Source organism: Pseudomonas sp. GW821-FHT01A09, from assembly GCF_058986725.1.
The window spans coordinates 226603-281685 of sequence record NZ_JBYSWB010000003.1 but is presented as its reverse complement, the minus strand read 5'-3'; the positions used below and the strand labels follow the sequence as shown (position 1 = coordinate 281685).

Below are 55083 nucleotides of genomic sequence, written 5' to 3'. Positions count from 1 at the left end.
TTTTTATCCCCCTCCCCCCTCATCCGATGCTCGGTGCGTTAGCGCTTCATGGCGTCGGTAATCTGGCCTCGTCTGCCGGGCCAGGCTCGACACGTCCGCCCTCCTGCTCAGACTGATCCTCCCTCCGAAGGCGCTCGTCATCCGTCAGCGCCTCGCCGATGTCATCTTCCGGTAGTACTTCGTTAACGACAGCCAGTCCATCACTTGTATCGAGCTTGCCCATGGAGTTCTCCAATATAAGATTCATTACCCACACTACGAAGCTCGGTGGGCTGGTACGTTCGATTTTTTCTCGCCACACCTAACTGCATGCTGAAACTATGGCCCGCTTTTGTATGGCTGACGGAGCCCAGTTCCAGCATATGGAATAGTTGACCCGCCCCTTCTTCCAGCATTGCTGAGATGCTTATCAATTATTTTTGCGTGGAACGAGCAATGTACGTGTCTAACTTGATGACGTGAAACCACTACAAAAACAAACCAGGAGTCAACCATGAAAAATCGCGGCCCTACCTTTTGGAGCTGGAGCGATGCTCAGCTGCAAACCAAGACATACGAAGAAGAACTGGACGAAGGTACTAAAATCGAGGTCCAGTCCCGCATCTCTCGAACAGGGGGAACGCAGATGTTCTTGGGCGTCTACATGGATGACGGGCGGATCATTACCGAAGAGATATACGACAACTTGCCCGGTCAGACCACGGCGCGAGCCATCGTATCCGGTACACAGCGGGCCAGAGCAGTCGCGACGGGGGCTTCAGAGCCGCTGAAGACTGCAAGGCTGGCGTGAAAGCCGGGAACGGTGTCCGGGATACGGCGCCAGACACCTTCCTGCAGGCAAGCCCAACCTCATCATTAGCGAAGCTCTTGAACAGTTTCCCGCGCGGACGCCAGGTTGTTCGGCAGTAATGTGCCAACGCCAAAGACGTTTACCGCCATCGAAACCTGCAGGGCTCGGCAAGCCAGGGTCGAGTCGGCTTCGAACGCAGATAGCGCGTGCCGCATCCAACGCGGAAGGTCGCGCGAGTTTTCGGAATCTAGCGATCTGACATCGTTCATGTTCACCTCTGGATGCCCACGCCCCTGTCCCCAGAGGCGGGAGAGTTATTACTCAAGCATCTTTGCCCTGTACGAAACCAGAACCCAGATCAGCGCCGGTGACCGGATTGCTCATTGGATCGGACATGGTGCGCGTCTTCAGGGCTTCAAGCACGTCGATGTCAGCCGCTGGCAGAGATACGGACGCAAGGCCATCACCGCCATCGACCGCCGGCTCCGGGCTCTCGACATATTCCCACTCATCGCCCTGGTTCCACGGGCCACGCACGTTAGGCTCGCCCGACATGTTGAAGTACTTGTTGGTGAACTCAGGCATGCCAGGGAGCTTGCCTTGCGGGAAGTTAGGCTGAATGGCGTGCAGTGCCTTCTCGAAGGACAGCTGATGCGCTATCTCACGGGTCATCAGAAAGCCCAGCGCCTCTTTCACGCCAGGATCATCCGTTACGTTCATCAAACGCTCATAGACGATTTTCGCCCGTGCTTCAGCGGCAATGTTGGAGCGGAAGTCAGCTGTAGGTTCGCCAATGGTATCGATGTAGGCAGCGGTCCAAGGCACACCTGCCGAGTTCACCAACGGAGCTCCGGCGCCGTAGAGCAAGCTGGTGATGTGGGAGTCATTACCGGCGCCGTTGATCGCGCGATAGAGTTCACCCTCTTCTTCGACGCCCTCCGCCAGCTGCCCTTTGGCACCTTTGTTGAGCATGACGATGATCGATCCGACGATCTCCAGGTGGCTGAGCTCTTCGGTGGCAATGTCCATCAACAGGTCTTTGCGGCCCGGATCATCTTCTGCCAGTGCCTGGGTAAAGTACCGCCCTGCCGCCGCGAGCTCTCCCTGTGCACCACCAAATTGTTCCAGAAGCAAATTGGCGAGACCCGGATTCGGTTCGGCCACACGTACGGTGTATTGCAGACGCTTATTGTGCAAGAACATGGTTTATTCCTCAGGCTATCTCTAATAGTGGACGCTGTACTCAACGAGAGAACTTCGGCAGCGTCGTCAGTAGATGTGAGCTAGCGCTGAAGCGCGATGATCCATTTAATTGTTAGCCAGAGGACGAAAGGTATCGGCGAGTTTGTTCAACAATTTTTTCTATCGAGCAACCAATAACTATCTATGGACTATTTATTATCTGGTGCGCCATTAAATCGGACCTTGCAAGTAATGGCGCAATAATTTGTTTTTATGTCCAGTTTCACCTGAAGACCTGCGGGCATGCTGGTCTATTGCGTGCTCCATTCTATTTCGTCCGGGCCCAAGTTCATGTGTGCCGTCGGTACCAATGAACGCAGATAATCCCCGAAACCTTCTCGGCATCGGCAATCCAGGCGAGCGCTGGTGGTGACCGAATTGCGCGCCGTCCAGGTGATCGTGGCGCCGGCGCCGGTCAAATCCGCCACCAGATTTACGTCCTCATGCGCAGTCAAGGGTCTGAATCCGCCAACGCTGCGGTAGGCCGAGGCGCTCACGCCGAGGTTGGCGCCATGGATATGCCTATGGCCTTCAATAGGCTGATACAGCGCGTCGTACCGAGTCCTGACTTCATCGGCATGCAGCGTCCAGTCCTCGACAGTCACCGTGCCGCAGACGACATCACTCCCGCAGTTCAGCTGCTCTACCAACCAGTTGTACGGCACCAGGCTGTCTGCGTCGGTGAAGGCCAGCCATCGAGCACCTTGGCTGAGCAGATGCTCGGCACCCACGGCTCTGGCCTTGCCGACGTTTGCGTAGTGCCCGACTACACCTTGGACATCGTAGCGACCGACCACATGAGCCGTGTCGTCAGAGCACGCGTCCATGACAACGACGATCTGGACATCCTCGCCGCCGAGACCAGGATGGGCGCCGGCACGGATCAGCGCGTCTATGCAACGCCCGATCACTGCTTCTTCGTTATGCGCAGGGACAATGACTCCGATCATGAAGACCTACCATTATGAGGTTGGGTTGGGGAGCTCTACAGCGATAGAAAAATTGACCTATCTATCGTTTATTCGTTGCAAATAGATACGGCCATTACCGCATTCGCCAGATGGGTGGTAGACATGACCCCTGCCGATTCGGAGCCAGTGCGCGATGCGATACTGAAGTCAATTCGCCGGACAATTTAAATACCACGACACCAAATAAATAAGATCACGCCCATTCTGTCATTTGTAATCTCGCCTGAACTTACCGAGCGGGTGCTCTCTCCATCACTTACTACTCATAAAAAGGCTGACCGAGCATGAGAGCACTTACCTACCAGGGCGCAGTCGGCGGCGCCCCTCCCATCTAACCGCAAGGGACTCGAACAATGGACTTTTCCATCTTCTGGATCATATCGGCGGTCATCGTTTTCGTTCTGGATATCTGGGCGCTTGCGAGCGTCTGGCGAAGCACCAAAAGCTCCGGGACGAAACTGGGGTGGACTGCATTGATATTCATCCTGCCCCTCGTAGGTCTGGGTATCTGGGGCATAGCGGGCCCACGAGGGGTGGCCATCCCACCGACCTCCAAATCCCACAGCAAGGGTTAGTGCTTGAGCATTGACCGGTGATAACTCAGCATGGGTGCGCTTGGCGCCCAGGAGCAATGATCATGATGAATGCAGCAACAGGCATGAAGCCAGGCGAGCGCTACCAGGTGGAAAATGCGCAACGCGAGCATCAGTTCCAGGGGTTTTTCCTCGATGGCAAATACTATCTTGGCCCCGAGCTGCTGACGGCGGTCGGTTGGCTGGAGGGACAGAACTTTGTCTATGACCATTTGGACGGGTCAGGTGAGCCCGTCTTTCCAAACCGGGTCGCTGGAACCATCGACAACCTGGTTCTGACTATGGTGGATGGGTCCGCCCTGACGTTGGCCGGTATCGAGGTTGCCATCCCTGCGAGTGCCGCCAACGAAGCCGTTGGCGAAGCAGATCAATCCGCCAACCTGCAACCTGCTGCTCGAGACGTACGTGCGCTGGCCGGGAAAGTGGTGGTCATCACTGGCGCTTCGAGCGGCATCGGCAGAGCCGCCGCAAAAGCCTTTGGCTGCGAAGGCGCCCGCCTGGTGTTGGCAGCGCGTGATGAGGAGGCCTTGTTCGACGTGCTGGACGAATGCACGGAATGCGGCACAGATGCCGTCGCCGTGCTCACCGACGTCACCAGCAGCGAACAGATGCAGGCCCTGGCCGACAGTGCTGCGGCATTCGGTCATGGACGGATCGATATCTGGATCAACAATGCCGGTGTGGGTGCCGTCGGTAGCTTTGAAGAAACGCCCCTCGACGCTCACGAGCAGGTTATTCAAACCGACCTCGTAGGCTATTTGCGCGGTGCCTATGTTGCCTGGCCCTATTTCAAGGCACAGCAGTCGGGGATTCTCATCAACACGTTGTCTGTGGGTAGTTGGGTACCGCAGCCTTACGCCGCCGCCTACTCGGCGAGCAAATTTGGGTTGAGGGGCTTTACCGAGGCGTTGCGAGGCGAACTCACCGACTCTGCGGACATCCACATCTGTGATATCTACCCCGCCGTCATGGACACTCCCGGCTTTCGAGATGGCGGTAACTATACCGGCCATGCCCTCACGCCACCGCCGCTGGTGTATGACCCTCACCTGGTAGCAAAAGCAATGGTAGCGTGCGCGATCAAACCACGCGCCAGCACTACCGTAGGAGCCGCCGCCCGGGCCGCTCGATTGGCGCACTTTCTGCTGCCGGGATTCAGCTATTTGTCCGGATGGCTCACTCGACGTGGAATACAGCGCAGCGCCAGGGCGTCCCGGTCATCGGGCAATCTGTTTGCACCTACGGATTTCATCCGAAGCGTGGAAGGCGGATGGCGCAAGACCAAGCCCGGCCATCGGCTGTTGCTCGGGCTGGCGGCAGCAGCGCTCATGGGCGGCTGCGCGGGAGCTCTGCTGCGCAAAAAGCGTCGGCCGTAGCACGCCGTATTTGCTCAGGGCCGAATGCCCTGAGCGCTCATACGGATCAGGACTGCTGCCAATCGTCACCAGAAGCCTAAACCGAACGGAATTTTTTTCACCGGCAAAAATCTGTTAACTCAGTCACGCTTTTGAGGGATCTACAGATGAGCAGCCACCTATACATCATCGACTACGTCATCCATGGCGAAGCCAAAAGCTTCGTGATCCGTGCTGACAAAATGGACAACGCAGAGGCTTGGCATTGGGCAAGCTGCGATGCAGGATTTGGCCACATACCTCGCAGCAATCGAGACAAGACGAAAAAGACCACGAGGCCCGCAGCCGAACGACTGGGCATTTCGGAAGTGAAGTGGCGCAGCTCGGAGTTCTCTGCGGCCTGAGCCGTGGGCATTGCAGCAGGTCCGGATACCGACTTTTCAAGATGAAATGGAAGGCATGGCTATTATCGAGTTTCTCCAATGGCCAGCGATGGCAATCACGGTGCTGGCGGCGTGGTACATGGGGTCCGTTCGAGCGAAAAGACGAGTGATCGCGTTCTGGTGCTTCACGGCAGGCAATGCACTGTGGGTCGTATGGGGCGCCAGCCACGATGCCTATGGCTTGATCACGCTGGAGATCGTATTGGCGCTGATGAATATGCGCGGCTTGAAAAAGAATCTGGCCGATAGCCGCGCTCAGAAGACTGTTCAGCATCCTTGCGAACTCACGGATTCCAGATAGCGACCTCAGCTTTCCGGTCTCATCGTCCAGCCAACGCGTGGCTGGACAGAGCCCTACCTCATGATCGAGCACGCCGATCAGCATTGCCATCTACTGCGAGTACGTGAGCCGATCATGGGTGTAGCACGACACGCCCTTCTGAGGGCATGGGCATCAAGCTTTGCTGCTTGCAGTCGATAAGGATACTAGGCCTGACAAGACGCAGCACTGAGTCGGCCAATCCGATTCCTCGCCCATGAGTGCTCCTGAATGTCTCTATTTAATGATATGAAGCTGAAATCCAAGCTCCTTTCAGCGTTTGGGTTATGTGCAGTCATCACCATTGCAGTCGCAGTGCTGGGCCAATTAGGCAGTCAGCGAATTTACGTGCTGCTGGACGGCACGGTCAGCAACAACTTGGTCTCGATCCAGAAAACGGACTCGGTGAAAGCCAACGTCATTGCCACCAACCGCGATATGTTCAAGGCTATTGGTCTGGTTTTGCGCAACGCTACATCCGATGAACTGGATGCGACCATCACCTCATTTCGGGGTAATCAGTCCGATGCTGAAAAAGACTTCAAAATCTATAGGGCCACGCCCCTCGAGGATGACGAGCGCGCAGCAGGCAATGACTTCGAGCGGGATTGGCCAGCCTATATCGCCGCTGCCGAGGGCGTCTTCACCCTGCTGAAAGCCGGTGACGCCGAGCAGGCCGGGAAGCTGGCGGACACCAGCGCAATCCCGCTGTATCGCAAGACGATCGGCGAACTGAAAATCATGATCGACTCCAATGCTCGCCAGGCAGGTGAAGTCGCTCGCAACGGCGCGGATACCAACGGGCAAGTGACCTGGGCGCTGAGCATAGGCGCCATCATCGCCGCCGCCTGTGCACTGGGTCTGGGATTGCTGGTTACGAGGATGATCACCCGGCCACTTTATCGATCCGTCACGAGCGCCAGCTTCATCGCCCAAGGTGACCTGACCCACCCTATCCACTCGACGAGCAAGGATGAAACAGGGCAATTGCTGACGGCGCTGTCCGGTATGCAAGGCAACCTCAAGACCACGGTGCAGCAGATTGCCGATGCGTCCAACCAGCTGGCCTCAGCCGCTGAAGAGCTGACAGCAGTGACGGAAGACAGCACACGTGGGCTGGTCCGCCAAAATGACGAGATCCAGCAGGCCGCCACCGCCGTCAATCAAATGACCGCCGCGGTCGAAGAGGTAGCGCGAAACGCCGTCAGCACGTCCCAGGTGTCGAGCGAGACCGCTGCAGAAGCCAGCAAAGGGCAACAGCAGGTGCAACAGGCCGTCAGCGCCATGAATACCATGGCTTCTGACATCACCCAGTCGACGCAGCGGGTCGAGACCCTGGCCGGTCAGATCCGTGACATCACCAAGGTCCTGGAAGTCATTCGCGCAATCGCAGAGCAGACTAATCTGCTGGCGCTCAACGCCGCTATCGAAGCGGCGCGCGCCGGGGAGCAGGGTCGGGGGTTCGCCGTGGTTGCCGATGAAGTGCGAGCGTTGGCTCACCGCACCCAAGCGTCCACTGGCGAGATCGAGACGATGATCCAGCTGGTGCGCACAGGCGCCGACGAAGCTGTGGAGTCGATGGCGAAGAGCCAGGCGATGGCCCACAGTACCCAGACATTGGCCACCGAAGCGGGGCTGGCGTTGGAACGTATCAGCGATGGGGTAAGCCAGATCAATGAGCGCAATCTGGTCATCGCCAGCGCTGCGGAAGAACAGGCTCAAGTGGCCCGGGAGGTGGATCGCAACCTGGTCAACATCCAGGACCTGTCAACTCAAACTGCCGCAGGAGCGAATCAGACCAGTGCTTCCAGCCAGGAGTTGTCACGTTTGGCGATCTCGTTCAACACCATGGTAGGGAAGTTCAAGCTGTAACCGCATTGAACTGCAGGTGGCTGAAGCCAGCGGTGCTGCCGATGGCTTCAGCCCGTTCGTGCAGCGTCCGCAGGACTGCCTGCGCGTTCGTGAGCCAGTGCCCCCACTGAGGCTGCGCGGGGCTAGGAAGGCTTCACCCATGATTCGACTTCGTCATGCCCGAACTGCGCCTTCCAGGCCCCCAGCAGCTTGTTGTTGCCGCCTTTGCTCTCGACTATCTCGCCAGTCAGCGGGTTGCGGTAAACCTTGACCTGCCGCGCACGTCGGGTGCGCTTTTCAGGGGTGCCGCGCGGCGTCTGCTTGACCGTGCCAGGCTCGATGATCGCGATCACGTCCTGCAGGCTTTTACCGTAATGGGTCAGGAGGTCGTGCAGTTTGGTTTCAAACTCAATTTCCGCACTCAGTCCTGGATCATTCTTGAGAAGTTCGAGTTGATCCTGATGGCGGGCAATTTGCTGTTCGAGTTTGCGGAATTCGGCGAGACGGGACATGTTTTCTCCTAAGCTCATACGCTGTCCGGTTATGACAGCAGCCTGGAGCCAAAATCCGCTGCCTGCCGAGTAATTTTCAAGCGGTCATCTATCGCTGATTAACGCTGCGGCAAAAACCCGTTGTTCAGGAAGTCGCTTCATCTGGAGTGCCCGGGCGTTTCTGTCGCCCGGGCGAATACGGCGTCAGTGTTTTTTCACTGCGTCTTTGACTTTGCCGATAGCCTGCTGAGCTTCACCCTTTTTTTCCTGGATGGTGCCTTTGACTTCAAGCTCGGTGTTGCCTGTGGCCTGGCCGACACCTTTCTTGACGTTGCCAATTGCTTCGTTCGCTACGCCTTTGATCTTGTCAGAAGTGCTGCTCATGATGTTTCTCCATTCGGCAGTGATGTCAAAGTTGACGTATGGATTGACCATCACTGCGCGAGAAGAGTTTCGCTTTCTATCGAAACCTTCATGGTAGTCGTACTGATCGCTCAGCCCTTCTGCGCCCGTGCCCTGTGCAGTTTTTTATAGCTGTCGATCAGGCGCAGATGACGATCGAGCCCTTCCAGCTTCATGCTGGTCGGAGTCAAGCCGTAGAAGCGCACGCTGCCGTCCAGCGAACCCAGCACTGCATCCATCCGCGGGTTGCCGAACATGCGGCGGAAATTGACCTCGTAGTCGGCCAGTTCCAGCTCATCGTCCAGGCGCACTTCCAGCACTGCATTCAGGGCCTGATAGAACAGGCCGCGTTCGGCGGTGTTGTCGTTGAACTGCAGGAAGGCCTCGACCAGCTCCTTGGCGTCGTCGAACTTCTTCACCGCCAGATAGATCATCAGTTTCAACTCCAGGATGGTCAACTGGCCCCATGGGGTGTTGTCGTCGAACTCGATGCCGATCAGGGTCTTGATGTCGGTGTAGTCGTCCAGCTCGCTCTCTTCCAGACGCTTGGCCAGCGCCCTCAGCGCCCGGTTGTCGAGGCTGTGCAGGTTGAGGATGTCGGCGCGGAAAAACAGCGCTTTGTTGGTGTTGTCCCAGACCAGATCTTCTATCGGATAGATTTCCGAATAGTCTGGCACCAGGATGCGGCAGGCCTTGGCGCCGATATGCTCGTACACCGCCATGTACACTTGCTTGCCCATGTCCTCGAGGATGCCGAACAGGGTCGCTGCTTCCTGGGCATTGGAGTCTTCGCCCTGGCCGGAAAAATCCCACTCGACGAATTCGACATCGGCCTTGGCACTGAAAAAGCGCCACGACACCACGCCGCTGGAATCGATGAAATGCTCGACGAAGTTATTCGGTTCGGTCAGCGCGTGGCTTTCGAAGGTCGGCTGCGGTAGATCGTTGAGGCCTTCGAAGCTGCGGCCCTGGAGCAATTCGGTGAGGCTGCGTTCCAGTGCCACTTCAAAGCTGGGATGCGCGCCGAACGAGGCGAATACACCACCGGTGCGCGGGTTCATCAAGGTCACACACATCACCGGGTACTGGCCGCCGAGGGAGGCATCCTTGACCAGTACCGGAAAGCCCTGGGCTTCCAACGCCTCGATGCCAGCAAGGATGCCGGGGTATTTCGCCAGCACCGCTGGCGGCACATCCGGCAAGGCGAGTTCGCCTTCGAGGATTTCCCGCTTGACCGCCCGTTCGAAGATTTCCGACAGGCACTGCACCTGCGCTTCGACCAGCGTATTGCCGGCACTCATGCCATTGCTCAGGTAGAGGTTTTCGATCAGGTTGGAGGGGAAGTACACCTCTGCGCCGTCGGACTGGCGCACGAACGGCAGCGAGCAGATGCCACGCTCGACATTGCCCGAGTTGGTGTCGTACAGGTGCGAGCCGCGCAGCTCACCGTCGGGGTTATAGATCTCCAGGCAATAGGCGTCGAGGATTTCCTTGGGCAGCGCGTCTTTAGGGCCGGGCTTGAACCAGCGCTCGTTCGGGTAGTGCACGAACGGCGCGTTGGCAATGTCCACGCCCCAGAACTGATCGTTGTAGAAGAAGTTGCAGTTCAGGCGTTCGATGAATTCGCCCAGCGCCGACGCAAGGGCGGCTTCCTTGGTGGCGCCCTTGCCGTTGGTGAAACACATCGGCGATTGCGCATCGCGGATATGCAACGACCACACATTGGGCACGATATTGCGCCACGACGCGATTTCGATCTTCATCCCCAGGCCCGCGAGGATGCCGGACATGTTGGCGATGGTCTGCTCCAGCGGCAGGTCCTTGCCGGCAATGAAGGTGCCCGCGCCTTGGGTCGAAGTGGGGATCAATAATGCCTGGGCATCGGCATCGAGGTTTTCCACCTCTTCGATGATGAAATCAGGCCCGGTCTGCACCACCTTCTTGACCGTGCAGCGCTCGATGGAGCGCAGGATGCCTTGGCGATCCTTGGCGCTGATGTCGGCGGGCAATTCGACTTGGATCTTGAAGATCTGCTTGTAGCGGTCTTGCGGGTCGACGATGTTGTTTTGTGACAGACGGATGTTGTCGGTGGGGATATGGCGGGTATTGCAGTACAACTTGACGAAGTAAGCCGCACACAAGGCCGACGAAGCCAGGAAGTAATCAAACGGACCGGGAGCCGAGCCGTCGCCCTTGTAGCGAATAGGCTGATCGGCCACCACCGTGAAGTCGTCGAACTTGGCTTCGAGTCGGAGGTTGTCGAGAAAGTTGACCTTGATTTCCATGCGGAATTACCAGAATGACCAGCAGATAAATGGCCGCCATTATCCGTTTTTTCCGCAGGAAGTCACTGACCGCTGGTACCACGCCCCTCCCCGGCCATCAATCATGGGTGGTCTCGCGCACATACAAGCGCCGCGGAATGCCCCACAGGATCAACAGTACCGCCAGCACGCTCACCGCGCACAGGGCGAACAGTGCTGGGGTTGGCGTGCCGGTCAGGTCCTTGATCCGCCCGACCATGAACGGCGCGATGATGCCGCCCAGTTGCCCCAGCGAGTTGATCAGCGCGATGCCTGCCGCCGCCGCCAAGCCGGTGAGAAAGCGTGGCGGAATGGTCCAGAAGATCGGCATCCAGGCGATGATGCCGGTCATGATCATGGTCATGCCGATCATCAACGGCAACAATTGCGCCGGGAACAGCGCGCAGACCAGATAGCCGGCGGCGGTGAGGATGGCGCAGCCCGCCATGTGCAAGCGACGCTCGCCGTGGCGGTCGGAGCTGGCACCGATCAGCAGGTTGCCGATCACCGCGCCCACGTAGGGAATCACCGTGAGCAGGCCGATGTTCAGGGTGTCCAGCACGCCGGCGCTCTTGATTAACTGCGGCATCCAGAACAGCAAGCCGGTCAGGGCCATCACCAGGCACAGGTAAATGGCCGACATCACGTAGGTGGTGGGCTCCTTCCACACGTCGCGCAAGGTCTGCGGTGTCTGCGGCTGGACCTCCTTGGCCATGCGCTCGAGCACGACTTGCTTTTCCTGGGCATTGAGCCAGGTGACGTCCTGGATCCGGTCCTTGACCAGCCACAACACCACCGCGCCCAAGAGTATCGAAGGGATGCCTTCCAGCAAGAACAGCCAGCGCCAGCCCGCCATGCCCATGGCGCCATCGAAGTGCGCGAGGATCAGCCCGGCGATGGGCCCGCCGACGATGCCGCACAGGCAGATCGAGCTCTTGAAGTAGGAGTTGACCCGCGCGCGCCGGGTACTCGGGTACCACTGGGTGAAGAAATACAGCACACCGGGGACGAATCCCGCCTCCATCACGCCGATCAGAAAGCGCAGGGTGTAGAACCAGAATTCGGTCTGCACGAACATCATGCAGGCCGAGGCGATACCCCAGGACACCATGATCCGCGCGATCCAGATGCGCGCGCCGATCTTGTGCAGCAATACGTTGCTGGGCACTTCGAAGAGGAAATAGCCGACGAAGAACAGGCTTGCGCCGAGGCCGTAGACGGTCTCGCTGAACCCTAGGTCGCTGGCCATCTGCAGCTTGGCGAAGCTGATGTTGACGCGGTCCAGGTAAGCGAACAGAAAGCAGGCGATGAACAGCGGCACGATGCGCCAGCTGACCCGGCGATAGATGCTGCCTTCCAGTGAAACGGCGTCGACTTGATCGACCGGGATAGCGGTAGCGGTCACGGTGCACACCTCGATTGTTTTTATGGGGTGAGGCTGTTGCTGCTTGGCCGGCTGACGCGCAGGCGTCGCCGGGCGATGCAGGTGACCGACTATATAGTATTACTATTTATTCATACAATCCCGTTTGTCGGGCATAAATCCCTTACCAAAGGCACTTTAGTAAGACAATTTGAAGTTGTTTGCCTGCGACATCAGGATGGTGCGCCGTCGCTCTGCTAGCGACGGGCGCGGGGAAGCATTACTCGTAGGGGTTACTTGGCAAACAGCTGGCTCATGTCCTTGAACGCCTTGAACTCCAACGCGTTGCCGCAAGGATCGAACAGGAACATGGTCGCCTGCTCGCCCACCTGGCCCTTGAAGCGCACGTAGGGTTCGATCACGAACCGGGTCTCCCGGGCGCGAAGACGATCGGCCAGGGCCTCCCATTGGTCCCAGTGCAGGATGATGCCGAAATGCGGAACCGGCACGTCATGGCCGTCGACCGCATTGGAATGCACCGATTCCTGCGCGGCGGTTTTCGGCTGCTCGTGGATCACCAGTTGATGACCGTAGAAATCGAAGTCGACCCATTGCTCGCTGGAGCGCCCTTCGGATAGCCCGAAGACGTCCCCATAGAAGTGGCGAGCGGCGGCAAGGTCGTAGACGGGAATGGCGAGGTGAAAAGGAGAAAGGCTCACGGTGGGTACCCTGTTCTGGTGGTGTTCGTGAGTCGATTCTTGACGAGATGCGGCCGCCGGGAAAGCGGATATCTTGTGTTATGAGCAACGATATTTTTGATCGATCGAGGATTTTACGTCCCCATTTGCACCAATAAAGCTCCGCAATGCGTCAACACTGCGCGTGGCGGGCCATCACCCTGTTGCCGCTCGCCGCGCCATGGCGTCGACCACGCAGGTGCGAAACAGCGAAAACAGCGCGCCGTGGCGTTGATGGTATTTGGCCAAGAGCACGATCTCGCGATAGAACGTCAGCTTGCCCAGCCCGATCACCCGCACGTCCGCGGGGTGCTCCAGCCACAGCCCTGCCATCGGCACCAGCGCCACGCCGAGGCCGCTGCGGACCATCTTGGCGATGGCATCCAGCTCGTCGAGTTCGAGCGCGTGCTGGACGTCGAGCTTGTGCTCACGCAGGAACTGCGTGACCAGCCGCCCGCCGAACGAGCCGCGGTCGTAACGGATCAGCGGCTGCTCGCGGAGGATCTGCAGCGGATCACCCTTCTTCAGCGCTTTCGGGGTGATCAGCACGAACGGTTCGCGCGCGATGACTTCGGCGTGCAGGTCCTTGGGCAGCGCGAAGGGAGGCTTGATCAGCATGGCCAGGTCGACTTCGCCAGCATCCACCTGGCTGAGCAGGTTCAAGGACACGCCCGGCACCAGGGTCGCCTCGATGAACGGCGCCTTGGCTTTCAGGGCCACCAGCACCTGAGGCAGGATGCCGGTCTGCACCGTGCCGATGGCACCGATGCGCAGCGCGCCGCGGTAATCGTTGGCGCTGTCCGGCGCGCCCATGCGCAGGAAGGTCTGGAGGATTTCCTCGGCCAGCGGCACCGCGCGCTGGCCCGCCGAATTGAGTGTCGCCGCGCGCCCGGTGCGGTCGAACAGCTTGACGCCCAGCGCCTCTTCGAGATTCTTGATCTGCGCGCTGACCGCCGACTGCGTCAGCCCGACCTCCTGCCCCGCCGCAGCGAAGGTGCCGCGGCGGGCGACGCTGATGAAGGTTTTCAGCTCTCGGATCATTCACTGGGCCTGATTGAATGGCGGGGGCGAAGTATGGAATAGCGTCTGGCGATTAGCGATAGCGCTGTTGCAGCGTCCCTACTGATCGCTGTAAGGCACTTCATCCTCCGGCGCCAGGTACACCGGCACCCGCCAGCCCACTTCCCGCAATGAATGGGGCACTTGATCCTGCACCCCCAGCAGCGTGGCGAATATGGCCATGCGCACCGCCACGCCATTGTCCGTCTGCTTGAAAATCGCCAGACGCGAGTCGCGGTTCAGATCGACGCTGAGGTCATTGGCCCCCGGCCGGGAATCCCTGGGCAGCGGGTGCATGATCAGGGTGTCGGCGCTGCAATGACGATTGACCACGGCCGAGTTGATCTGGAAGTCGGCGCTGTAGCCCTCGAGCGTCTCCTCCTGGGAGAAGCGCTCCTTCTGGATGCGCGTGGCGTACACCACATCTGCCCCGGTGAGGGCCTGGGCAAGGTCCTGAGTCTGCTCGACGTGGTGGCCCTGTCCCGCCAGCCTTTCGATGAGATAGGCCGGCATCATCAGCGCTTCGGGCGATACGAAGGTGAGCCGCAGATTGCGGTACAGCGCCAGCAGTTTGCTCAGCGAGTGCACGGTGCGGCCGTATTTCAGGTCGCCGACGAAGACGACCTTGGCGCCGTCGATCAATTTGCCGAAGCGCGAGAATTCCCGCTGGATGGTGTAGAGATCCAGCAGCGCCTGGCTCGGATGCTCGCCCGGGCCGTCGCCAGCGTTGATGACCGGCACATGGGTGGCCTGGGCGAACTCGGCCACCGCGCCCAGTTCGGGATGGCGCACGACGATGGCGTCGGCGTAACCGCTGATGACCCGGCTGGTGTCCTGGATCGACTCGCCCTTGGCCATCGACGAGAAAGTAAAGCCGGTGGTGTCGCACACCGAACCCCCCAGGCGGGCGAAGGCGGCACTGAAGCTCAAACGCGTGCGCGTGCTGGCTTCGAAAAACAGGTTTGCCAGCACCGCGCCATCCAGCACCCGCGTGGTTTTCTGCCGCCGGGCGATGGGCTGCATGATATCGGCCACGCGCAGCAGGTCTTCGACTGAATCGCGGGTGTAGCCATCCACCGACAACAGGTGGTGGGCCATCTCGGAGTTGCCGGGCTGCTGCAGATCTACGCTCTGCGTAGCGGGCGGCAGCCCTTTCAAGAGCTCGACGATGAAGCGCTTGGCAATGTCGGGCATCTTGCGCATTTCGGCCGAATGATCCGGCAGCATCCAGCTGTCCAAGGCACGACGGGTCACCCCGATGCGCTGCGAAAGCCCATCACGGGTAAGATTCAAACGGCGCATGGCGTCGCGGAGGATGACTTGCTGCGGCATGATGGCCTTCCTTTATATACACGCTGCGTATTCTCTTCGGGATGATCCGCGAATTCAAGTGTATACGCAGCTCGCAGCTTCAGGCGGCCTTGGGTTCGAACTTCATCGCCAGGCCATTCATGCAGTAGCGCAGACCCGTGGGTTTCGGCCCATCATCGAAGACGTGGCCCAGGTGGCCACCGCAGCGCGCGCAATGCACCTCCTGGCGCAGCACCCCGAAGGAGCGATCGTCTCGCTCGCCCACGGCCTTGTCCAAGGGCGTCCAGAAACTCGGCCAGCCGGTGTGGCTGTCGAATTTGCTCGCCGATGAGAACAGTGCCAGGTCGCAACCCGCACAGACGAAGGTGCCGTCGCGATGCTCGTCATTCAGCGGGCTGGTGTACGGGCGCTCGGTGTCTTCCTCGCGCAGCACCTTGTATTGCGCGGGGTTGAGGATGGCGTGCCACTCCTCCGGGGTGTGCGTCACCTCGAACACCTGCGCGGCATCGGCCTGACTGACCAGCCCGGCCCCGGTTGAAAACAGCCTTGGGAAACCGCCGCCCAAGGCCAGCGCGCCCAGGCCACCGCCTGCGACCAGGCTGCCTAGCAAGAAATTACGCCGTGAATACATGGTCTTCTCCCCTGTGCGGATAACAGCTGTGGCGCACAGGTTAGGACTGCGGGGATCGCCAAATCCTCTCTGGGAGTTAAACAATCTGTGATAACTCGAGCCTGTGCTGTGGCAGCATCGTGCCCTCAGCGTTTATCTCCAGCACGCCCTTTCACTGATTCCCCGCCCCCAGGAAGTCGCCATGCCGGTGTCCGACGCGACCGTTCGTCGGCAAAGTATCAATATGCCATCATCGATGGTGAACCAGCGATTCTTTGTTGTCGTAGATAGGGTTAGCGAGCCGCGACGACACGGAAACACAGGGTAATTACACCTAATGATTAGGAAGCGCTCGCTTGATGCCAACCATTCCTGACATTCAAGGTACGACCCATGAAACTCGCATTCTGCTTTTCCGCTGTTCTCCTCTCCCTGCTCGCTGGCTGTGCTTCCAATGCCGCCGGCACGGTCGGCGCGGTGTTCCATACTTCCTCGGGACAGCACATCACGGCGGCGACAACCCCTGAGTTCAAAAACGGCCGGTACGAGTTCGTCGATGCCACCGGCGCCAGGCAATCGCTTTACATCTCGCAGGTGACTTCCGTATCCCAGCGCTGACTCTGCGAGCGGATGCCGGCGTGACCGCCGGCATCGCCTTGCCCAAGCTCAAGGTTGCGCCGCCCCCCCCTCGCGTTGACGCTGCCGCCGATGTTCACGGCGCCCGCGATGTCCTGACCTCCAGATGACCGGCGATGAAACGGATCGCCTTGAGCTGACCTCCAGCCGGCAAGCGAGTGGCGAGCAAGACCCTGTTGCCAGTTCCTTCCCCCTAATGCTACAAACCGCAGCCCCCTCCCCCCTTTGCCCGGCGCCTCATGAAACCCATACGCGATTACGCAGGCTACGTCATTGTCATAGCGCCGTTGATCAACAGCGTATCGGGTATCGCCATCGACCTGTTCGCGCCGAGCATGCCCGCCATCGCCGCGCAGATGCAGGTCAGCGATTCGCTCATGCAGAGCAGCATCTCCATCACGCTGGTGGCCTACGCGCTGGGGCAATTGGTGTTCGGACTGATTGCCGACAGTCGCGGCCGGCTGAGTGCCTTGTTGCCGGGAATGGCGCTGTTCGTGGCGGCGAGCCTGCTGGCGATGCTGTCCACGGATATCCATACCTTCCTGCTGGCCAGAGCCTTGCAAGGCTTCGCCGTGGGCGGTAGTCAGGTTGCGTCGCGGGCGATGCTGGTGGACACGGTCAAGGGCGAGCGATTCATGAGCGCAGTGGTTTACATGAGCCTCGCCTGGGGGCTGGGGCCGGTGGTCGCGCCCTTTATCGGCGGGCTGATTCAGCAGTATGCGAGCTGGCGCTGGAACTTCGCCCTGTATGCCGCCTACAGCGGGGTGCTGTTGCTAGCGAGCTTGCGCTTGCGCGAGTCGCTGGCCCCGCAGCGACGCCGCAGCATGAAGGCGTCCGTGGCCGGCTACGGCATCGTCCTGGGCCACCGGCGTTTTCAATGCGCGGTGCTGGCGATGGGCAGCAGCCAGGCGATGTTTCTGGTGTGGAATGTGGTCGGCCCGTTCCTGGTACTCAGTCAGCTGCAGCGCGGGCCAGGCTTCTTCGGCCTGACGGCGCTTGCCGCGGGGCTTGCCTATTTGCTCGGCACCTTGACCAATCGCTGGCTCATGCGCGCTTACAGCGTCAGCCAACGCATGGTCGCGGGCCTGGTGATTTCCGCAGTCGGTATCGTGCTGATGGCGCTGACGCCCTTATCCCTGAACGTGTCGCTGATATTGGCGGGCATTCTGGTAGTCAACTACGGGCAGGGGTTGCTGTATTCCAACATCGTCGCGAAAACGCTGATGCTGTTTCCGGACCGCGCCGCCACCACCTCCAGCCTGATGGGCTGCTCGATGATGCTGTGCGGCGCGGTGGGGGCGATGTTGACGGGTTACCTGACGTTTGATCGTAATCTGACTGCGCTGTTGTTGTTTGGCAGCTTGATGGCGGTGCAGGTGTTGGGGGTGATTCCGCTGCGTCGGCCGGTGGTGGATGGGGTATAGCGAGCAGGGTCTCGATCTGAACAGCAGCGTGATAAAAAGCCCTGACGGATTACAGATCCAATACCAAGCGACTGCCCTTGCATCCCGAGACACAGATCATCATCACCTTGTTGGAATCGCGCATCGTTTTGCTGAGCACACTGTCGCGATGCGCGACTTCACCCTCCAGAACCCGTGTTTCGCATGCGCCACAGGTCCCCTCACAACAGCTGTATTCGACATCCACGCCGGCGTCCAGCAACACGTCCAGAAGAGGCTTTCCAGCGGGCACGTCCAATGTCATTGCCGAGGTGTTCAATACCACTTGATAGCCTTGGTCTGTTGCTGGCGTTGCCGACGCCTGCTCGATCGCAGCGAAGCGTTCGATATGCACGTTGGTAAAACCCAGCGTATCGCAAGCGCGCTCGAACCCGGCGAGCATCAGCGCAGGTCCACAGCAGTAAAAATGGGCATCCGCAGGTCGGTCGGCCAACAACGTGATTAGATCCGGTGGCCCACCTTGCTCTTCATCGAAGTGATAGGTGACCTGCAAATCCTCATTCGCCAATGCCTCGAGCAATGCCGCTTCTTTTCGCGACCGTGCGCAATAGATCAACTCCGCCGACTTGCCCAGCGCCTGAAGCTGACGAAGCATGCAGTACAGCGGTGTGATACCGATCCCGCCCGCCACCAGGACACTGTGCGTGGCGCTGGTCTCCAGCGCAAAGTTATTACGCGGCAACGAGATCGACAACGGCGCTCCGACCCGCAGAGAATCGTGCACCCATCGCGACCCGCCACGGCTATTGCGATCGTTGAGGACCCCCACCACATAGCGATTTTGCTCGCCAGGGGAATTCATCAACGAATAGCTGCGCACCAGGCCGTGGGGCAGATGCAGATCGATGTGTGAACCGGCGGTGAAGGGTGCCAGCGTCGCTCCGTCGGCGGGGAACAATTCGATACTGAGGATGCCTTCCGCTTCGTGGCGAAGGTTTTTGACACGAGCAGACTGAGTGACAGACATTGCGAATACCTTATAGCGATGTTTGATCGAAACGGATGACGATGCGACCCTGAGCATGGCCCTGCTGCAGCATTTCGAGCCCTTGTTCGAAATCCTCCAGGGCAATGGTGCTGTCGACGAACGAGCGAATAGCGCCGCGTGCCACGAGCTCGACAATGTCGTGGGCATCCTGAAGCGTCGAACCCACGGAACCCATGATCCGAAGCTCGCGCACGATAAGATCGATTGGATGCACCTTGAGTGACTCGGCGCTGTAGCCGACGATCACGTAGCGCCCCTTGCGCCGCAGCATGTCCAGGGAGGCCTGCATGGTGGCCTCGCGACCGACCAGTTCGAACACCACATGTGCTCCCCCCGTCAACGCCAGCACTTGCGCTGCGACGTCTTCGCTGCCCGCGGCGTTGAGGCCGTGCTCGGCCCCCAGGGCCACGGCCAAATCGAGCCGTTTTTCGTTGCGGTCAATCGCAATGACCCGTCCGCCCACATGCCGCGCGTATTGCAGCAGCGCCAGACCGACACCGCCGGTACCGTGGATCACCACCCATTCGCCAGGTTTGATGTCGGCCATCTTGCCTGCGTGAACCGCTGTGGTTCCAGCACACGCCATGGGGGCTATTTCTTCCAGCGAAACATGGTCCGGCACCAGGATGCAGTTGGTTGCCCGCACGACCATGTAATCCGCGTAACCGCCGTCGGTGAAAAACCCTGGCTGCGCCTTGACCGTCGGGCACAGGTGCTCGTCTCCGCTGCGGCAGTACTCGCAAGCACCGCAGCCTTCGTAGTAATAGACCATCACCCGTTCGCCGAGCCGGCTTGAGTCGACGCCCTCCCCCAATGCCTCGATGACCCCGGCCACTTCGTGCCCCATGGTCACGTCACGGCAGCCGAGGTCCAATAGACCATCGCGAAAATGCAGTTCGGTGTGGCACATGCCACAGGCTTTGAGTTTGATCCGGACCTGTCCGGGCGACGGTTGCGGGCGCGGTAGGGTCTGCAAGGAAAATGGCTGGCCGGGGCCGATATATCTGACGGCGCGCATGTGCATAGTGGGGCATCCTGGTGAGAGCATTGTTGCTCCTGTGCATACAAAAAGGGTGCCATTTGCCCCTGCTCACACAAGACACCTTTTCATGGCCCAGCCTGAAGCTGCCGGTTTCAGGGCTTCTGGGGCAATAACTCATGCTCGCGTTACGTCCGGCTGATTTTTTTGTGTGTACTCAACGCAATTGCACTGGGCGAAGTCGGCTTCAGCCATTACGCTAGCCCGATCCTCTCGATCGGCCTTAATAGAAGATGAAAAGACGCGTTCCCACCCTCACCAGTAAAATCCAGAGCCTGATCCTCGACGAAATACGCCAAGGGCAACTGGTGCCTGGCATGCACCTGGAAGAACTGGAGCTCGCCGAGCGTTATCAGGTTTCCCGCACGCCCGTGCGCGAAGCACTGCGTCAGCTCGATGCCCTCGGCGTCGTGAAGATCACGCCGCGTCAGGGCGCCACGGTCGTAGACCATTCGACTGCGGATCACCAGCGGGAAATCCTTGAAGTCATCGCTGATCTCGAAGCTTGCGCCGCGCGCTATGCCGCCACTCGCTGCACCCCGGCCCAACGGATCGAGCTGCTCAAATTGTCCGAGCGTGCCCGACAGGTTCTCGCCGCCGATGATCACGCGGCGTTCGACGAGCTCAATATCGAACTGCACCAGTTGATTCACAAGGCCGCTGCCAATGAACTATTGACCGAAACCATCTCCAACATGCGTCTGCGCATCGTGCCGTATACACGGGCCGAACTCATGAGCGGGCGCGACTCCCTGGAGATCTCCTACCGAGAACATGAAATGTTCCTTAACGCTGTGCTGCGCGGAAACAGCGAGCTGGCGTATCACTCCATGCGTGCCCATGTGCTGAGAACAGGCGTAATGGACGAGGATTTAGGTGAATAAAACGGCGAATAAGGTCGCCACATGTATACTTAACGACTAAAAAATACGCTTCATGTATTTTTATTCCATCTAGAAAAGCGCCTATTTAGGTCGTGACCGCCCCCTTGAGCCCCATTTTAGATCACTCTAAAAAGTGGATATTGCCCGATTTTTCCTAGGGATAGCCGAAAGATTGGCAAATTCGTCGCCCTGTAGCCCGCGACGTTTTTCTCAGTGAGGATTTTTAACGCTGGCATGCCATTTGCTAACTTCGTGTATACACAGAGACATCCAATGTCTCTTTATCACGCGGAGCAAAACAGATGGTTCAAAGCCTGTTAAGCAAGCCGGAAGTGTCTGGCGCAGTGGCGGCCTTCGTCGACAAGACCCACAGGATGTACATCGGTGGCCGATGGCTCGATGCAGTCAGCGGCGACCCTATTGCGGTGATAGATGCCGCAACCGGAACAGTCATTGCGCATGTGCCCAACGGCGACAAAGCCGATGTGGATCTGGCGGTTAACGCAGCACGGCAAGCGTTCGAAAAAGGCACCTGGGCGTTGATGGGCGGTCACGAACGTGCCCGACTGATGATGAAGCTGGCGGAGCTGATCGACGCTCACGCCGAAGAGCTCGCCGAACTCGAAGCCTATGACACTGGTCGGCCGATCCATGAAACGCGCATGGTGGATATCCCCGGTTCGTCCTTGATGCTGCGTTACATGGCGGGCTACGCCACAAAGATTACTGGCGAAACCTTCTCCACTTCTGCGCCTTGGGAGCTATTCGCCTACAGCGTGCGTCAGCCTATCGGCGTGGCGGCGATCATCGTGCCCTGGAACTACCCCTTTGAACTCGCGGTATGGCGCATGGCCCCAGCCCTCGCCGCCGGTTGCACCGTCATCATCAAACCGGCGGAGCAGACGCCGTTGAGCACCCTGCGCCTGGCTGAACTGGTAGAGCTGGCGGGCTTTCCGGCAGGCGTGATCAATGTCGTCACCGGCCTGGGCGAAACCGCAGGCGCGGCGCTATGCAGCCACCATGACGTGGACAAAGTCTCCTTCACCGGCTCAACCGAGACCGGCAAGCGAATCGTCCAGGCGAGCGCCGCCAGCAATCTCAAAAAGCTGACCCTCGAATTGGGCGGCAAAAACCCGGCCGTGGTGTTTGCCGACGCTGACCTGGATCAGGCCATCGCCGGAATCGCCAGCGGGATCTTCTTCAGCTCTGGGCAGGTCTGTACCGCCAGCTCCCGGGTCCTGATCCATCGCAAGGTCTACGACCAGGTCGTGGATGGCCTGGTCGAGCGCGCGCGCAACCTGCGCATCGGCCACGGCCTCAACCCGCAAACCGAACTTGGCCCGCTGGTGTCGGCCGAGCAACGTCAGCGCGTCGCCAAGTATCTGCAGGCAAGCGCCGCCGAAGGCGCGGAGGATCTGGCAGGCGGTGGGGCGATCGGCGATCAGGGCTATTTCATGACCCCCAGCGTGCTGACCAACCTCACCCCGCAGATGAGCGTCTACCGCGAAGAAATATTCGGACCGGTGCTGTGCGCCATGCCATTCGACACCGACGACCTGGATCACATCGCCGCCATGGCCAACGACACCGACTTCGGTCTGGCGTCCAGCGTGTGGACCCGCGATCTGGCAACAGCGCACCGCATGGCCAAGAAAATCAAGGCCGGCAACGTCTGGATCAACATCCACAACTGCTTCGACCCGGCCCTGCCAATGGGCGGTTACAAGCAGTCAGGCTGGGGACGTGCCGCCAGTTTCGCGGCGATCGAAGACTACACCGAACTCAAGGGCGTCGCCGCCCGCTTGTAGGCCGTACGCAACGGTTGAAGAGGAACACTCTCGTGAATGCAATCAGTCAAAACACGCTGCCAACGGCGACGAGCCTAGCGCTCGGCGATGCTCCACCGGGCATCGTCGTCAGGGACCTCGCACTGCGCTATGGCCAGCAGACCATCTTCGAAAATCTGAACCTGGAAATCCGCAGTGGCGAGTTCATCGCCTTGCTCGGTGCCAGCGGCGTCGGCAAAAGCAGCCTGTTGAAAATCATTGCCGGGCTGGCGACCCCCAGCGCTGGCAGCGTGATCGGCAGCGACGGCAAACCCTTGGCCGGACGCATCGCTTATATGGGCCAGCAGGACTTGCTGTATCCATGGCTCAACGTGCGCCAGAACGTCACCCTCGGCGCACGCCTGCGCGGCGAAACCACCGACGAAGCCTGGGCCGATCATTTGCTCGAACAGGTGGGTCTGGCCGGACGCGACACCCTGTTGCCCTGCGCGTTGTCCGGCGGCATGCGCCAACGTGCAGCCATCGCCCGGACCTTGTATGAACGCCGCCCCATCGTGCTGATGGACGAACCCTTCTCGGCCCTCGACGCCCTGACCCGGGCCAAGGTCCAGGACCTGGCGGCAGAACTGCTGACCAATTGCACCGCCTTGCTGATCACCCATGATCCGTTGGAAGCCTGTCGCCTTGGCCGCCACCTGATCGTGCTGGCTGGCCATCCGGCCACGCTGGGCGTACCTATCACCCTCGACGGCCTGCCACCGCGGGCGCCGGACAACCCACAAGTTCTGCATAGCCAGGGTCGTCTGTTACGCATTCTTACGGAGCTTCACCAATGAACCGTCTGCGCAAAGGGTCTCGCCCTTTCATCATTTTCATCGGCCTGCTGCTGATCTGGCATGCCGTGACTCTGACCGGGATCCCGAACTATCTGCTGCCGACCCCGGCCACCGTGGCGAAAGCGCTTTGGGAGGGCCGCGACTATCTGGGCTACCACTTCCTGGTGACGCTCTCGGAAATCGCCATGGGCCTGTTCTGCGGATTGCTGCTGGGCATGATTCTGGCGCTGACCATGATGTTTTCGCCGCGTCTGCAGCAGTGGCTGATGCCGGTACTGATCATCAGCCAGGCGATACCGGTGTTTGCCCTCGCGCCCTTGCTGGTGTTGTGGCTGGGCTTTGGCATGGCGTCGAAGGTGGTAATGGCCACGTTGATCATTTTCTTTCCCGTCACTGCCTCGTTTTTCGACGGTCTGCGTCGCACCGAGCCGGGCTGGCTGGAGCTGGCCAAAACCATGAACGCTGGGGGTCTCGCCGAACTGCGTCATGTGCGACTGATGGCGGCGCTGCCATCGTTCGGTTCGGGTCTTCGCGTTGCAGCGGCCGTCGCCCCGATCGGCGCGATCATCGGCGAGTGGGTCGGTTCGTCCAGCGGTCTGGGGTACGTGATGCTCAACGCCAACGCCAGGATCCAGACCGAAGTGTGTTTCGCCGCGCTGTTCCTGTTAGCCCTGATGGCCATCGTCCTGGTTCAACTGGTGGATCTCAGCGTGCGCAAGCTTTTGTACTGGGTGCCGGATTCCGGCCAAAACCGTTGATTCGAACAACCTCCTCCAAGGGAAACATCATGATCAAGAAGTTTGCGTTTGCCGCATTGATGACACTCGGCACGGCCTCCGCTCAAGCGGACGAACACATCAAGCTGTTGCTCGACTGGTTCGTCAACCCGAACCACGCCTCGATCTTCGCTGCCCAGTACAGCGGCGCGTTCAAACGTGCCGGCCTTGACGTTGAAATGATTCCGCCTGCCGACCCCAGCGTGCCGCCCCGTCTGCTCGCGGCAGGCCAGGCCGACCTGGCGCTGAGCTACCAGCCGCAGCTGTACATGCTGGTGGACAAGGGCCTGCCTGTGGAGCGCGTCGGGACCATCATCAACACTCCGTTGAACACCATCGCCGCGATCGAAGGCGGGCCGGTGAAGACCATGAAGGACTTCAAAGGCCACAAGATCGGTTACTCGGTCGGCGGCCTGGAAGACGTCACCATCCGCACCATGCTCAAGTTCAATGGCGTAGATCCGAAGGACGTCAACCTGGTGGCAGTGAACTTTCAGGTGATCCCGGCGTTGCTAACTCACCAAGTAGACGGCGCCATCGCGGTTTTCCGTAACTTCGAAACCACCGAGCTCAAGGCAAAAGGAGCCAACCCCATCGTCTTCAAGCCCGAAGATAACGGGGTACCGATGTACGACGAACTGATTGTCCTGGCGAATAAAGCCCATGCCCGGGATGCCAAGATCCAGAAGTTCATGGTCGCGCTGGCAGAAGGCACCCGCTATCTCAAGGCCCACCCAGAAGAAACCTGGACCGCGTTCGCCGAGGCTTACCCCGATCTGAACAACGACCTCAACAAAACGGCCTGGAAAGATACGCTGCCGCTGATCGCCAACAACCCGATGACCTTCGACGAGCCGCGTTACCAGGCCTTTGCCGAATACATGAAGAAGAACGAGCTGATCGAGTCGGTCAAGTCGCTGGATGACTATGGATACGAGCCCAAGCCATGACACTTGATACTGCCAGCGCCGGGCCGCAAGGCTGGGCGCCATACAGCGACTGGATCGACGGCGTAGAAGCGCGTTCGTGGAGTTCAGGCCAGGGCCGTCCCATCGTACTGATTCACGGAATCGGCCCTGGCACCTGCGGCTTGGCCAACTTCGAACCGGTGCTCGGCACGTTGCTGCAACACGGCGAAGTCCATCTGCTCGACTTGATCGGCTTTGGCGCCTCCGGCCGCAAGGCCTGCGCGCCCTACTTCGATGTCGCCCTGTGGCAGCGCCAGTTGCAGGCGGTGCTCAAGCGCATCGGTCGGCCGGCGACGTTGATCGGCAACTCCATTGGCGGCGCCCTGGCCTTGCGTTGCGCGGCCGACGACGCGACGGTTCAAGGCGTGCTGTCGATCGGTTCACCGCTGTGCGCAACCGCGCCGACTCAGGCACTGCTGGATTTCTGGAGCATACCGGACTCGCCTGCCGCACTTGCCAGGGCCATGGCACCGATGACGGCAGCCGGGACCGAACCTTCGGCCGAGCGGCTGGCGGCGCGTTACGCACCGTTCACCGATCAGGGGTTTGTCGAGTATTTCGGCGCTTTGCTCGGCGATCCAGCCGGGGCACTGCAAGAGGTAGCGCTGGATACTGCAACGGCACAGCGCATCAGTTGCCCCATGACCCTGGTGCACGGCTGGCAGGATCGCGCCTGCCCGCTGGAAGGCACTGCACTGGCCTTCAATCGCCTGCGCCCGGACGCCGATGCGGTCCTGTTCGGCCAATGCGGCCACAACATCACCTGGGAAAGAACCGCCGACCTTTGTCAGGTGCTGACGGCTTTCCTACAGCGCACCGAGTTGGAGTAATCAAACCATGAGCAAGACGTTCATCCGCTGCGGACGCCTGTTTACCGCCACCGACAGCCAGGCGGCAAGCGATCAGACGCTTGTCATCGACAACGGTCGCATCGTGCATGTCGGTCCCAATCACTCGGCGCCACATCCCGCGCCACAAGACCGGGTGATCGACCACAGCGATCGCTTCGTGATGCCGGGCATGATCGACACCCATACCCACCTGAGTTACGGCTGCGCCGCGTCGGAAGAAGAAGTGGACCTGTATGCGACCCTTGAATTTCGCACCCTGCGCGCCCTGCACGCGGCGCAAAGCATGCTGCGTGCGGGTTTCACTTCGGTCCTGGACCCGGCCTGTTCCGGGATGGTTTCCCCGGCCGTGCGAGACGCTATTGAATGCGGCCTGTACCGCGGGCCACGCATCACCGCCGCCGGACCGGCCCTGACCACTCACCAGGGGCTGTATGACTACTACCCGAGCTGGATCGGCTCGCCTGATGTCTCCAGCGGCATCCTCGTCAAGTCCCGCGACGAGGCGATCCAGCTGATTCGCAAACAAGCCAAGGATGGCGTCGACATGATCAAGATCGCCATGGACGGCACCATGGGCGACCGGGATCGGGGCCTATACGCCGCGTTCGATCAGGATGAAATCAGCGCGATGGTGCGCGAGGCGCATCGCCTGGGTCGCAAGGTCGGCGTACATGCACGCGGCACCGAAGGCGCGCTGTACTCGGCGCGCGCCGGGGTCGATGTGATCTATCACGGCTCGCGCATCTGCGACGAAGGTATCCGCGCGGCACTGGACAACGGCACGGCCATCAGCCCGTCGCTGCTGATGCTGGTCAACAACATTCAGTTCGCTCAGCCCCAGGACCCGTCCTTCAGTTGGTGGCCGAACATTCAGCGCAAGGAGCTGGCTGCCGCGCGCCGCTGCATCGCCGCAGCGTTCGAGGCGGGCGTGCCGCTGCTCAACGGCTCGGAAAGCGGCTTTGCCATCACCTTGTATGGCGACTGGGCGGCCAAGGAGCTGGAAATCACTACCGATTTGCTCGGGCTCAGCGCCGCTGAGGCATTGCACAGCGCAACCCGCGTCCCGGCGAAATTCATGCGTGACACACGGATCGGCACGCTGGAACCAGGCCAGGCAGCCGACTTGCTGGTACTCACCGACAACCCGCTGAACAACATCAAAAGCCTGCAGGACCCGAGCACGTTTCACGAGGTCTGGGTGAACGGCGAAACCTTCGACCTGACACCACCACCACCGGCTCGCCGACACATGAGCGAAGACTCCCAAGGGATGTGGAACCGCCGTTATACCCGCGACATCGTCAGCCAGCTCGAACCTCAGTCGCTCGATCTGCAGCCCGCGCCTTGAACCCTATTTCCGTTACCTGATTAAGAGGTCAACATGAGCCCTCACGACTACCAATGGCCGAAGGCCGACTGCACTCGCATCCCCTACGGCATGTACCGCGATCCCGACGTGTACACGCTGGAACAGGAAAAAATCTTTCAAGGGCCGGTGTGGAACTACCTGGCGCTGGAAGCGGAAATCCCCAACGTGGGTGACTTCCGCACCATTGAGGTCGGTGACATCCCGGTCATCGTCAACCGTGCCCGCGACGGCAAAGTCCATGCGTTCGTCAATCGCTGCGCGCATCGCGGCGCCACCGTGCAGCGCCTGATCCATGGCAACGCCAAGTCCCACGTTTGCTGCTACCACCACTGGGGCTACAACCTGGAAGGCAACCTGGTCGGGGTGCCGTTTGCCCGCGGCGTGGAAGGCAAAGGCGGCTTGCCGGAGGACTTCGACAAGAAAGAGCATTGCCTGCGCAAGATGCGCGTAGAAACGCTCAACGGCGTGATCTTCGGCACATTCGCCCAGCAGCTGGAACCCCTCGAGGAGTTCCTCGATACCACCTTCGTCAATCAGCTCAAGCGTCTGTTCAACCGCCCGATCAAGATCCTTGGGTATCAGCGCCAGCGCATCCACGGCAACTGGAAGCTGTACACCGACAACCTGCGCGACCCCAACCATGGCGGCCTGCTGCACATGTTCCAGATCACCTTTGGCATCGCGCGCCTTAACCAGACCGGTGGCGCCATGGTCGATAAAAAAGCCCGACACAACATGTCGTGGGCTGCTCAGGACATGGGCAAGAACAACAGCGACGCCGAGTATTCGACCCCACGGGAAAACAACAAACTGACCTTGAAGGACGGCAGCCTGCTGCAATACCGCAAGGAGTTTCCCGACGACTACAACCTGACCATTGCCTCGATCTTCCCCAACTGCATCTTCCAGCAGATCGGCAACACCTTGGCGGTACGGCAGATCCGCACCAAGTCGGTGAGCGAATTCGAAATCTTCTGGACTTTCTACGGCTACACCGACGATGACACCTCAATGGATCAGCATCGTCTGCGCATGTCCAATCTGGTCGGCCCCGGCGGCCTGGTTTCCATGGAAGACGGCGAAGCCATCGAGATCGTGCACCGCGCCATCGCCGCCGACGAAGACAAGCATGCGTTCGTTGAATTCGGCGGCCGCGGGCCGGTTGGCGACCAGGACAACCTGGTCACCGAAGCGCCGATGCGTGGCTTCTGGATGCACTACTGCGAACTGATGGGTATCACGCCGGGAGCCGACACACATGCCAATGCCTGAACGTTACTTCGAACTGCAGATGCTGCTGGACCAATATGCGCGAATGATCGATGAAGACCGTCTCGAAGAATGGGTAGAACTGTTCACCCCGGACGGCCGCTACGAGATCATTTCCAGGGAAAACCTGGCGCAGGGTTTTGCCTTGCCGCTGATGCTGTGCGAGAACCGCAACCAGATCGCCGACCGCGTGATGTCATTGCGCGAGGCGAACATTTATCACATCCACACCGATCGCCACATCCTCTCTCAGTTGCACGTCCAGGGCACCGACGACGGTTGGCGTGTGGGTGCCAACTACGCCCTGTTTCAGACCAATCAAGTAGGCGTGAGCACGCTATACAGCGTCGGTCGCTATGACGATCTGATTCGCGAAGTGGACGGCCGCCTGCTGTTCGCCAGCAAGCGAGTGATCGTCGACACCGGTGCAGTGCCTTCGCTGCTCGCCACCCCCATCTAGGACCCTGTGATGACTGCAACCAAACGAGAAATATTCGTCCCCGGCATGGGCCCGCCGCTGAGTCATTACTGCGATGCCGTGGCCTTTGGCGACTTGCTGTTCGTTTCCGGCATCCTGCCATTGGATGATCAACTCAACCTGGTGGGCGGCGACGACCCACGGGCTCAGGCAGAGCAAGTGTTCGCCCGCCTCGAACAGGTACTCGTCGCGCAGGGCGCGGCGTACGCCGACATTCTCAAGGTCACGCTGTTTCTCACCGACGTCAACGACCGCGCAGCGATCAACGCTGTGCGCAAGCAGTACTTCGGCAACAGCCGCCCCGCCAGCACCCTGGTGGAAGTCAGCGGCCTGATCACCCCCGGCGCACGTCTGGAAGTCGAGGCCATTGCTCGACTTCAGCGCACCTGATTTTTCAAGGAATCGACCATGCAAACCATTCAATACCCATTACTTGTCGACAACACTCTGACCCGCGTCATCGAAGCCGGCAGTGGCCCGGCCGTAGTGTTCGTGCACGGCCTCGGCGCCCGTTGCGATCGCTGGAGCGGCACGGTCAGCCGCATCGGTAACGCGGGCTATCGCGCGGTGACGTTCGATCTACCGGGACACGGACTGGCCGCCAAAGGCGACCCGCAAGCCCCCGGCGATGTGCCAGGCCTGGCGCGGTATCTGGTGGCATTGCTCGATACCCTCGGCATCGAGCAGGCGGTCCTGGTCGGCACGTCATTGGGCGGCCACATCTGCGCTTACGCGGCGACGCTGATATCGGAGCGCGTGCCCGGCCTGATGCTGGTCGGCGCACTCGGTATCGCACCGTTGAGCACGGAAGCCGCGCAAGGCATCCAGCGCAGCGTCAAAGCCACATCCCGGGAAGAAATCAAGGGCAAGCTGAAGTTCGTCATCGCCGATGAAGCGCTGGTGACCGATGCGCTGATCGACGAAGAATGGCGCATCAACAACTCCCCAGGCGCCAATGCCAGCTTCGTGCGCATGGGCAACTACGTGGTCGAAGGCTTGGAACATGACTACGTCGCCAAACAACTGGCTGCGCTCTACCCGGCCGACAACATCCGCCTGGTGTGGGGAGCCGAGGACAAGGCAGTACCGGTCAGTGTCGGCGAGCAATGCCGCGACCTGTTGGGCGGCGCCGAACTGCTGTTGATCGAGGGTGCCGGCCACGCGCCGTATTTTGAAAAACCAACTGCCTTTGATCCTCCACTGCTGGCGTTCCTCGCCAAGTTGCATTGATCACTGGCATATCGCTTCAGGGTCGTCGGCGACTGAATAGTACCGTCGGCCTGCCATTGATTTAGCCGTTCTGCACCCTGGGCCGACGTCTCATCCATCGGCCGACGGCACACTGCTGCCTGAACAATAAGAAAGCTTGACTCACGATAACAATAAGTCTGAAGACACACTCAACACTGCCCTTGCCACTCTTATCACTTACTTCAAAAAAAGTCGGGAGCTGTTTGTATGCGCGCAATAAAGTGGATGACTCTTTCACTGGCCACTTCGGCCGCTGTCGGTAGTCAATGGACACAGGCCAGTGATCAATCCGAAGCCAGCGGGTTTCTCGCCGGCAGCAAGTTGAATGTGCTGGAACGCAACTTCTACATCAACCGGGATTTTCGCAGCGGCAATTCGCCGGTCGACAATAAAGGTGAGCGCACGCCTTATGGCGAAATCTGGGCGAACGGCCTGATCGGCAACTTCCAGTCCGGCTTCACTCAAGGCATCGTCGGCTTCGGGGTGGACGCCATCGCCTTGATGGGGGTGACGCTGGACAGCGGCCCAGGCCGTATCGGCGGGGTCTACACGGTTCCGGTGCAGGATAACGGCAAGCCGGTCGACGAGTTCTCGTCACTGGGCGTGGCGGCTAAAATGCGCATTTCCAACACGGTATTGAAAGCTGGCGACCAGGTCATGACATTGCCGGTCTTCGCCACCGACGACACGCGAATCGTCCCGGAAACCGCCCGCGGGGTGTTCGTAACCAGCAACGAGATCGACGGCCTGACCTTGCATGGGGGTAAGTTCGACTCCATCAAAGGTCAACAATATGCCAGTCATGACAGTGTCGGCTTGAAGGAAGCGGTATTTGCCGGCGGCATTTACAACTTCAATAAAAACGCGAACGCCGCGCTGTACTACTCCAATCTCGATGACGTATTCCGCAAATACTACGGCGGTTTCGATTATAACTGGGCAACGGGTGAAAACAGCTCACTGGCTACTAACTTCAACTTGTATCACACCCAGTATGATTCCAAATACACCGGTACGGGCAGCAGTGAAGACAACACCATCTGGAGCGGCGCCTTGGCCTATAGCCTCGGCGCTCACAAGTTCACCGTCGCTTATCAAAAATCGAACGGCGGTTACCTGAGCGCAACGGGCCGACCCGTGGGCTACGTCTACGGTCCTGACGGAGGCGGCTCGATCTTTTTGAGCAACTCAATCCAGTATTCGGACTTCAACAACAAAGACGAAGCCTCCTGGCAGTTGGCGTACCTTCTCAATTTCGCGTCCCTCGGCATACCCGGCCTGACCTTCGGCGCACGCTTCGTCGACGGCCAGAAAATCGACATGGGCAGTGGCAGTGACGCAAGCGAACGCGAAACCGACCTGGACTTGAAATACGTCATTCAGGACGGAGCCGCCAAGGATCTTTCGTTCCGGCTTCGCCAGGCTTTCTATCGTTCCACGGATGACTTGAACGGCGACGTCAACGATTTCCGGATCATCGTCGAGTACCCGATCAGCATCCTATAATCCGTCACGCATCGCTCGCCAGCCGCTCAAGCTGGCGAACGCCCAAATCAACTGTGCATCCGAAGGTAATCCACCATGGAAAAAAACCTGGGTAGCTATCCCCTGCTCACCGGTACGCCGGCCGGGGGAGCCGAAGCCTTGGACTCGCCGCGGCCCGTGCAGACGACGGCTGTCAACGGTATGAGCCACGCGTGTGAGGCCACTTATGTTTAATCCTGTTCGAGGCCGTCATGGCATGGCAGTTGCGCCTCACGCCCTGGCGTCACAATCTGCGCTGGCGGTGCTGCGTGAAGGCGGCAATGCCGTGGAAGCGATGGTCGCAGCCGCCGCGACCATCGCGGCGGCCTATCCACACATGAACGGCATTGGCGGCGACAGCTTCTGGCTGTTATCGCTTGCGACACCCGACGGGCCGCGGGTCATCGGCATCGAAGGCTGTGGCGCCGCAGCCCGGAACGCGAGCCATGAGCACTTTAGCGGTCAGTCGGCGATCCCTTTTCGAGGTCCTTCGGCAGCGCTGACGATGGCGGGAACTGTCAGTGCCTGGGAGCGCAGCCTGGACATAGCGCGAGAGCATCTCGATGCGCGTCTGCCGTTATCACGACTGCTGGCGGACGCCATCGACTACGCCCGCCACGGTGTGCCGGTGACCGCCAGCCAGCAGCGCAGCACGCAGGCCAAACACGCCGAGCTGCTGGATGTCGCCGGGTTCGCTGAAACCTTTTTGATCGAGGAGCAGGTACCCAGCGTAGGCAGCCTGTTCCGCCAGCCGCGCCTGGCCGACACATTCGAACACCTGGCCAGACAGGGTCTGGCAGATTTTTACCGAGGCGATCTTGCCGAGCGAATGGCCAATGAACTGCAACAACTGGGCAGTCCGTTACGGCTTGCGGACTTTCATGCCCACCAGGCCATCGAGCGCACGCCGCTGGAGTTGCAGCACAGCCATGGGCGGGTGTTCAACATGCCGCCACCCACCCAGGGGCTGGTGTCGCTGCTGATCCTCGGCATCATGGATCGCCTGCCCGGCAGCCAGACAGATCATCTGGGTGCCGACTACGTGCATAGCGCGGTTGAAGCGGTCAAACAGGCTTTCAAGGTGCGTGACCAGCACATCACCGACCCGCTGCACATGCGGGTAGACCCTGCGAGCTTTTTACACGCCGATGCTCTGAACACCATGGCCGATGCCATCGATCCTCAAGTCGCCGCTGCCTTCGGCGCCGGCAAGGGTCCGGCGGACACCGTGTGGATGGGCGTCATCGACCGTCACGGCAATGCGGTGTCAATGATCCAGAGCATCTATCACGAGTTCGGATCAGGCGTTGTGCTAAGCGGTACCGGCATCAATTGGCAGAACCGTGGCGCCTCGTTTTCGCTTGACCCAGCCCACGTCAATTTCCTGCGCCCTGGTAAGAAGCCGTTCCATACCCTGAACCCAGCCTTGGCGCATCTCAACGATGGCAGCACCATGGTGTACGGCAATATGGGCGGAGACGGCCAGCCGCAAAGCCAGTCTGCGGTATTCACACGCACGGTCGTGCACGGCCTGAATCCTCAGGCTGCCATTAGCGCGCCTCGATGGCTGCTAGGACGCACATGGGGACAATCTTCCGACAGCTTGAAGCTCGAGGGGCGATTTGCGCAAAGCACGGTACAGGCCTTGCGAGATCGCGGTCATGAAGTGGAAATGCTGGATGATTTCGACGAGGTGTGCGGGCATGCCGGAGCTGCGATAAGGCATCCTGATGGGAGTCTGGAAGGCGGTTCAGACCCTCGTTCTGATGGGGCTGTTGCGGCGTTTTAGGGTTGATTCTGAAGATTGAGCCGGCTGGTATGGACGGCGCGTCGTGGCCAGCCACCGATTCCCAAGCCGGAACACACGCCTTACTAATCAAGAGCGCGAGCCTTGGCGAGGGGCCAATGGCCAGGGCGAGCCGCACAGGCCCGCAGCAAAGGGCCGCACCCCGACCTCAATCGCCACCTACCACCCCGCCACACCTCCATCACTGCGCGGGTCAGTTCCCCCTTCGAGCAACCCATTGGCATGCCGCACAATCGCCCCCGCATGCCCCATGGATTCATCGTAGTCAGCCAACACTTCAAGCTCGTGGCCATAGCCACCAAGCGCCGCGATGCACTCCGGGGTGAAGCGCGACTCGAGCTTGAGGTTGTCACTGGACGTGCCCCAGGTACGGCCCAGCAGCCAGCGTGGCGCCGCGATCGCCGCTTGCGGATTCATACCGAAATGCACGATGCGGCTGAATACCGCGCTTTGCGACTGCGGCTGGCCGTCGCCGCCCATGTTGCCGTAGACCAGCGTGCGGCCGTCCGCCAGGTGGGCCATGGCCGGGTTGAGGGTGTGGAAGGGTTTGCGCCCGGGCGTCAGCGGGTTGAGCGCGTGGGGGTCTAGGGAGAAGCTGCAGCCGCGGTTCTGCCAATTGACGCCCGACTGCGGCAGGACGATGCCGCTGCCGAACTCGTGGTACAGGCTCTGGATGAAGCTGACCGCCACGCCGTCGGCGTCGATGGCGCCCATCCATACGGTGTCGGCCGGACCCACGCCTTTGCCCCAGGTGGCAGCGCGCAGGGGGTCGTGGTCGTGGGTCATGGCCTGCAGGGCAGCGCTGTCGAGCAGGCTTTGAGGGTCGATGGTCATGTAGGCAGGGTCGGTAATGTAGCGGTCCCGCAGGGCGAACGCGCGTTTGGTCGACTCGACGCAGGCGTGCACGAACGGTGCGCCGCATGGGTCCATTTGCGGGTCGAGCAAGTGGTCGAGCTGGCCGAGGATCAGCAACGACACCAGCCCCTGGGTCGGCGGCGGGAAGTTGTAGACCGTGCCGTGCGAGTGATCCAGGCGTAACGCCGTGCGCCACTGAGCCTTGTGGTTTTGCAGGTCTTGCAGGACTAGCGGGCTGCCGGCCGCTTGCAGATCGGCCGCCATGCTGCGGGCCAGTTCGCCCTGATAGAAGTCATCGAGACCGACTCGGACCAGGTGTTCCAAGGTATCGACCAGGCGCGGCTGGCAAAACACCTCACCCGCCTGGGGGACCTGCCCGGCGGGCAAGAAGGTCTGCGCAAAGCCTTGGATGTTGCGTAACTCCTCCTGCTTGCTCTGGGTGCAGCGCTGCTGGCTGGCGGTCACCGGGATGCCGTGACGGGCGTAGCGCACGGCATCTTCCAACAGCCGCGCCATGGGTATCTGCCCGCCCAAGGTTTCGCGCTGCCAGGTGTCTGCCGCCTGCCAGCCCGACAGCGTACCAGCCACGGTATTGGCCGCCAGACCGCCGCGAAACGGAATGCTCTGCAGGCCTTGAGCGCGATAGCCCTCAAGCGAAGCACCGAGCGCGCTGGCACCGCAGGCATCGAGCGCTACGGGAACATGGCCGGGGCGCGAGATCAGCCAGAAGCCGTCGCCGCCGATGCTGTTCATGTGCGGGTAGACCACGGCGATGGTCGCGGCGGCGGCGATCATCGCCTGCACCGCGTTGCCGCCCTCGCGCATCACCGCCAGGGCGCTTTGTGCGGCCAGCGAGTGGGGGGCCACGGCCATGGCGCGAGTGCCGCGCTGCGGGTTGAGGGTACGGGCCATCAAAGAGATCCTTGAGAAAAAGGTACGGCGCTGTCGAGGCCAGTGTTGTCGGCGAACGCGCTGTGGGTGAACAGCTCGCGTGCGCAAGCGAGGACAGATTCATCTGCAAAACGCGCGCCCAGTACAGACAGCCCGACCGGTGCGCGGGCCAACGTGCGCCAGGGCATCACCACCTGCGGCAAACCGGCCAGCCCGGCCAGGCACAACAGGCGCTGGGAGCGGCGACAAAAGCGCCGTGCAGGCGCGGTTGAAGCAAGGGATTCATGCGTCGCTCCAACTGACGTGGGCGGCGACGATCTTCCAGGCGCCCTGCAGGCGTGCCCAGCTTTGGGTCTGGCGCCCGACTCGCCCTTTGCGCTGGAACACCATGTTGGCAACCGCGAAGTCATCACCGAAGGTGGTCAGCGAGCGCTCGATGATTTGCCGTTCCAGGCCTGCGCTCGGGCGGGCGAGGCGAAACGCCTGGATGGCGTCGATGCCGTACAGGTGCTCGCTGGCGCCGTAGCGCAGGGTGTGTGCGCTGTGCCAGAACAGCTCGTCGAGTACGGTCAGATCATTGCTGGTCAGGGCCGTTTCATAGCGCTCGAACGCGTGGTGCAACTGCGCCAGTGGCTCGCTGGCGTTGATTGCCAGGTCGTCGCTTTGGCGAGCGAACAGGTCGGCCGGCAGCTGGCACACGCCGCGACCCAGCAGGCCCTTGTGGCCTTCGATATCAAGCATGGCGATGGCCACGCGCGGGGGCATGGTGGTCGCGACGATGGCAGCGGCGTCGACGGCGCTGCTCAGGCCCATCGGCCCGAACAGCGGGTGCGCGCCCATGCGCCAGGGCCCGAGGATGGCCTGCTCGCCTGGCAGCCAAGGGGCGATGTCCGCCGCCACCGTTACGCCGTGGGCCCAGGCCTGGGCGCCAAAACCTGCGGCATCGATCACGCCGCTGTCGCCCAGCATCGGGCAGGCCACACCATTGGCCATGCGCGGCCCTTGGGGTGTCGGTGCGGGTACGCAGTGCCAGTGCTCGGGCGCGCCGGCCAGGCGCACGCCTGCCTGGTGCCCGTTGCCGGCGAGCGCCACCACCAGGCTGGCCGCAGGGTTTTCACCCTCATTGGCGGCGGCCGCCAGCATGAGGTGGCAGGCGCCCATCCACAGGGTCAGAAAAAACAGCGGCGAGCGTTGCAGCATCTCGCTTACCGCGGGCGCGTCAGTCAGCCGCGGCGCGAGCTGGCGCTGCAAAGCTGCGGTTGCGGTGGCCGTGTTGCTGTGCAGATCGTCGCCAGCCGCAAGCGCTTCGCGGGCGAGTTCGAACAAGTCCACCGCGCCCTGAGCCAAGGCAGATTGCAGCGCCTGGTACAGATCGCCGTCGCGCCAGTGCAGGCGCTCGAGGACTGCTTCGTCACGGGTGCCGAAGCGGATCTGCGCGCCACTCCCGCTGCCGAGCAGCGACCAGCAACGGCGCCCTGCCCCTCGTTGATCGGTAATTTCAACCAGGGCGGTCGAAGGCGAAATGACTGCCGCCAGCGGCGTGACCACATTGAAATCCTGCGCGGGCCGCAGACGCACACGTCCATCGAGCAGCATGGCTTGGGCTTCGGCTTGATCCCGCGCCCAGCCCTCGTACAGGCAGCACAGCACCGCCGACGACATCACCGGTGCACTGGGACGTGCGCCATCGCGAAACGGTGGGCCGGCGTGCAGCAGGGTCATGGCCGCAAGGCCTACGGCTTCGCGCGCCTTGACCACCGCGCTCCAGTAAGGTCTGACCTGATACAGGCGTGCCAGCGCTGCGGCATTGGCCTGGGCGCGCTCCTCGGTCGCGGCGCTGGCCATCAGGCGACCTCGGGCACGGGCAGAATCGGCGAAACAGCATCGAAGCGTTGGCCGGCACGCAGGCAGAACAGCGGTTGCAGCATGCGTTGGGCGACGGCTTCGGTGCCTTCGTTGTCGCGCAGCAGCCAGCGCCCTTGGGCATCGGACAACACGCTGATATCGGCTTCGCGGCCCACGCCCAGGGTGCCCAGTTCATCGCTCATGCCCAGCATGGCGGCGGCATGGGTGGTGACCATGGGCACGAGTTGTTCCAGCGTCAGCCCCAGGGCCATCATGCTGACCATGGTCGAGACCAGGCTGAAGCGCGAGGTGCCCTTGAACAGGTGTTCTTCATCGGGGTGCTCGTCGGGGGTGCCGGCAGGCGGCGGGACTTCGGTGTTGTATCCGTGCATGTCGGAGCCCAGGGTGTTGGGCACGATCCCGGCCTCGAGCACTTTGGCGGCCATTTTGTAGCTGAAGTGCGAGCCGTGCCCTACGTCCACTTTCAGGCCACGGGCGACCGCGTCGGCGACCAGCCCGTGAACCTGGCCGTCCTGGGCGACGAAGCCACCAGGATGGCGGCTGAACGGGTGGGCCAGCACGTCGCCGGGTTTGAGCAGGGTCAGCACCTGCGGGAAGATGGAGTCTGGGTCGACCTCCTGGCCACCGTCCTTGGGCATGGGCCACAGCTGGCCGAAGTGGATGTACACCGGCAGTCGGGTCTGCTCGCCGATCTGCGCGGCCTTTTTCATCACGTCCAGGCCCCAGCGGGCAAAGCCGCCAAGCTCGGCGTGGGCCTTGATGCCCTTGACGATGTCGCGGTTGGCCAGGGCCGCCTTGACGGTGGCCTCGACATCGCTGCATTCGGGGCGATAGAGCTCGGGATAGAAGTGCCCTTCGAGCCCGCCCACCAGATACGCGGAGAGGAAGGCCAGTACGCGACTCTGGGACGGCTCGACGATGAATTTGCGAAATCCGGGCAGGGTCATGCAGCTGGCACCGCCCTGATCGACCAGGGTGGTGACGCCCGAATGCACGCCGCACAGGTCGGGGTTGAGGCCAAAGCGCCCGGAGACGTACTGGAAGACGTGGCTATGGGTGTCGATGAGGCCGGGCAGTACCAGCGCGCCGGTGCAGTCGATCAGTTCGGCGTCCGTGGCGGCATCGGTGTAGCGCAGTTGGCCAACTGCCTGGATGCGCGTACCGACCACCAGTACATCGCAGAGGGTATCGATGGAATTGGCGGGGTCTATGACGCGTCCGCCGTGCAGAAGGGTCTTTTTCATGGGGATCTTCGTGGCATATCGGGAAGGTGTCAGAAGCAAGGCAATGGTCGTGCCATCGATAACGCTTAGCATGCCTATAAACTTTTATCTGGCTGTTTTTGATAGTTTTTTATCTATGTAAATCTATGTGGTATACCTGCTTTGTCACTCCGAGTGCTTGCTGCTCAGTCTTGCATGCACGCACCATTTGATGACGGGGCGCCCTAATACAGCGCATTGCGTGGTATACCTCTCTTTCCGTCTAGCTGTGCGATGAGGTCTTGAGATTGGGGGTGCTCCCACAGTGGCCCTACAGGGCGATCCGACGGCGCCGCAGCACCCAATCTTCACCACCCAGAGCTTTTCAACGCACAAAAAAAAGACCGCCACGAAGACGGTCGATCACGCGCAAACCACCTTAAATATCCAGCACCAACCGCCCAGACGCACTGCTCGAGCAGCAGATCATCATCGTGCCATGGCGCCCATGTTCAGCCGGCGAACGCACGCTGTCGCAGTGCACCGGCTGGCCATCGATGACCTTCACTTCGCAGGCACCGCAGATGCCCTGTTCGCAGGAGTACATGACGTCCGCATCGGCCGCCAGCAGCGCTTCCAGGATGCTCTGCCCCGGTGCGACGGCCACCTCAGTACCGGAGCGGGCCAGCACTACCGTGAAGGCTTGCTCGGCGGTTGCGGCGGGTGTGGCAGCCTGGAATCGTTCGATATGCAAGCGCTCGCCCAGGCCCACGGCGAGACCATCAAGCGCATTGATCATGCCCTGCGGGCCACAGCAATAGACGTCTGCATCAGCTGGCATTGCTGCCACCACCTCGTCCAACGAGGTCCGCGCCGCCCCTGGCACAGCCGAGTAATGCAGGCTGACATCGCCGCAATCCTTGAGCGCATCACGGAACAACGCATGGGCTGGCGAGCGGCACCAGTAGTGTAGATGTACGCTGCGCCCCTGAGTACGCAGTGCCTGGAGCATGGAATAGATCGGCGTGATTCCGATGCCGCCCGCCAGCAGCACCACCGGCGCCTGTCCGGGGGTCACGGCGAACAGGTTGCGTGGCGCGCTGACGTCGAACATCTGTCCCACGCGCACGCTGTCGTGCAGCCACTTCGAACCGCCGCGGCCGCCCTCCTCGCGCTTGACACCCACCACATACCGCTGCGCGTCGCACAGGGGCGTTAGCAAGGAATACTGGCGGATCAGCCCACCCGGAAGGGTCACATCCAGATGCGCGCCAGCCTCTGCGGCTGGCAGTGGCGGGCCATCCAGCGCTTCGAATTCGTAGAGCAGAATGTCCTCGGCGCCATAACGCATGGCGCTCAGGCGCAAGCGCTGCGGGTTGGGCTCAGACCGTTCCATATTGAATACCCATGCCCCGCAGCCAGGCGCGGTACTTCATGCCCAACAGGTCGGTGCGGTGATGCAGTTCCTGACGCAGGTCGGTGGGGATACGCTCCGGGCGCTGAGTGTCGACGATCGCCGCGTCCTGGGCATAAACCAAGTCCTGGCGGCGGCGCACATCGGCCTCGGTGGGCATCGGGTCGAAATTCATGCCGCAGACGATGCGCACGATGCTCTCGGTCTCGCTGACCTGCTGCATGGTGAAAAAGGTGCAGAAGCGATCCGCCTCGTTGCCCAGATGGGCGCGCTCGGGGTCGGAGATCACCAGGCGCTTCTTGAAGTAGGCAACGCCTGGGCGCAGCAATTTGTAGGCGTAGTAGGCGATCACTGGCACTTCGCGCGGGTCACCGTAGGGCTGGGTCACTTTGACTTCCGAGGAGGCCAGGCCGCCGTCTTCTTCCCACACGTCGTAGGCGCCGATCGGGTCGGGGTTGTCCATCAGGCCGTTGACGCCGGCGTGCACGAACGGAAAGTGCGTGGGGTCGATGAAGTTTTCCAGCGCCCGATACCCGGACTTGAAGGTGTAGGGCCCGCAGACCACCTTCTTGTAGCTGGCGTCATCCCAGTCGGGGAAGTGCGGGATGTCGTGCTCGGGCTCGCCGATGCAGGTCCAGAGCAGGCCGTAGGCCTCTTTGGTGTGATGGGGGATGGCCTTGGCCTTCTTCATCGGGGTTTCGTGGGGGGAGGCCGGCATCAGGGTGCACTGTGCGGTGCCGTCGTAGTTCCAGCCGTGGTAGGGGCACACGACTTTGTCGCTGGCGATGAAGCCCTTGGAGAGCCGCGCGCCGCGGTGGATGCACAGGTCTTCCCAGACGTAGGCCTGACCCTTGGAGTCGCGCCACACCACCAGGTCACGGCCGAACAGGGTCACCGGGTACAGGGTGCCGGCTACCACGTCTTCGCTGCTGGCAACCACGTGCCAGTCGTTGAGCAAAGCCGGTTCCAGCGGTGCATCGAGCTGGTTCAAGTGTTCTTTGCAATTCATCAGGGGTCACCTTGTTTTAGTAGCCGAACACACCGGGCACGGCCCCGGCCGAGCAATTCGCGGGCCTTGGGCCCATGGGTGGCAAGCAGATCTGCGTTGTTTCACGCAAGAAGCGCACCAGCGCGCTGACCTCAGGTCAGGCGGTGCATAAGCGCACCTGCCCAGAGCAAAGCAAAGCAAGTGGTATGCCACCTTTATTGTCTGCACATTGCCTGGGGGCAAATGCCGGCGCCGCCTCCCGGTTTCGGCCACTCCAAGGATTGGGGGCGGCGTTGCATCGTTCCATTGAGCCGCCTCCTCGGCAGCGGGCGTGCTGCATCTGCGAGCACATTTTAGGTGGTATGCCTCCTATATGAGCACAAGAAGGTCGCGCCGCAAGGCTTGCACCACCGTGAACCGGGCACATCCCACCCGGTATGCTTTATGCAGTGGCCGTTATCCCACTGGTGGTCGATCCGGCAGATCGACCAAGCTGATATGCTTCCCGAGGTCCCGCACCTCCCCTTTTCGACAAGTGATCGAGTTGTTATGAGCCAAGCATCCACCCAAGACGTACAAGCCGAACTGGACGCGGCCACCAGCCGCTCCGCCTTGCTCGGCCGGCCGGGTTTTCTGATTCGCCGACTGCACCAGATCCACTGCGGGCTGTTCCTGGATGAAACCCGCGACCACAACATCACCCCCGTGCAATACAGCCTGATGACGGCGTTGGGGACTCACGGCGAGATGGACCAGAACACCCTGGCCCAGGAGATCGGCCTGGAGCGCACCAGTGTCGCGGAGGTGATACCGCGCCTGGAGGCCCGGGAGTTGCTGGTGCGCCGGCAGAGCACCGAGGATCGTCGCGTCAAGCTGGTGAAGTTGAGCCGCAAGGGCCTGTACCTGCTCAAGAAGATGGACGCCAGCGTGCAGCGCGCCCACGACCGCACCGTCGAGGGGATTCCCGAGGAGGAGCGCGCGCAGTTCTTGCTGCAGTTGATCAAGCTGGTCGAGGCCAACAACCACCAGGGCAGTGCGCCGTTTCGGCTGGGCAAAGGGGGGGATGACTAACACTGCCAGGCAAGGGACGGGATTGGCCCCGTCCCGCGTGGAGGCTCAACGGCTTTGCGCGGTGCCGTGAAAACGCGACAGGAATTGCTGCGCACGCATGGTCTGCGGCGCCGAGAAGAACGCCTCGGGCGCGCCGCTCTCGACGATGGCGCCAGCGTCCATGAACACCACCTTGTTGGCGACCTGGCGGGCAAACTCCATCTCGTGGGTGACGATCACCATGGTCGCGCCCTCGCCCGCCAGCCCGCTCATGACCTCCAGCACCTCCCCCACCAGCATCGGGTCGAGGGCGCTGGTGGGTTCGTCGAACAACAGAATCTCAGGCTTCATGGCCAGTGCCCGGGCGATGCCGACGCGCTGCTTCTGGCCGCCCGACAACCGCGCCGGGAACATTGCGGCCTTGTCCGCCAGGCCGACCCTGGCCAGCAGCGCAAGCGCATCCTGACGCACCTCGCGGGCATCGCGTTTGAGCACATGCAGAGGCGCCTGAATGATGTTATCCAGCACAGTCAGGTGCGGCCACAGGGCGAAGTGCTGAAAGACCATGCCAATGCGTGAACGCATCTGCGCCAGGTCGGCATCGCTCATCTTCACACCGCCTTTGTGTACGCCCATGCGCTGGTTGTTGAGGAACACGCTGCCGGCGTCGGGCTGTTCGAGCCAGTTGATGCAGCGCAGCAAGGTCGACTTGCCGCACCCGGAGGGCCCGAGCAGGCACAGCACATCGCCCTGCAGGACATCGAGCGACGCGTCCTTGAGCACGTGGTTAGTGCCAAAAGACTTGGAAATGCCCTGCAACTGCAGCACCTTGGCCGGCGTTGCCAGGGCCTGGGGGCTGGGGGATGGATGCAATGCGTTCACGTGCGGCGCTCCTCGGCGTAGCGGGTCAGAAGGCTGGTCAGTATCTCGATGCACAGGCACAGCACCCAATACAGCAGCACGGCCGAGAGAAACGCAGCAAAGGGAATGAAATACGTCGACTGGATGGCGTTCATCACGCTGGTCAGCTCGCCGACCGCGATGATCGACAAGAACGCGCTGTCCTTGACGATCTGAATCAGCTGGTTGCCCAGGCTCGGGATGGCGCGCATCACCACCGGCGGCAGGATGATCCGCCGCACCAGGCTGAAGCCGTGAAAACCGAATGCCCGCGCCGACTCGATGGTGTCCGCCGGCAGATCCCGCCAGGCCGCGCGCAACAGCAGCGCGATGTAGGCCGAGTTGTACAGCACCAGCGCCAGTAAGCCGCTGGTCCAGTTGGACAGGCGCACGCCCAGGCTGGGCAAGGCGAAGTAGATCAAATACACGAACAGCAAAAACGGCACGCAGCGCATGGCGTCGCAAAAACCGCCGGCGATACGCGCGATGCCGGGGCGCGAGGACATCAGCAGGGGCGTCAGCGCCATGCCCAGCAGCAGCGAGACCGCGGCGGCGATGATCACTAGCATGATGGTGTTGGCGAAGCCCGTGGCGATGTCCGGCAGCTGACCCCAGATGGTCACGAAGTCGTTGATCATGTGGCGGCCCTCGGTGCGGTGTCGCCGTGCTCGCTGCGCTGGCGCTCAAGACGCCGTTGCAGGCGGATCAAGGCGTAGACGATCACGCAGTACAGCAACAGCCCGAACACCAGCGGCGGCAGCGGGTCGTAGGTGCGCGCGCCAACCCTTTGCGCGGCGCGGGTGATCTCGACCATGCCGATCACCGCCACCGCCGGGCTGGACTTGACCAGCATGGTCATTTCGTTGACCAGGCCCGGGAGGCTGGAACGCCACACCTGGGGCAAGACGATCAACCGCAGCCGCTGGCCCCGGCGCATGCCGAAGGCCAGCGCGGCGTCGTATTCCTGCTTAGGGAAAGCGATCAGCGCGCCGCGCCACACCTCGCAGTTGAACGCCGCGGTCGACAGGGTCAGCGCCAGGATGCCGGCCGCAGCCGGGTCCAGGGACACGCCGAACTGCGGCAAGGCGAAGAAGATCAGCAAAATCAAGGTCACCGCCGGGCACGAGCGCATGATGCTCACATAGGTGAACACCACTTGCCGCGCCACCGGCACCTTGCCCCAGCGCACCAGCGCCAGGCCGAGCCCCAGGGGCACGCCGACGATGATGCTGACCAGCGAGACCCCGATGGTCGAGAGCCCGCCGAGCAGGATGCTCCAGTAGTCGTATGCAGTCATGGACGTCGGTCAGTTCACGGTCACGGGCATGTTTTCATGGCTCGCGCCGAGCCACTTCTTCTGCAGGCGGTACATTTCGCCGTTCTTGCGCAGCTCGAGCAGCGCCGCGTCGACGGTCTTGAGCACGTCGGTGTTGCCTTTGGCCACGGCCCAGGCCAGATAGGTCGGCTCGCCGATCGGCTTGGCCATGACGAACATGTCCCCGCGCTCCTTGACCAGCGCCGTCAGCGACAGGTCGGTGTTGGCGACGGCGTCCAGGCGGCCGTTGGCCAGGTCCTGATAGGCTTCGGGGTAGCCGTGGTATTCGACGATCTCCTTCAGTCCTTTGCCCTTGGCCTTGAGCTTGGCATCGAAGGCCTGCAGATCGGTGAGCATCGCGCTGCCGGTTTCGGCGCCCACGACTTTGCCGATTAGGTCATCGGCGTTGACCAGCGGGCTGCCTTTTTTGGTCGCAAAGTAGGTGGCGGTCTGCGCCGTAGGGGTGGTGAAGTCAAAGGTAGCCTTGCGGGCGGTGGTCACCAGTACCGCGGAGAGCGCCATGTCGTACTTGCCGGTGGTCACGCCCGGCAGGATCCCCGCCCAGGGCAACACTTGCTGGCGAATCTTCAGGCCGCTCTGCTTCTCGACCAGGGTCAGCAGCTCATTGTCATAGCCGGTGGGCTTGCCCTCGTCCATGAACTCGAACGGACGGTAGTCATCCTCGGTCGCCACCTGCAGATAGCCGCGGCTCTTGATCTCATCAAGGGTCGCCGCATGGCTGATCGCCGAGTAGCTCAGTGCCGCTGTCATGGCGACGGTCAACGCCATCACCGACTTACCGATCCGCAGCCGGCGCGTGAGAGTGTTCAATAGAGCAGTCATGGGAGAGTCCTTGCTGAATCTGTAGGAGATCGGTCCAGGGTCATGGGCCGGGCTAGGGGCGCTGGCAGCGCTGGGAACAGACAAAGCAAGTGGCATGCCACATATTATCCCGAGCAGTGGTTTTGCCGCGCCCACGCAACGTGTGGCGATCTCCAGTGCCTGAAGCGCTGCATCCAAGGTTTTGCCCAGGCATGCCGCGCACCAAAACAAGCCAGGATATATGTGGTATGCCTCTTAATAAGCCAGCTAAACGGCCTGCCAATGGCGTGACACCCGCAGGATGGCCGAGTCATCTTCGCAACTGCTTGTTATCCCAAGGCTTTATGAATGGGCGCTGCGCCGGGCACGATTCTGGCTAGGTCGGTTGCCGCACCACCTGTCGCTCACACAGAGGCTCCCATGGCTAAATTGCTCACTCCCGCGCACATCGACCACTTTCAAACCCACGGTTACGTCTACCCGTTCCGAGCCCTCAGTACCGAGCAAGCGGCCAGCTACCGCCAGCGTATCGAGGACTACGAGGCGCATGTGGGCGAAGATGCCAACCGGTCGCTGAAGATCAAGGCCCACCTCGCCTCCCCGGCCTTCGTCGAGCTGGCCCGCCACCCGAGCATTCTCGATGCAGTGGAAGACCTCATCGGCCCGGATATCCTGCTGTTCGGCGCCTCGGTGTTCGCCAAAAATGCCAATGACCCGCGCTATGTCTCTTGGCATCAGGATTCGACCTATTTCGGCCTCACGCCGCACGAGGAAGTGACCGTGTGGATTGGGCTCACTGATGCCACCTCCGAAAACGGTTGCCTGCGGGTGCTGCCCGGCACCCACCGGGAGCCGGATTATCGCCATGAGGAAACCTTCGCCGCCGACAACATGCTCGCCAAGGGCCAGGCGCTGGTGGGTGTGGACGATTCTCTGGGTGTGGAGATGCCGCTGCGCGCCGGGGAGTTCTCGATTCACCACGAACGCACGGCGCACAGCTCGCGGTGCAATACCACGGATGACCGGCGCATCGGCTTTGCGTTTTTTTATATTCCGACCCACGCGACCTCGACCATCGGCCGACGCCGGGCGACGCTGGTGCGGGGGGAAGATAAATTCGGGCACTGGGACGCCGAAGCGTTGCCGACCTGCGATTACGACCCCGACGCGATGGCGCAATTGCACCAGGCCTGGGGGCAGTATCGGGATGGGGAGGTCAAGGGCGGTTAAGGGTGGGCTGCTTCAGGAAGCCTCAGGCTGCTGCGCCGACAGCGGCAGCCCGAACACCTTGTCGAACAGCAGATTGAACGTGAAGGTATAAACCAGAAAGAACAGCACCAGCCCGATGTTCAGCGCCAGAGCCTGCAGCAATGGGATGCCCAACGACCAGGCGAACAGCGGCACCAGCACGCCCAGTAGCCCCACCTCGAAGCCGATGGCGTGCAAGGCGCGGCGAAAAAACGTGCGGGTGCGGTCGACGCGGCGCGCCTCCCAATACTCGAACAGGGTGTTCCAGCACAGATTCCACACCACGGCGACGGTCGAGCTGGCGATCGCCAGCCCCGTGGAATGGGCAGTGTCGTGGCCCAGGGCAGTGAGAATCAGGGTGTTGCAGAGCACAGCGATCAGCTCGAATAAGGTGACGAAGACCAACTTGCGTTTGACGCCTTGCATGTCCGATGCCTCGGGGGAACGGGGTGATGGCAGCGGGTCAATATGCCTAAAAGTTGACTGAACGGCCACCTCGAGCTTATGGGCTAGCGTGCGATCAGGACGCCTGCTGAGACCGGACGTGCGCCTTCCCGGGCAAAGCCCGCCGTCGGGTTGGACGAAGGCCAGGGCGCGATGGAGGAGACACTGGGCAAAGGCGCGCGCTTGACGCCCTAGGACCCGAATGTGCCAGGGGCGGGCGATCTGTTCAGCCGCAGCGGCAAAGCAGTATGGAAAGGACAGTGTGCTGCGAGGCTGCATGATCACTGAGGGCATGCGCGCCGACGACGACGTGGCCCGCCAGATGGCGCAAACGTTGGCGGAAGCAGGCATCAAAGTGATTCGGGATTATCTTGATCAGGCACTGCCCGAAAAAGCCCAATGCCTTACCGACTACCTTTCGATTACCCTGCGCGGGCTATCGTCCGCAGCGTGTAACGGCATGCCGCGCAAACGGCTGATCGAGGCCGCGCAGACAGCGGGGCGGTTCATTGCTCATGAGCTGGGTAAAGAGCAGCAAACGACCCGATAGCGCACACGCCCATTACCGAGCTCCAAATTCCGAACTCAGCTGTTCTGCCCACCATCCACATTCAGCGTCGCACCGGTGATGTAGGCAGCATCCGGACCCACCAAGAACGCTACGGCTGCGGCGACTTCATCAGGTTGGCCATATCGACCCAAAGCCGTCATCTGCTTGACCATCGGCGCCATGTCACTGGTCTCAGGGTTGAGCTCGGTGTTGATGGGACCGGGTTGGATGGTATTGACGGTGATATGACGCGGCCCCAGATCCCTAGCCCAAGCCCGGCCATATGCGGCAACTGCGGCTTTGCTGGCTGCGTAGTCGCCAATGCCGGGAAACGGCGCGCGGATGGCGAACATGGTGCCGATCGACACGATACGGCCGCCGTCTGTGAGCAAGGGCACGGCTGTGCGCACTGCTGCGACGACACCGCCGATATTGATGGCTTGCTGGCGATCCAGCTCGGCGATGTCCACCTGGGAATCGCCGATAACGCCTGTTACGAAGACGCCTGCGTTGTTGACCAAAATGTCCAGCCGACCGAAGTGCTCGTGTGCTTTGCGGACAAACGAAGCGACGGCATCGCTATCCGCCTGATCGGCCGCAACCGCCAACACCTTCACGCCCAGGGCTTCAATCTCGTTGGCCACCGCCTTCGCACGCTCTGGCGAGCTAGCGTAGCTGAAAGCGATATCGGCTCCCTCCGCCGCAAGGCGCTTTGCAATAGCGGCACCGATGCCGCGTGATGCGCCGGTAATCAGCGCCACTTTACCTTTCAAAAATTGAGTCATGGGGTGTCCTTTATGAAACGTGAGCGCTGCGGGTCGCAGGCCAGAGCAATCACAGTAGGCGCCATCCCATGCGGGATAAACTGATCAAAGAGGTATATAAAATCCCCGAACGGGTGATAATTGATGATTCTCATCGCTGCGGATTGCCCATGGACTATTTTCTGGCCGTAAAAGCGTTCAATCGCATCGTGGAGACAGGAAGCTTCGTCAGGGCAGCCACGCAGCTCGAGCTGCACCCCAACGTTGTGACCAAACTGGTCCAAAGCCTGGAATCGCACTTGCGGGTCAGGCTGCTTAACCGAACGACCCGCCGCGTGACGTTGACCCGCGAAGGCGATGTTTACTATGAACGGATGAACCGGTTGCTCGACCAATGGCTGGAGGTCGAGTCGGAAATCGCCCTCACCCACGCCAATCCCAAAGGCCGTATACGGGTAGACATGGGCACGACCATTGCCACGCATCTGGTGATACCGGCCCTCGCAGCCTTCAACGCCCGCTACCCCAACATCCAGATCGAAATAGGTGCCAGCGACCGTACCGCAGACCTTGCAAGCGAAAACATCGACTGTGTCATTCGCGGCGGTGATCTTCGCGACTCCTCCCTGATCGCCCGTCGCTTGGGAAGCGTGGAATTCGTCACCTGTGCGACCCCTGCCTATCTCGCTGCGCGCGAACCGCTCTGCCATCCCTCGCAGTTGGAGAACACTCACCCGGTGGTGCGGTACGCATTCCCTTCCTCCGGCAAACACAACCGGGTCGAATTCGTGCGAGGTGACGAGCAGATATTGATCGAAGGCAACTATGTGGTGGCCGTCAACGACAGCAACGGCTACCTGGCTGCCGGGCTGGCAGGGTTGGGCGTGCTCCATACGTTGCGCTTCATGGTCCAGCCTCATCTGGATTCGGGCGAACTGGTTCCCGTGCTGGAAGATTGGTCGGCGCGCGCCAATACCCTCTCGGTGGTGTACATGCCCAATCGGCATCTGAGCGTGCGAGTGCGGGCATTTGTCGATTGGCTGGTCGAGTATTTTGCGGCGCACCCGCACGTGATCGCTTGAATGACATCGGTAACACGTGGCCTCACGTGTTGCCCTCTAATCACAACGGTCAGTAACCAACCCCACGCACGCCGCCCGAAGCGCGAATGGACTCTCCGGTGATCCAATGCGAATCCTCGGAGGCGAGGAAGACGGCAAGCGCAGCGATATCTTCCGGCTCACCAAAGCGCCCTAGGGGCGTTCCCGCCAACAGCTTCTCGCCCAGCTCTCCCGCAAAGTTGCCGTGGGTACCGGGCGTGTTGGTATGCCCCGGTAGGATTGAATTGACTCGGATGCCCCGTACGCCCAGCTCTCGCGCCAAAGCAAAGGTCAAGGTGTCGACAGCGCCCTTGGTGGCCGAGTACACACTGGAGGCCAGGTAGGGGTCGGTGCTGAGGATGGAGCTGATGTTGATGATGCTACCCTTGGCACCCAGCAGTTTGACCGCCTCGCGCACTGCCAGCAGGTAGCCCAGCACGTTGAGGTTGAACTGCTTGTGGAAGGCCTCTTCGGTGAGGTCATCGATCATCTGGAACACCGCCACGCCCGCGTTGTTGACCAGGATATCCAGGGTTCCATGCTCAGACTTTACGGTATCGAACAGGCGCACGACATCGGCGCCAATACTCATGTCGGCCTGTAAGGCATAGGCGCTGCCTCCCTGCCCGATGATGTGTGCGACAACGGCGTCAGCCTCGATCTGGCTGGATGAGTAATTGACGATGACTGTCGCGCCTTGCGCCCCAAGTGCCTTGGCAATGCCAGCGCCGATACCCTTGGAGGCGCCTGTGACTACCGCGATTTTTCCTTCGAGTTTCATGTTCGATTTTCTCTGAGTGTGGGTTCTACTGAAGGCTCGTCGCCACCGGCCTCTGGCCGAAACGCAACGAGCCGCGTGCCCCAGTATTCGCCTCCTGGTGCTCCAGCGTGTGCCGGTTTCTCGCACATCCTTGCCTATTCTTCTCACATGGCTTGCGCTGCCCCGCTAACCGGGCCATCGTCCCGCCATGGACAAAGCAATGGCAGAACTGCGCAGCATCGTGATGCGCGCACACGACAAGTGGACCGATACGGGATTGCCTCGCGTGCAAATGGTCCGGGCCGAGGCCTGCGCCGACCAGGTCTATCAGCCCATGCTGCATCTGGTGCTTCAGGGGCAAAAGACGCTGTCGATAGGGGATGCCGTGTCTCGATACGTGGCGGGCAGCTATTTTCTGGTCCCCGTGGATGTGCCTGCGACGGGGCAGATTCACAGTGCCGCCACTGACCAACCTTATCTTGCTGTGAGCCTCACCCTGGATCCCGTGGTGATCTCGACGTTATTGATCGAACATCACGGCACCGCCAAGCCTTGCGGCGGCTCCTGTTTTGAACCTGTGCAGGCACCGCCCGAAATGATCGATGCCTGGTTGCGGATGATGCGATTGATGGACCGCCCCCATGAGGCCGCGGTGCTGGGCCCCATGGTCGAGCGCGAGATCCTGTTCCGCGCATTGCAGGGCCCACTGGGCGGGGTGCTGCGAGACGTTGCGCACGCGGAGGGTCGACTGGCGCAAATTCGACGGGCGACCCAGTGGATCCGCGAACATTACACCGAGCCATTTCGCGTGGAGCCACTGGCGAAGATGGCGGATATGAGCGTGGCGGCCTTCTACCGCCATTTCAAGTCGGTCACCGCCATGACGCCCATCCAATACCAGAAGCGCCTGCGTTTGCTGAGGGCACGCTGGTTGCTGCTGTTCGACACGCGAGATGCCACCTCGATTGCCTACACCGTGGGCTACGAGAGCGCCTTGCAATTCAGCCGCGAATACGCACGATTGTTCGGTCTGCCGCCGGCGCGCGATGCGGCGAGATTCAAACTGCCGCCCGCCGCCCTGGCAGAACCTGTTTCGTGAAAACGGGGCATCGTGCCTAGAGGTCGGTGATGATCGTCCCGGGAATACTCTCGGCGAACCCGTTACCAAAGACGCCTACAGGCGTTGCAAAGCCGGGGCGACGGTCCCCGTCCAGCACACGCCGCGCCGCCTCGATGGCCGCCAACGGAGTGTAGGAATATCCGTTCACCGTTTCGATCATCGAACGTACCCTGCTGCCATCTTGCGCTATCACCTCAACCACAGCGCGGGCTCGATGGGCATCACGCTCCTGAGCACTGGGACCATCAGGCAGCAGTGACAAATCCCCCTCGGGAAACGCATCGTCGGAGATATGCACGAACATCGCGATGTTCGGTATCCGTGTCGTATACCAACCGGTTACCAGATCGCCGAATGACAACGGCACACACAAGACCTCGCCGTCACCGAAATCAAAATGGCGTGGCTGGGCATCCGGTGTCGCGACCAGCTCGCCATCGATTCGCGCCAGCACACCTGCCCCGATGATCTCGCCGACGCTCATCGCTGAGCCACGCGACATCGACCCAGGCACCTGGAGTGCAATGCTCAACGCCAGGGGACTAACGACGCGCTGGGCAACGTGCGCCGCAAGGCTATCAGTGGGAACGACATCCCAGCCAACGCCGGGCAACAGCATCACTCCTGCGGTGGCGGCTTGCGTGCTTGATTGCTCGGCCAGCCGGTAGATATTGATCTCTGCGGTGATGTCCAGGTAGTCGACCTTGGCTTCGATGCACGCTGCCATCAAAGCTGTAGCCGTATGCGCAAAGGGGCCTGCGAAGTTCAGCAGCACACTGATGCCCGACAGCGAACGCGCAGCATTGGCGTCTGCCTCGAACACACGATAAGGCACTTCAAGTTGATCGGCGAAATCGACCAGAGCCTGGCGATTGCGACCGCCTATTTCGAAAGGCAGGCCCAGCGCCTTGGCCCGCTGGGCAGCCATGCGGCCGGTATAGCCCGTCGCGCCATAAATCAGAAGTGTTTTCATTGGACGTGCTGCCAGTTCTTGAAGACGAATTCCAGGCTGTACCCGTCCGGGTCCAGCACATTGGCGGCGTAGTAGTCGGGGTCGTAGTGCAAACGCGCGTCAGGTGCGCCGTTGTCACCACCGCCATTGTCTAGCGCCGCAGCATAGGCGGCTTCAACCTCAGCCTTGCTGTGTGCGACGAACCCCACATGCAGCGCCCGCGCTTCGACGACGCCCTTACGCAACCAGAAGAACATCCGCCCATTGGCGCCAAAGCCTTTTAAGTCAGGATGCCCGGGTGGGCCATCCTTTCCGTCGTAGTCCAATCGTGCGGTGATGCCCAACGGCGCGAGCGCCGCTTCATAGAAAGCTATAGAGCGTGCAATGTCGCTGACCGACAGGAAAATATGATCCAGCATGGGTGACCCTCCTCAGATGATGTAGCCGCCAGCGACTTCGATGCTTTGCGCGTTGATCCAAGCGCCCTCTCGCGACAGCAGCATGGCGATGACCCGTGCAACGTCTTCGGGCTCACCCACACGGCCCAGTGCAGTCTGCCCGGCGAGCAGGGCTTCAAATTCATCATTGAGGCCACCGCCCAACTCGGTACGAATCGCACCCGGGGAAACCGCATTGGCGCGGATACGGCGCTCGCCAAACTCCTTGGCCATGTAACGGGTAAGCACCTCCAGCCCACCTTTAAAGGCTGCATAAGGCGCTACCCCAGCGGTAGCCACGCGGGTCGTGGCGCTGGTCAGATTGACGATGCTGGCGTGCTCTCCCAGCACTGGCAGCAACGCCTGAGTCAGGAAGAATGGCCCTTTGAGGTGAACATTGAAGAGCCCGTCGAACTGCGCCTCGGTGACCGACTCCAGCGGATTGAACAGGCCGTAGCCAGCGTTGTTCACCAAGCCCGCAAGCACATTCGTGCCCCAGACTTCCTGAAGGACCGTGGTCACAGTGCTGCGAAAACCCTGGAAGCTGGAAACGTCGGCAGCATCGAGTTTGAGCGCAACTGCTTTACCGCCAGCCTGCTCGATGCGCTGCACGACGGCCTGCGCGGCCTCTGGGTGAGCGTTATAGGTGAGAATGACGCCCATATCGCGTTGCGCTGCGTGTTCCGCTGCACTGGCACCTATACCGCGGCTGCCACCGGTGATGACGATTACGCCCATGATCTCGCTCCGCTGCCCGTTGAATGAGCCTCCACGGTAAGGGACTGGGGCTTGATGGGCACGACGGTTCCTGCCGCAAACTTGCCTGTTTCTGCTTTTCGCTTGCACTGCGGACCCAAGCCGCGTCAGCATGCCCGGCATGAACAGCCAACTGAATGAACTACGTACCCTCGCCGCCAAAGCCGAAAACCGTCGCACCGAGACGGGCATCCCGCGCGTAGCGATGGTCCAGGGCAAGATCCCGGAGCACATGCTCGCGGCGGTCTACGAGCCGATGATCAATCTGATTTTGCAGGGCAGTAAAACGATGACAGTGGGCGACCGCGCGTTGCGGTACGACCCGGCGACCTATTTCGTCATGTCCATCGAGCTGCCAGCCGTGGGCGCTGTCCACCCCGCCGTCACCGGCGAGCCATACCTCGCGGTAAGCCTGACGCTCGATCCCATGGTGCTGTCGACACTGCTGGCGGACCTGCCCAAACCTGCCGGGCGCCACGACAAGGATCCCGGTTTTTCGGTCGCCGCCACCACACCCGAATTGATGGACGCCTGGGTCCGGATGCTGCGCCTGATGGGCAAGCCAGATGACATCGCGGCCCTGGCACCTGCGTACGAGCGCGAGATTCTATTTCGCGTGTTGCAAGGGCCCCATGGCTGGATGTTGCGAGAGATCGCCGCGCCCGACACGGCTATGGCCAGGGTCAACCAGGCCATCCAATGGATACGCCGTGACTACGCCGAACCCATCAGAGTCGAGAGCCTGGCACAGCGAGCGGCCATGAGCGTCTCGGCGTTTCATCGTCATTTCAAGGCAGTGACTACGTTAAGCCCGTTGCAGTATCAGAAGCGCGTACGCCTGCTGCAGGCGCGAATGCTGATGATCGCCAGCGCCAAAAGCGTCACGTCGGCGGCGTTCGAGGTGGGCTATGAAAGCGCGACCCAGTTCAGTCGAGATTACGCACGGGTTTTCGGCTTACCTCCGGGGAGAGATGCGGGGAGAATCCTGGAAGCAACAAAAGTTTAGGGTCACCGCGAGTGCAGTTGTGGCTTGCTAGGTGACTGCCATGCCCGCCAGGTTGGCGGAATTAACCCAGTGGAATTTTCTGAATTTGCAGCGCGGGGATAGATGACTTTGAAGTCTCGCTTAAAAGTCATACACATGTCCGAGGGGCCGCTAACGGCCAGAAGCGGACGCTGGCGTCACTTCCTTCAGGCTCTGAAGTGCGGACTGCTGTCGTCGCCCTTGCCAGGTCCACGAGATTTACTCGCGATAACGCAGCGTCTCAACCAGCAGAGTGAAAGCTGAGGATGCATTACGACGACTAGGGTAATAGAGGTGATAGCCCGGGAATGGCTCGCACCAATCCTCCATAACCCGAACCAGCCGCCCGGCTTTGACATCTGCAAGCACCTGATCTTCCGGAAGATAGGCAAGACCTAATCCATCCAGGGCTGAGTTCAGACGAAGGCTGATGTTGTTGAATACGAGTTGTCCTTCAACGCGCACGTTGAATTCATGGCCATCTTTATCGAGTGACCAAGGAGGAATGCCGCCGTACGTTGGCAACCGGATCCCGATGCAATTGTGCGTCGTAAGGTCCTGGGGTGTTCGCGGGACCCCGTAACGAGAAAAGTATTCTGGGGCGCCGACAATGGCCATGCGTAGATCGGGGCCGATACGTACCGCAATCATGTCCTTGGCCACTTGGTTGCCCATTCGCACTCCCGCGTCAAAGCCCTGAGCCACGATATCGGTGAGCCCATAATCGACGATGATCTCCACCCGAAGGTCTGGGTTATCTGGCACAAGCTTGCGTAGCGCTGGCTGAAGAACCGAAATGGCCGGGTGTTCGCCCGCATTGATGCGGATGGTCCCTGACGGCTTGTCGCGCAGCAGACTC

At 61.0% G+C, this 55083-nt stretch carries 56 protein-coding genes (1 of these 56 only partly in view); 27 read left to right on the top strand and 29 right to left on the bottom strand.

Annotation, left to right across the window (positions count from 1 at the left end; all coding sequences use genetic code 11):
• Positions 1–46: 46 nt before the first annotated feature.
• Entirely contained in the window at positions 47–223 is a 177-nt protein-coding gene (locus tag AC3WJP_RS05740) for a hypothetical protein (RefSeq protein ID WP_493720267.1), read from the bottom strand.
• 270 nt (positions 224–493) lie between these two features.
• Between AC3WJP_RS05740 and AC3WJP_RS05735 the strand changes: the two genes are divergently transcribed.
• Positions 494–790, top strand: coding sequence for a hypothetical protein (locus AC3WJP_RS05735; protein WP_493720266.1), 297 nt, complete (start codon positions 494–496; stop codon positions 788–790).
• A 321-nt stretch (positions 791–1111) separates the two neighbouring features.
• On the opposite strand, the gene AC3WJP_RS05730 is transcribed toward AC3WJP_RS05735, so the two are convergent.
• Positions 1112–1993: a manganese catalase family protein gene (locus AC3WJP_RS05730; RefSeq protein ID WP_493720265.1), complete on the bottom strand. Its 882-nt coding sequence runs from the start codon at positions 1991–1993 to the stop codon at positions 1112–1114.
• Positions 1994–2283: 290 nt separating this feature from the next.
• Positions 2284–2982 (bottom strand): glycosyltransferase family 2 protein, encoded by a 699-nt coding sequence (locus tag AC3WJP_RS05725; protein WP_493720264.1) that lies wholly within the window; start codon positions 2980–2982, stop codon positions 2284–2286.
• 374 nt (positions 2983–3356) lie between these two features.
• On the opposite strand from AC3WJP_RS05725, the gene AC3WJP_RS05720 reads away from it, so the two are divergent.
• The 5 genes from AC3WJP_RS05720 to AC3WJP_RS05700 all read left to right on the top strand — a co-directional run bounded on the left by AC3WJP_RS05720 (position 3357) and on the right by AC3WJP_RS05700 (position 7585).
• Positions 3357–3578, top strand: coding sequence for a PLD nuclease N-terminal domain-containing protein (locus AC3WJP_RS05720; RefSeq protein ID WP_493720263.1), 222 nt, complete (start codon positions 3357–3359; stop codon positions 3576–3578).
• A 62-nt stretch (positions 3579–3640) separates the two neighbouring features.
• Positions 3641–4972: an SDR family oxidoreductase gene (locus AC3WJP_RS05715; RefSeq protein ID WP_493720262.1), complete on the top strand. Its 1332-nt coding sequence runs from the start codon at positions 3641–3643 to the stop codon at positions 4970–4972.
• A 146-nt stretch (positions 4973–5118) separates the two neighbouring features.
• Entirely contained in the window at positions 5119–5355 is a 237-nt protein-coding gene (locus AC3WJP_RS05710) for a DUF6555 family protein (RefSeq protein ID WP_493720261.1), read from the top strand.
• 55 nt (positions 5356–5410) lie between these two features.
• Positions 5411–5695: a hypothetical protein gene (locus tag AC3WJP_RS05705; RefSeq protein ID WP_493720260.1), complete on the top strand. Its 285-nt coding sequence runs from the start codon at positions 5411–5413 to the stop codon at positions 5693–5695.
• Between the two features lie 249 nt (positions 5696–5944).
• Entirely contained in the window at positions 5945–7585 is a 1641-nt protein-coding gene (locus AC3WJP_RS05700) for a methyl-accepting chemotaxis protein (protein WP_493720259.1), read from the top strand.
• 122 nt (positions 7586–7707) lie between these two features.
• On the opposite strand, the gene AC3WJP_RS05695 is transcribed toward AC3WJP_RS05700, so the two are convergent.
• From AC3WJP_RS05695 to msrB, 8 genes are all read right to left on the bottom strand, one after another.
• On the bottom strand, positions 7708–8076 hold the full coding sequence (locus AC3WJP_RS05695) for a histone-like nucleoid-structuring protein, MvaT/MvaU family (protein WP_493720258.1): 369 nt from the start codon (positions 8074–8076) through the stop codon (positions 7708–7710).
• Between the two features lie 183 nt (positions 8077–8259).
• Complete coding sequence (locus AC3WJP_RS05690) at positions 8260–8439, bottom strand: CsbD family protein (protein WP_493720257.1); 180 nt, start codon at positions 8437–8439, stop codon at positions 8260–8262.
• A gap of 110 nt (positions 8440–8549) precedes the next feature.
• Entirely contained in the window at positions 8550–10742 is a 2193-nt protein-coding gene (locus AC3WJP_RS05685) for an OsmC domain/YcaO domain-containing protein (RefSeq protein ID WP_493720256.1), read from the bottom strand.
• Positions 10743–10839: 97 nt separating this feature from the next.
• Positions 10840–12165 carry an MFS transporter gene (locus AC3WJP_RS05680; protein WP_493720255.1) on the bottom strand — a complete coding sequence of 442 codons (1326 nt, stop codon included), beginning with the start codon at positions 12163–12165 and terminating at the stop codon, positions 10840–10842.
• Positions 12166–12416: 251 nt separating this feature from the next.
• Positions 12417–12842 (bottom strand): VOC family protein, encoded by a 426-nt coding sequence (locus tag AC3WJP_RS05675; protein WP_493720254.1) that lies wholly within the window; start codon positions 12840–12842, stop codon positions 12417–12419.
• 174 nt (positions 12843–13016) lie between these two features.
• Positions 13017–13901 carry a LysR family transcriptional regulator gene (locus AC3WJP_RS05670; RefSeq protein ID WP_493720253.1) on the bottom strand — a complete coding sequence of 295 codons (885 nt, stop codon included), beginning with the start codon at positions 13899–13901 and terminating at the stop codon, positions 13017–13019.
• Positions 13902–13979: 78 nt separating this feature from the next.
• Positions 13980–15251, bottom strand: a complete 1272-nt coding sequence (locus AC3WJP_RS05665) for an aspartate carbamoyltransferase (RefSeq protein WP_493720252.1) — start codon at positions 15249–15251, stop codon at positions 13980–13982.
• Positions 15252–15330: 79 nt separating this feature from the next.
• On the bottom strand, positions 15331–15861 hold the full coding sequence (gene msrB, locus AC3WJP_RS05660; protein ID WP_493720251.1) for a peptide-methionine (R)-S-oxide reductase MsrB: 531 nt from the start codon (positions 15859–15861) through the stop codon (positions 15331–15333).
• A 372-nt stretch (positions 15862–16233) separates the two neighbouring features.
• Here msrB and AC3WJP_RS05655 point away from each other — a divergent pair, with 372 nt between their 5' ends.
• Positions 16234–16458: a YgdI/YgdR family lipoprotein gene (locus AC3WJP_RS05655; RefSeq protein ID WP_493720250.1), complete on the top strand. Its 225-nt coding sequence runs from the start codon at positions 16234–16236 to the stop codon at positions 16456–16458.
• A 257-nt stretch (positions 16459–16715) separates the two neighbouring features.
• Positions 16716–17900 carry an MFS transporter gene (locus tag AC3WJP_RS05650; RefSeq protein ID WP_493720249.1) on the top strand — a complete coding sequence of 395 codons (1185 nt, stop codon included), beginning with the start codon at positions 16716–16718 and terminating at the stop codon, positions 17898–17900.
• A gap of 49 nt (positions 17901–17949) precedes the next feature.
• On the opposite strand, the gene AC3WJP_RS05645 is transcribed toward AC3WJP_RS05650, so the two are convergent.
• Together AC3WJP_RS05645 and AC3WJP_RS05640 are read right to left on the bottom strand one after the other, a co-directional pair.
• Positions 17950–18906, bottom strand: a complete 957-nt coding sequence (locus tag AC3WJP_RS05645) for a PDR/VanB family oxidoreductase (RefSeq protein ID WP_493720248.1) — start codon at positions 18904–18906, stop codon at positions 17950–17952.
• 10 nt (positions 18907–18916) lie between these two features.
• Positions 18917–19951: an alcohol dehydrogenase catalytic domain-containing protein gene (locus AC3WJP_RS05640; RefSeq protein ID WP_493720247.1), complete on the bottom strand. Its 1035-nt coding sequence runs from the start codon at positions 19949–19951 to the stop codon at positions 18917–18919.
• A gap of 248 nt (positions 19952–20199) precedes the next feature.
• On the opposite strand from AC3WJP_RS05640, the gene AC3WJP_RS05635 reads away from it, so the two are divergent.
• From AC3WJP_RS05635 to AC3WJP_RS05575, 13 genes are all read left to right on the top strand, one after another.
• Positions 20200–20850 carry a GntR family transcriptional regulator gene (locus AC3WJP_RS05635; protein WP_493720246.1) on the top strand — a complete coding sequence of 217 codons (651 nt, stop codon included), beginning with the start codon at positions 20200–20202 and terminating at the stop codon, positions 20848–20850.
• A gap of 302 nt (positions 20851–21152) precedes the next feature.
• Positions 21153–22658 carry an aldehyde dehydrogenase family protein gene (locus tag AC3WJP_RS05630; RefSeq protein ID WP_493720245.1) on the top strand — a complete coding sequence of 502 codons (1506 nt, stop codon included), beginning with the start codon at positions 21153–21155 and terminating at the stop codon, positions 22656–22658.
• Positions 22659–22690: 32 nt separating this feature from the next.
• Positions 22691–23473 carry an ABC transporter ATP-binding protein gene (locus AC3WJP_RS05625; protein ID WP_493720244.1) on the top strand — a complete coding sequence of 261 codons (783 nt, stop codon included), beginning with the start codon at positions 22691–22693 and terminating at the stop codon, positions 23471–23473.
• Positions 23470–24231 carry an ABC transporter permease gene (locus tag AC3WJP_RS05620; protein ID WP_493720243.1) on the top strand — a complete coding sequence of 254 codons (762 nt, stop codon included), beginning with the start codon at positions 23470–23472 and terminating at the stop codon, positions 24229–24231. The genes AC3WJP_RS05625 and AC3WJP_RS05620 overlap by 4 nt, the downstream gene beginning before the upstream one ends.
• A 29-nt stretch (positions 24232–24260) precedes the next feature.
• Entirely contained in the window at positions 24261–25199 is a 939-nt protein-coding gene (locus AC3WJP_RS05615; RefSeq protein ID WP_493720242.1) for an ABC transporter substrate-binding protein, read from the top strand.
• Positions 25196–26047 (top strand): alpha/beta fold hydrolase, encoded by an 852-nt coding sequence (locus AC3WJP_RS05610; RefSeq protein WP_493720241.1) that lies wholly within the window; start codon positions 25196–25198, stop codon positions 26045–26047. The genes AC3WJP_RS05615 and AC3WJP_RS05610 overlap by 4 nt, the downstream gene beginning before the upstream one ends.
• 7 nt (positions 26048–26054) lie before the next feature.
• A complete protein-coding gene (locus AC3WJP_RS05605; RefSeq protein WP_493720240.1) occupies positions 26055–27416 on the top strand; it encodes a metal-dependent hydrolase family protein in 1362 nt (453 codons plus the stop codon).
• Between the two features lie 33 nt (positions 27417–27449).
• Complete coding sequence (locus AC3WJP_RS05600) at positions 27450–28709, top strand: Rieske 2Fe-2S domain-containing protein (RefSeq protein WP_493720239.1); 1260 nt, start codon at positions 27450–27452, stop codon at positions 28707–28709.
• On the top strand, positions 28696–29166 hold the full coding sequence (locus AC3WJP_RS05595; protein WP_493720238.1) for an aromatic-ring-hydroxylating dioxygenase subunit beta: 471 nt from the start codon (positions 28696–28698) through the stop codon (positions 29164–29166). The genes AC3WJP_RS05600 and AC3WJP_RS05595 overlap by 14 nt, the downstream gene beginning before the upstream one ends.
• Positions 29167–29175: 9 nt before the next feature.
• Positions 29176–29574 carry a RidA family protein gene (locus AC3WJP_RS05590; protein WP_493720237.1) on the top strand — a complete coding sequence of 133 codons (399 nt, stop codon included), beginning with the start codon at positions 29176–29178 and terminating at the stop codon, positions 29572–29574.
• Between the two features lie 18 nt (positions 29575–29592).
• Entirely contained in the window at positions 29593–30414 is an 822-nt protein-coding gene (locus tag AC3WJP_RS05585; protein WP_493720236.1) for an alpha/beta fold hydrolase, read from the top strand.
• 228 nt (positions 30415–30642) lie between these two features.
• Positions 30643–31941, top strand: a complete 1299-nt coding sequence (locus tag AC3WJP_RS05580) for an OprD family porin (RefSeq protein WP_493720235.1) — start codon at positions 30643–30645, stop codon at positions 31939–31941.
• A gap of 205 nt (positions 31942–32146) precedes the next feature.
• Positions 32147–33748, top strand: a complete 1602-nt coding sequence (locus AC3WJP_RS05575; RefSeq protein ID WP_493720234.1) for a gamma-glutamyltransferase family protein — start codon at positions 32147–32149, stop codon at positions 33746–33748.
• A gap of 177 nt (positions 33749–33925) precedes the next feature.
• Here the strand turns inward: AC3WJP_RS05575 and AC3WJP_RS05570 are convergent, their stop codons facing one another.
• The 5 genes from AC3WJP_RS05570 to AC3WJP_RS05550 all read right to left on the bottom strand — a co-directional run bounded on the left by AC3WJP_RS05570 (position 33926) and on the right by AC3WJP_RS05550 (position 41003).
• Positions 33926–35533 (bottom strand): gamma-glutamyltransferase family protein, encoded by a 1608-nt coding sequence (locus AC3WJP_RS05570; RefSeq protein WP_493720233.1) that lies wholly within the window; start codon positions 35531–35533, stop codon positions 33926–33928.
• 261 nt (positions 35534–35794) lie between these two features.
• Complete coding sequence (gene hpxZ / locus AC3WJP_RS05565) at positions 35795–37357, bottom strand: oxalurate catabolism protein HpxZ (protein ID WP_493720232.1); 1563 nt, start codon at positions 37355–37357, stop codon at positions 35795–35797.
• On the bottom strand, positions 37357–38622 hold the full coding sequence (locus AC3WJP_RS05560) for an amidohydrolase/deacetylase family metallohydrolase (protein WP_493720231.1): 1266 nt from the start codon (positions 38620–38622) through the stop codon (positions 37357–37359). The genes hpxZ and AC3WJP_RS05560 overlap by 1 nt, the downstream gene beginning before the upstream one ends.
• A gap of 397 nt (positions 38623–39019) precedes the next feature.
• The gene (locus AC3WJP_RS05555) at positions 39020–39976 is read right to left on the bottom strand and encodes a PDR/VanB family oxidoreductase (RefSeq protein ID WP_493720230.1); all 957 of its coding nucleotides are present in this window, start codon (positions 39974–39976) and stop codon (positions 39020–39022) included.
• The gene (locus AC3WJP_RS05550) at positions 39963–41003 is read right to left on the bottom strand and encodes a Rieske 2Fe-2S domain-containing protein (protein WP_493720229.1); all 1041 of its coding nucleotides are present in this window, start codon (positions 41001–41003) and stop codon (positions 39963–39965) included. The genes AC3WJP_RS05555 and AC3WJP_RS05550 overlap by 14 nt, the downstream gene beginning before the upstream one ends.
• Positions 41004–41531: 528 nt before the next feature.
• On the opposite strand from AC3WJP_RS05550, the gene AC3WJP_RS05545 reads away from it, so the two are divergent.
• Complete coding sequence (locus tag AC3WJP_RS05545; RefSeq protein WP_493720228.1) at positions 41532–42053, top strand: MarR family winged helix-turn-helix transcriptional regulator; 522 nt, start codon at positions 41532–41534, stop codon at positions 42051–42053.
• Between the two features lie 45 nt (positions 42054–42098).
• On the opposite strand, the gene AC3WJP_RS05540 is transcribed toward AC3WJP_RS05545, so the two are convergent.
• Genes AC3WJP_RS05540 through AC3WJP_RS05525 form a run of 4 tightly spaced genes read right to left on the bottom strand, consistent with a single transcriptional unit; the run spans position 42099 to position 45090 of the window.
• Positions 42099–42860: an amino acid ABC transporter ATP-binding protein gene (locus AC3WJP_RS05540; RefSeq protein ID WP_493720349.1), complete on the bottom strand. Its 762-nt coding sequence runs from the start codon at positions 42858–42860 to the stop codon at positions 42099–42101.
• Positions 42861–42910: 50 nt separating this feature from the next.
• Positions 42911–43570 carry an amino acid ABC transporter permease gene (locus tag AC3WJP_RS05535; RefSeq protein ID WP_493720227.1) on the bottom strand — a complete coding sequence of 220 codons (660 nt, stop codon included), beginning with the start codon at positions 43568–43570 and terminating at the stop codon, positions 42911–42913.
• Complete coding sequence (locus AC3WJP_RS05530; protein WP_493720226.1) at positions 43567–44229, bottom strand: amino acid ABC transporter permease; 663 nt, start codon at positions 44227–44229, stop codon at positions 43567–43569. The genes AC3WJP_RS05535 and AC3WJP_RS05530 overlap by 4 nt, the downstream gene beginning before the upstream one ends.
• 9 nt (positions 44230–44238) lie before the next feature.
• Positions 44239–45090: a transporter substrate-binding domain-containing protein gene (locus AC3WJP_RS05525; protein ID WP_493720225.1), complete on the bottom strand. Its 852-nt coding sequence runs from the start codon at positions 45088–45090 to the stop codon at positions 44239–44241.
• Between the two features lie 399 nt (positions 45091–45489).
• Between AC3WJP_RS05525 and AC3WJP_RS05520 the strand changes: the two genes are divergently transcribed.
• Positions 45490–46299 carry a phytanoyl-CoA dioxygenase family protein gene (locus AC3WJP_RS05520; protein WP_493720224.1) on the top strand — a complete coding sequence of 270 codons (810 nt, stop codon included), beginning with the start codon at positions 45490–45492 and terminating at the stop codon, positions 46297–46299.
• 12 nt (positions 46300–46311) lie between these two features.
• Here the strand turns inward: AC3WJP_RS05520 and AC3WJP_RS05515 are convergent, their stop codons facing one another.
• Positions 46312–46743 carry a PACE efflux transporter gene (locus AC3WJP_RS05515; protein ID WP_493720223.1) on the bottom strand — a complete coding sequence of 144 codons (432 nt, stop codon included), beginning with the start codon at positions 46741–46743 and terminating at the stop codon, positions 46312–46314.
• A gap of 295 nt (positions 46744–47038) precedes the next feature.
• Between AC3WJP_RS05515 and AC3WJP_RS05510 the strand changes: the two genes are divergently transcribed.
• Positions 47039–47311: a hypothetical protein gene (locus AC3WJP_RS05510; protein ID WP_493720222.1), complete on the top strand. Its 273-nt coding sequence runs from the start codon at positions 47039–47041 to the stop codon at positions 47309–47311.
• 35 nt (positions 47312–47346) lie between these two features.
• On the opposite strand, the gene AC3WJP_RS05505 is transcribed toward AC3WJP_RS05510, so the two are convergent.
• Positions 47347–48096, bottom strand: a complete 750-nt coding sequence (locus tag AC3WJP_RS05505) for an SDR family NAD(P)-dependent oxidoreductase (RefSeq protein ID WP_493720221.1) — start codon at positions 48094–48096, stop codon at positions 47347–47349.
• Positions 48097–48164: 68 nt separating this feature from the next.
• On the opposite strand from AC3WJP_RS05505, the gene AC3WJP_RS05500 reads away from it, so the two are divergent.
• Entirely contained in the window at positions 48165–49157 is a 993-nt protein-coding gene (locus AC3WJP_RS05500) for a LysR family transcriptional regulator (RefSeq protein WP_493720220.1), read from the top strand.
• A 49-nt stretch (positions 49158–49206) separates the two neighbouring features.
• On the opposite strand, the gene AC3WJP_RS05495 is transcribed toward AC3WJP_RS05500, so the two are convergent.
• The gene (locus AC3WJP_RS05495) at positions 49207–49956 is read right to left on the bottom strand and encodes an SDR family oxidoreductase (protein ID WP_493720219.1); all 750 of its coding nucleotides are present in this window, start codon (positions 49954–49956) and stop codon (positions 49207–49209) included.
• Positions 49957–50155: 199 nt separating this feature from the next.
• Between AC3WJP_RS05495 and AC3WJP_RS05490 the strand changes: the two genes are divergently transcribed.
• Entirely contained in the window at positions 50156–51034 is an 879-nt protein-coding gene (locus AC3WJP_RS05490; RefSeq protein WP_493720218.1) for an AraC family transcriptional regulator, read from the top strand.
• A 16-nt stretch (positions 51035–51050) separates the two neighbouring features.
• Here the strand turns inward: AC3WJP_RS05490 and AC3WJP_RS05485 are convergent, their stop codons facing one another.
• From AC3WJP_RS05485 to AC3WJP_RS05475, 3 genes are read right to left on the bottom strand one after another with little or no spacing between them, the layout of a single operon-like run.
• Positions 51051–52028, bottom strand: coding sequence for a saccharopine dehydrogenase family protein (locus AC3WJP_RS05485; protein WP_493720217.1), 978 nt, complete (start codon positions 52026–52028; stop codon positions 51051–51053).
• Complete coding sequence (locus AC3WJP_RS05480; RefSeq protein WP_493720216.1) at positions 52025–52426, bottom strand: VOC family protein; 402 nt, start codon at positions 52424–52426, stop codon at positions 52025–52027. The genes AC3WJP_RS05485 and AC3WJP_RS05480 overlap by 4 nt, the downstream gene beginning before the upstream one ends.
• Before the next feature lie 12 nt (positions 52427–52438).
• Entirely contained in the window at positions 52439–53182 is a 744-nt protein-coding gene (locus tag AC3WJP_RS05475; RefSeq protein WP_493720215.1) for an SDR family NAD(P)-dependent oxidoreductase, read from the bottom strand.
• Positions 53183–53321: 139 nt separating this feature from the next.
• On the opposite strand from AC3WJP_RS05475, the gene AC3WJP_RS05470 reads away from it, so the two are divergent.
• A complete protein-coding gene (locus AC3WJP_RS05470) occupies positions 53322–54206 on the top strand; it encodes an AraC family transcriptional regulator (RefSeq protein ID WP_493720214.1) in 885 nt (294 codons plus the stop codon).
• A gap of 237 nt (positions 54207–54443) precedes the next feature.
• Here AC3WJP_RS05470 and AC3WJP_RS05465 read toward each other — a convergent pair whose 3' ends face one another.
• Positions 54444–55083, bottom strand: the 3' portion of a protein-coding gene (locus AC3WJP_RS05465) for a LysR family transcriptional regulator (protein WP_493720213.1). 254 nt of this gene lie beyond the right edge of the window; the window shows 640 of its 894 coding nt (coding positions 255–894); its start codon lies beyond the right edge, outside the window — the gene reads right to left on this strand; it ends in the stop codon at positions 54444–54446.

What these genes read in the sequence shown, in the direction of transcription:
- hpxZ (WP_493720232.1), bottom strand. Translation starts at nt 37,357, where the DNA reads ATGGCCAGCGCCGCGACCGAGGAGCGCGCCCAGGCCAATGCCGCAGCG.
- AC3WJP_RS05470 (WP_493720214.1), top strand. Translation starts at nt 53,322, where the DNA reads ATGAACAGCCAACTGAATGAACTACGTACCCTCGCCGCCAAAGCCGAA.
- AC3WJP_RS05510 (WP_493720222.1), top strand. Translation starts at nt 47,039, where the DNA reads ATGATCACTGAGGGCATGCGCGCCGACGACGACGTGGCCCGCCAGATG.
- AC3WJP_RS05535 (WP_493720227.1), bottom strand. Translation starts at nt 43,570, where the DNA reads ATGATCAACGACTTCGTGACCATCTGGGGTCAGCTGCCGGACATCGCC.
- AC3WJP_RS05725 (WP_493720264.1), bottom strand. Translation starts at nt 2,982, where the DNA reads ATGATCGGAGTCATTGTCCCTGCGCATAACGAAGAAGCAGTGATCGGG.
- AC3WJP_RS05640 (WP_493720247.1), bottom strand. Translation starts at nt 19,951, where the DNA reads ATGCACATGCGCGCCGTCAGATATATCGGCCCCGGCCAGCCATTTTCC.
- AC3WJP_RS05555 (WP_493720230.1), bottom strand. Translation starts at nt 39,976, where the DNA reads ATGGAACGGTCTGAGCCCAACCCGCAGCGCTTGCGCCTGAGCGCCATG.
- AC3WJP_RS05695 (WP_493720258.1), bottom strand. Translation starts at nt 8,076, where the DNA reads ATGTCCCGTCTCGCCGAATTCCGCAAACTCGAACAGCAAATTGCCCGC.
- AC3WJP_RS05700 (WP_493720259.1), top strand. Translation starts at nt 5,945, where the DNA reads ATGTCTCTATTTAATGATATGAAGCTGAAATCCAAGCTCCTTTCAGCG.
- AC3WJP_RS05500 (WP_493720220.1), top strand. Translation starts at nt 48,165, where the DNA reads ATGCGGGATAAACTGATCAAAGAGGTATATAAAATCCCCGAACGGGTG.
- AC3WJP_RS05645 (WP_493720248.1), bottom strand. Translation starts at nt 18,906, where the DNA reads ATGTCTGTCACTCAGTCTGCTCGTGTCAAAAACCTTCGCCACGAAGCG.
- AC3WJP_RS05635 (WP_493720246.1), top strand. Translation starts at nt 20,200, where the DNA reads ATGAAAAGACGCGTTCCCACCCTCACCAGTAAAATCCAGAGCCTGATC.
- AC3WJP_RS05585 (WP_493720236.1), top strand. Translation starts at nt 29,593, where the DNA reads ATGCAAACCATTCAATACCCATTACTTGTCGACAACACTCTGACCCGC.
- AC3WJP_RS05710 (WP_493720261.1), top strand. Translation starts at nt 5,119, where the DNA reads ATGAGCAGCCACCTATACATCATCGACTACGTCATCCATGGCGAAGCC.
- AC3WJP_RS05570 (WP_493720233.1), bottom strand. Translation starts at nt 35,533, where the DNA reads ATGGCCCGTACCCTCAACCCGCAGCGCGGCACTCGCGCCATGGCCGTG.
- AC3WJP_RS05655 (WP_493720250.1), top strand. Translation starts at nt 16,234, where the DNA reads ATGAAACTCGCATTCTGCTTTTCCGCTGTTCTCCTCTCCCTGCTCGCT.
- AC3WJP_RS05525 (WP_493720225.1), bottom strand. Translation starts at nt 45,090, where the DNA reads ATGACTGCTCTATTGAACACTCTCACGCGCCGGCTGCGGATCGGTAAG.
- AC3WJP_RS05735 (WP_493720266.1), top strand. Translation starts at nt 494, where the DNA reads ATGAAAAATCGCGGCCCTACCTTTTGGAGCTGGAGCGATGCTCAGCTG.
- AC3WJP_RS05560 (WP_493720231.1), bottom strand. Translation starts at nt 38,622, where the DNA reads ATGAAAAAGACCCTTCTGCACGGCGGACGCGTCATAGACCCCGCCAAT.
- AC3WJP_RS05740 (WP_493720267.1), bottom strand. Translation starts at nt 223, where the DNA reads ATGGGCAAGCTCGATACAAGTGATGGACTGGCTGTCGTTAACGAAGTA.
- AC3WJP_RS05490 (WP_493720218.1), top strand. Translation starts at nt 50,156, where the DNA reads ATGGCAGAACTGCGCAGCATCGTGATGCGCGCACACGACAAGTGGACC.
- AC3WJP_RS05615 (WP_493720242.1), top strand. Translation starts at nt 24,261, where the DNA reads ATGATCAAGAAGTTTGCGTTTGCCGCATTGATGACACTCGGCACGGCC.
- AC3WJP_RS05520 (WP_493720224.1), top strand. Translation starts at nt 45,490, where the DNA reads ATGGCTAAATTGCTCACTCCCGCGCACATCGACCACTTTCAAACCCAC.
- AC3WJP_RS05650 (WP_493720249.1), top strand. Translation starts at nt 16,716, where the DNA reads ATGAAACCCATACGCGATTACGCAGGCTACGTCATTGTCATAGCGCCG.
- AC3WJP_RS05590 (WP_493720237.1), top strand. Translation starts at nt 29,176, where the DNA reads ATGACTGCAACCAAACGAGAAATATTCGTCCCCGGCATGGGCCCGCCG.
- AC3WJP_RS05620 (WP_493720243.1), top strand. Translation starts at nt 23,470, where the DNA reads ATGAACCGTCTGCGCAAAGGGTCTCGCCCTTTCATCATTTTCATCGGC.
- AC3WJP_RS05495 (WP_493720219.1), bottom strand. Translation starts at nt 49,956, where the DNA reads ATGAAACTCGAAGGAAAAATCGCGGTAGTCACAGGCGCCTCCAAGGGT.
- AC3WJP_RS05630 (WP_493720245.1), top strand. Translation starts at nt 21,153, where the DNA reads ATGGTTCAAAGCCTGTTAAGCAAGCCGGAAGTGTCTGGCGCAGTGGCG.
- AC3WJP_RS05595 (WP_493720238.1), top strand. Translation starts at nt 28,696, where the DNA reads ATGCCAATGCCTGAACGTTACTTCGAACTGCAGATGCTGCTGGACCAA.
- AC3WJP_RS05705 (WP_493720260.1), top strand. Translation starts at nt 5,411, where the DNA reads ATGGCTATTATCGAGTTTCTCCAATGGCCAGCGATGGCAATCACGGTG.
- AC3WJP_RS05580 (WP_493720235.1), top strand. Translation starts at nt 30,643, where the DNA reads ATGCGCGCAATAAAGTGGATGACTCTTTCACTGGCCACTTCGGCCGCT.
- msrB (WP_493720251.1), bottom strand. Translation starts at nt 15,861, where the DNA reads ATGTATTCACGGCGTAATTTCTTGCTAGGCAGCCTGGTCGCAGGCGGT.
- AC3WJP_RS05605 (WP_493720240.1), top strand. Translation starts at nt 26,055, where the DNA reads ATGAGCAAGACGTTCATCCGCTGCGGACGCCTGTTTACCGCCACCGAC.
- AC3WJP_RS05730 (WP_493720265.1), bottom strand. Translation starts at nt 1,993, where the DNA reads ATGTTCTTGCACAATAAGCGTCTGCAATACACCGTACGTGTGGCCGAA.
- AC3WJP_RS05515 (WP_493720223.1), bottom strand. Translation starts at nt 46,743, where the DNA reads ATGCAAGGCGTCAAACGCAAGTTGGTCTTCGTCACCTTATTCGAGCTG.
- AC3WJP_RS05690 (WP_493720257.1), bottom strand. Translation starts at nt 8,439, where the DNA reads ATGAGCAGCACTTCTGACAAGATCAAAGGCGTAGCGAACGAAGCAATT.
- AC3WJP_RS05720 (WP_493720263.1), top strand. Translation starts at nt 3,357, where the DNA reads ATGGACTTTTCCATCTTCTGGATCATATCGGCGGTCATCGTTTTCGTT.
- AC3WJP_RS05545 (WP_493720228.1), top strand. Translation starts at nt 41,532, where the DNA reads ATGAGCCAAGCATCCACCCAAGACGTACAAGCCGAACTGGACGCGGCC.
- AC3WJP_RS05575 (WP_493720234.1), top strand. Translation starts at nt 32,147, where the DNA reads ATGTTTAATCCTGTTCGAGGCCGTCATGGCATGGCAGTTGCGCCTCAC.
- AC3WJP_RS05485 (WP_493720217.1), bottom strand. Translation starts at nt 52,028, where the DNA reads ATGAAAACACTTCTGATTTATGGCGCGACGGGCTATACCGGCCGCATG.
- AC3WJP_RS05480 (WP_493720216.1), bottom strand. Translation starts at nt 52,426, where the DNA reads ATGCTGGATCATATTTTCCTGTCGGTCAGCGACATTGCACGCTCTATA.
- AC3WJP_RS05600 (WP_493720239.1), top strand. Translation starts at nt 27,450, where the DNA reads ATGAGCCCTCACGACTACCAATGGCCGAAGGCCGACTGCACTCGCATC.
- AC3WJP_RS05505 (WP_493720221.1), bottom strand. Translation starts at nt 48,096, where the DNA reads ATGACTCAATTTTTGAAAGGTAAAGTGGCGCTGATTACCGGCGCATCA.
- AC3WJP_RS05530 (WP_493720226.1), bottom strand. Translation starts at nt 44,229, where the DNA reads ATGACTGCATACGACTACTGGAGCATCCTGCTCGGCGGGCTCTCGACC.
- AC3WJP_RS05670 (WP_493720253.1), bottom strand. Translation starts at nt 13,901, where the DNA reads ATGATCCGAGAGCTGAAAACCTTCATCAGCGTCGCCCGCCGCGGCACC.
- AC3WJP_RS05715 (WP_493720262.1), top strand. Translation starts at nt 3,641, where the DNA reads ATGATGAATGCAGCAACAGGCATGAAGCCAGGCGAGCGCTACCAGGTG.
- AC3WJP_RS05550 (WP_493720229.1), bottom strand. Translation starts at nt 41,003, where the DNA reads ATGAATTGCAAAGAACACTTGAACCAGCTCGATGCACCGCTGGAACCG.
- AC3WJP_RS05685 (WP_493720256.1), bottom strand. Translation starts at nt 10,742, where the DNA reads ATGGAAATCAAGGTCAACTTTCTCGACAACCTCCGACTCGAAGCCAAG.
- AC3WJP_RS05665 (WP_493720252.1), bottom strand. Translation starts at nt 15,251, where the DNA reads ATGCCGCAGCAAGTCATCCTCCGCGACGCCATGCGCCGTTTGAATCTT.
- AC3WJP_RS05475 (WP_493720215.1), bottom strand. Translation starts at nt 53,182, where the DNA reads ATGGGCGTAATCGTCATCACCGGTGGCAGCCGCGGTATAGGTGCCAGT.
- AC3WJP_RS05610 (WP_493720241.1), top strand. Translation starts at nt 25,196, where the DNA reads ATGACACTTGATACTGCCAGCGCCGGGCCGCAAGGCTGGGCGCCATAC.